At 64.6% G+C, this 56,207-nt stretch carries 57 protein-coding genes and 1 pseudogene (1 of these 58 running past the window's edge); 40 read left to right on the top strand and 18 right to left on the bottom strand.

Translation table 11 applies throughout. The features are described from left to right. The 10 genes from DOM41_RS11500 to DOM41_RS11455 all read left to right on the top strand — a co-directional run. On the top strand, positions 1 to 454 hold the 3' portion of the coding sequence (locus DOM41_RS11500) for a BRO-N domain-containing protein (protein ID WP_110687015.1). The gene continues 317 nt to the left of window position 1, outside the view; 454 of the gene's 771 nt are visible here — the last part of the coding sequence; the start codon falls outside the window, past its left edge; it ends in the stop codon at positions 452 to 454. A 330-nt stretch (positions 455 to 784) separates the two neighbouring features. Next, entirely contained in the window at positions 785 to 1,294 is a 510-nt protein-coding gene (locus DOM41_RS11495; protein WP_110687014.1) for a DUF4760 domain-containing protein, read from the top strand. Between the two features lie 158 nt (positions 1,295 to 1,452). Next, entirely contained in the window at positions 1,453 to 2,637 is a 1,185-nt protein-coding gene (locus tag DOM41_RS11490; RefSeq protein ID WP_110687013.1) for a phage tail sheath protein, read from the top strand. Between the two features lie 32 nt (positions 2,638 to 2,669). After that, entirely contained in the window at positions 2,670 to 3,182 is a 513-nt protein-coding gene (locus DOM41_RS11485; protein ID WP_110687012.1) for a phage major tail tube protein, read from the top strand. Positions 3,183 to 3,256: 74 nt separating this feature from the next. Beyond that, a complete protein-coding gene (locus DOM41_RS11480; RefSeq protein ID WP_110687011.1) occupies positions 3,257 to 3,574 on the top strand; it encodes a phage tail assembly protein in 318 nt (105 codons plus the stop codon). 26 nt (positions 3,575 to 3,600) lie between these two features. Continuing rightward, a complete protein-coding gene (locus DOM41_RS17885) occupies positions 3,601 to 3,753 on the top strand; it encodes a GpE family phage tail protein (RefSeq protein WP_110687010.1) in 153 nt (50 codons plus the stop codon). Beyond that, positions 3,750 to 3,971: a hypothetical protein gene (locus DOM41_RS11470; protein ID WP_110687009.1), complete on the top strand. Its 222-nt coding sequence runs from the start codon at positions 3,750 to 3,752 to the stop codon at positions 3,969 to 3,971. The genes DOM41_RS17885 and DOM41_RS11470 overlap by 4 nt, the downstream gene beginning before the upstream one ends. Before the next feature lie 265 nt (positions 3,972 to 4,236). Continuing rightward, positions 4,237 to 7,137, top strand: a complete 2,901-nt coding sequence (locus DOM41_RS11465; protein WP_110687008.1) for a phage tail tape measure protein — start codon at positions 4,237 to 4,239, stop codon at positions 7,135 to 7,137. Positions 7,138 to 7,619: 482 nt separating this feature from the next. Next, positions 7,620 to 8,069 (top strand): phage tail protein, encoded by a 450-nt coding sequence (locus tag DOM41_RS11460; RefSeq protein ID WP_110687007.1) that lies wholly within the window; start codon positions 7,620 to 7,622, stop codon positions 8,067 to 8,069. Next, positions 8,066 to 9,061 carry a contractile injection system protein, VgrG/Pvc8 family gene (locus tag DOM41_RS11455; RefSeq protein WP_110687006.1) on the top strand — a complete coding sequence of 332 codons (996 nt, stop codon included), beginning with the start codon at positions 8,066 to 8,068 and terminating at the stop codon, positions 9,059 to 9,061. Before DOM41_RS11460 ends, DOM41_RS11455 begins: the two co-directional genes overlap by 4 nt. 70 nt (positions 9,062 to 9,131) lie before the next feature. On the opposite strand, the gene DOM41_RS11450 is transcribed toward DOM41_RS11455, so the two are convergent. Beyond that, entirely contained in the window at positions 9,132 to 9,587 is a 456-nt protein-coding gene (locus DOM41_RS11450; RefSeq protein WP_110687005.1) for a trypco2 family protein, read from the bottom strand. A gap of 154 nt (positions 9,588 to 9,741) precedes the next feature. Between DOM41_RS11450 and DOM41_RS11445 the strand changes: the two genes are divergently transcribed. Further along, entirely contained in the window at positions 9,742 to 10,617 is an 876-nt protein-coding gene (locus DOM41_RS11445; protein ID WP_110687004.1) for an endonuclease, read from the top strand. A gap of 96 nt (positions 10,618 to 10,713) precedes the next feature. On the opposite strand, the gene DOM41_RS11440 is transcribed toward DOM41_RS11445, so the two are convergent. Then, positions 10,714 to 11,064 carry a LexA family transcriptional regulator gene (locus tag DOM41_RS11440; RefSeq protein ID WP_110687003.1) on the bottom strand — a complete coding sequence of 117 codons (351 nt, stop codon included), beginning with the start codon at positions 11,062 to 11,064 and terminating at the stop codon, positions 10,714 to 10,716. A 212-nt stretch (positions 11,065 to 11,276) separates the two neighbouring features. Between DOM41_RS11440 and DOM41_RS11435 the strand changes: the two genes are divergently transcribed. Continuing rightward, on the top strand, positions 11,277 to 11,909 hold the full coding sequence (locus DOM41_RS11435; RefSeq protein ID WP_110687002.1) for a hypothetical protein: 633 nt from the start codon (positions 11,277 to 11,279) through the stop codon (positions 11,907 to 11,909). A 102-nt stretch (positions 11,910 to 12,011) separates the two neighbouring features. Here DOM41_RS11435 and DOM41_RS17520 read toward each other — a convergent pair whose 3' ends face one another. From DOM41_RS17520 to DOM41_RS17510, 4 genes are all read right to left on the bottom strand, one after another. Then, entirely contained in the window at positions 12,012 to 12,578 is a 567-nt protein-coding gene (locus DOM41_RS17520; protein ID WP_157956923.1) for a hypothetical protein, read from the bottom strand. Next, a complete protein-coding gene (locus DOM41_RS17515; RefSeq protein WP_157956922.1) occupies positions 12,565 to 13,584 on the bottom strand; it encodes a hypothetical protein in 1,020 nt (339 codons plus the stop codon). Before DOM41_RS17515 ends, DOM41_RS17520 begins: the two co-directional genes overlap by 14 nt. Before the next feature lie 141 nt (positions 13,585 to 13,725). Then, a complete protein-coding gene (locus tag DOM41_RS11425; RefSeq protein WP_157956921.1) occupies positions 13,726 to 14,382 on the bottom strand; it encodes an XRE family transcriptional regulator in 657 nt (218 codons plus the stop codon). 159 nt (positions 14,383 to 14,541) lie between these two features. Then, entirely contained in the window at positions 14,542 to 15,081 is a 540-nt protein-coding gene (locus tag DOM41_RS17510) for a zinc chelation protein SecC (RefSeq protein ID WP_157956920.1), read from the bottom strand. A 53-nt stretch (positions 15,082 to 15,134) separates the two neighbouring features. Between DOM41_RS17510 and DOM41_RS11415 the strand changes: the two genes are divergently transcribed. The 13 genes from DOM41_RS11415 to DOM41_RS11355 are packed head-to-tail and all read left to right on the top strand — an operon-like array spanning position 15,135 to position 20,615. Further along, positions 15,135 to 15,326 (top strand): hypothetical protein, encoded by a 192-nt coding sequence (locus DOM41_RS11415; protein ID WP_110686998.1) that lies wholly within the window; start codon positions 15,135 to 15,137, stop codon positions 15,324 to 15,326. A gap of 18 nt (positions 15,327 to 15,344) precedes the next feature. Beyond that, positions 15,345 to 15,572 (top strand): hypothetical protein, encoded by a 228-nt coding sequence (locus DOM41_RS11410; RefSeq protein ID WP_110686997.1) that lies wholly within the window; start codon positions 15,345 to 15,347, stop codon positions 15,570 to 15,572. A 53-nt stretch (positions 15,573 to 15,625) separates the two neighbouring features. Next, a complete protein-coding gene (locus DOM41_RS11405) occupies positions 15,626 to 15,808 on the top strand; it encodes a hypothetical protein (RefSeq protein ID WP_110686996.1) in 183 nt (60 codons plus the stop codon). Between the two features lies 1 nt (position 15,809). Beyond that, on the top strand, positions 15,810 to 16,067 hold the full coding sequence (locus DOM41_RS11400; protein WP_110686995.1) for an ogr/Delta-like zinc finger family protein: 258 nt from the start codon (positions 15,810 to 15,812) through the stop codon (positions 16,065 to 16,067). 12 nt (positions 16,068 to 16,079) lie between these two features. Next, positions 16,080 to 16,466: a hypothetical protein gene (locus DOM41_RS11395; RefSeq protein WP_110686994.1), complete on the top strand. Its 387-nt coding sequence runs from the start codon at positions 16,080 to 16,082 to the stop codon at positions 16,464 to 16,466. A 13-nt stretch (positions 16,467 to 16,479) separates the two neighbouring features. After that, the gene (locus tag DOM41_RS11390) at positions 16,480 to 16,896 is read left to right on the top strand and encodes a hypothetical protein (protein WP_110686993.1); all 417 of its coding nucleotides are present in this window, start codon (positions 16,480 to 16,482) and stop codon (positions 16,894 to 16,896) included. After that, entirely contained in the window at positions 16,893 to 19,226 is a 2,334-nt protein-coding gene (locus DOM41_RS11385; protein ID WP_110686992.1) for a replication endonuclease, read from the top strand. The genes DOM41_RS11390 and DOM41_RS11385 overlap by 4 nt, the downstream gene beginning before the upstream one ends. A 13-nt stretch (positions 19,227 to 19,239) precedes the next feature. Continuing rightward, complete coding sequence (locus DOM41_RS11380) at positions 19,240 to 19,476, top strand: hypothetical protein (protein WP_110686991.1); 237 nt, start codon at positions 19,240 to 19,242, stop codon at positions 19,474 to 19,476. Continuing rightward, complete coding sequence (locus tag DOM41_RS11375; protein WP_110686990.1) at positions 19,469 to 19,681, top strand: TraR/DksA C4-type zinc finger protein; 213 nt, start codon at positions 19,469 to 19,471, stop codon at positions 19,679 to 19,681. The genes DOM41_RS11380 and DOM41_RS11375 overlap by 8 nt, the downstream gene beginning before the upstream one ends. Beyond that, positions 19,671 to 19,889 carry a hypothetical protein gene (locus tag DOM41_RS11370; RefSeq protein WP_110686989.1) on the top strand — a complete coding sequence of 73 codons (219 nt, stop codon included), beginning with the start codon at positions 19,671 to 19,673 and terminating at the stop codon, positions 19,887 to 19,889. Before DOM41_RS11375 ends, DOM41_RS11370 begins: the two co-directional genes overlap by 11 nt. Positions 19,890 to 19,900: 11 nt before the next feature. After that, complete coding sequence (locus DOM41_RS11365) at positions 19,901 to 20,140, top strand: hypothetical protein (protein ID WP_110686988.1); 240 nt, start codon at positions 19,901 to 19,903, stop codon at positions 20,138 to 20,140. Beyond that, positions 20,137 to 20,400, top strand: a complete 264-nt coding sequence (locus DOM41_RS11360) for a hypothetical protein (RefSeq protein WP_110686987.1) — start codon at positions 20,137 to 20,139, stop codon at positions 20,398 to 20,400. Before DOM41_RS11365 ends, DOM41_RS11360 begins: the two co-directional genes overlap by 4 nt. Next, positions 20,397 to 20,615 carry a pyocin activator PrtN family protein gene (locus tag DOM41_RS11355; protein WP_110686986.1) on the top strand — a complete coding sequence of 73 codons (219 nt, stop codon included), beginning with the start codon at positions 20,397 to 20,399 and terminating at the stop codon, positions 20,613 to 20,615. Before DOM41_RS11360 ends, DOM41_RS11355 begins: the two co-directional genes overlap by 4 nt. On the opposite strand, the gene DOM41_RS11350 is transcribed toward DOM41_RS11355, so the two are convergent. After that, complete coding sequence (locus DOM41_RS11350) at positions 20,612 to 21,688, bottom strand: site-specific integrase (RefSeq protein WP_157956918.1); 1,077 nt, start codon at positions 21,686 to 21,688, stop codon at positions 20,612 to 20,614. The two genes, DOM41_RS11355 and DOM41_RS11350, sit on opposite strands and share 4 nt — an antisense overlap. 88 nt (positions 21,689 to 21,776) lie before the next feature. Here DOM41_RS11350 and dusA point away from each other — a divergent pair, with 88 nt between their 5' ends. Further along, a complete protein-coding gene (dusA, locus tag DOM41_RS11345) occupies positions 21,777 to 22,796 on the top strand; it encodes a tRNA dihydrouridine(20/20a) synthase DusA (RefSeq protein WP_280951224.1) in 1,020 nt (339 codons plus the stop codon). Here dusA and DOM41_RS11340 read toward each other — a convergent pair. Together DOM41_RS11340 and DOM41_RS11335 are read right to left on the bottom strand one after the other, a co-directional pair. Next, positions 22,793 to 23,815, bottom strand: coding sequence for a succinylglutamate desuccinylase/aspartoacylase family protein (locus DOM41_RS11340; protein WP_110686983.1), 1,023 nt, complete (start codon positions 23,813 to 23,815; stop codon positions 22,793 to 22,795). The two genes, dusA and DOM41_RS11340, sit on opposite strands and share 4 nt — an antisense overlap. Before the next feature lie 48 nt (positions 23,816 to 23,863). Further along, complete coding sequence (locus tag DOM41_RS11335) at positions 23,864 to 24,748, bottom strand: CDP-alcohol phosphatidyltransferase family protein (protein ID WP_223160982.1); 885 nt, start codon at positions 24,746 to 24,748, stop codon at positions 23,864 to 23,866. 326 nt (positions 24,749 to 25,074) lie between these two features. Here DOM41_RS11335 and DOM41_RS11330 point away from each other — a divergent pair, with 326 nt between their 5' ends. The 5 genes from DOM41_RS11330 to DOM41_RS11310 all read left to right on the top strand — a co-directional run bounded on the left by DOM41_RS11330 (position 25,075) and on the right by DOM41_RS11310 (position 29,761). Continuing rightward, positions 25,075 to 26,046, top strand: coding sequence for a zinc-dependent alcohol dehydrogenase (locus DOM41_RS11330; RefSeq protein ID WP_110686982.1), 972 nt, complete (start codon positions 25,075 to 25,077; stop codon positions 26,044 to 26,046). A gap of 196 nt (positions 26,047 to 26,242) precedes the next feature. Next, on the top strand, positions 26,243 to 26,641 hold the full coding sequence (locus DOM41_RS11325) for a 6-pyruvoyl trahydropterin synthase family protein (protein WP_110686981.1): 399 nt from the start codon (positions 26,243 to 26,245) through the stop codon (positions 26,639 to 26,641). After that, complete coding sequence (locus tag DOM41_RS11320) at positions 26,638 to 27,720, top strand: glycosyltransferase family 4 protein (RefSeq protein WP_110686980.1); 1,083 nt, start codon at positions 26,638 to 26,640, stop codon at positions 27,718 to 27,720. The genes DOM41_RS11325 and DOM41_RS11320 overlap by 4 nt, the downstream gene beginning before the upstream one ends. After that, positions 27,720 to 28,643: a class I SAM-dependent methyltransferase gene (locus DOM41_RS11315; RefSeq protein ID WP_110686979.1), complete on the top strand. Its 924-nt coding sequence runs from the start codon at positions 27,720 to 27,722 to the stop codon at positions 28,641 to 28,643. Before DOM41_RS11320 ends, DOM41_RS11315 begins: the two co-directional genes overlap by 1 nt. A gap of 14 nt (positions 28,644 to 28,657) precedes the next feature. Then, entirely contained in the window at positions 28,658 to 29,761 is a 1,104-nt protein-coding gene (locus DOM41_RS11310; protein ID WP_223160981.1) for a lysylphosphatidylglycerol synthase transmembrane domain-containing protein, read from the top strand. 80 nt (positions 29,762 to 29,841) lie between these two features. Here the strand turns inward: DOM41_RS11310 and DOM41_RS11305 are convergent, their stop codons facing one another. Beyond that, on the bottom strand, positions 29,842 to 30,756 hold the full coding sequence (locus DOM41_RS11305) for a RibD family protein (RefSeq protein ID WP_245391822.1): 915 nt from the start codon (positions 30,754 to 30,756) through the stop codon (positions 29,842 to 29,844). Between the two features lie 120 nt (positions 30,757 to 30,876). On the opposite strand from DOM41_RS11305, the gene ribA reads away from it, so the two are divergent. Beyond that, positions 30,877 to 32,016: a GTP cyclohydrolase II RibA gene (gene ribA / locus DOM41_RS11300; RefSeq protein WP_110686977.1), complete on the top strand. Its 1,140-nt coding sequence runs from the start codon at positions 30,877 to 30,879 to the stop codon at positions 32,014 to 32,016. A gap of 167 nt (positions 32,017 to 32,183) precedes the next feature. Here the strand turns inward: ribA and DOM41_RS11290 are convergent, their stop codons facing one another. Genes DOM41_RS11290 through recC form a run of 4 tightly spaced genes read right to left on the bottom strand, consistent with a single transcriptional unit; the run spans position 32,184 to position 43,097 of the window. Further along, positions 32,184 to 32,993, bottom strand: coding sequence for a creatininase family protein (locus tag DOM41_RS11290; RefSeq protein ID WP_110686976.1), 810 nt, complete (start codon positions 32,991 to 32,993; stop codon positions 32,184 to 32,186). After that, positions 32,990 to 35,200, bottom strand: a complete 2,211-nt coding sequence (gene recD, locus DOM41_RS11285; protein WP_245391821.1) for an exodeoxyribonuclease V subunit alpha — start codon at positions 35,198 to 35,200, stop codon at positions 32,990 to 32,992. The genes DOM41_RS11290 and recD overlap by 4 nt, the downstream gene beginning before the upstream one ends. Beyond that, positions 35,197 to 39,276 carry an exodeoxyribonuclease V subunit beta gene (gene recB / locus DOM41_RS11280; protein WP_110686975.1) on the bottom strand — a complete coding sequence of 1,360 codons (4,080 nt, stop codon included), beginning with the start codon at positions 39,274 to 39,276 and terminating at the stop codon, positions 35,197 to 35,199. The genes recD and recB overlap by 4 nt, the downstream gene beginning before the upstream one ends. Next, positions 39,273 to 43,097, bottom strand: coding sequence for an exodeoxyribonuclease V subunit gamma (gene recC / locus DOM41_RS11275; RefSeq protein ID WP_110686974.1), 3,825 nt, complete (start codon positions 43,095 to 43,097; stop codon positions 39,273 to 39,275). Before recC ends, recB begins: the two co-directional genes overlap by 4 nt. A gap of 195 nt (positions 43,098 to 43,292) precedes the next feature. Between recC and DOM41_RS11270 the strand changes: the two genes are divergently transcribed. The 3 genes from DOM41_RS11270 to DOM41_RS11260 all read left to right on the top strand — a co-directional run bounded on the left by DOM41_RS11270 (position 43,293) and on the right by DOM41_RS11260 (position 45,986). Continuing rightward, positions 43,293 to 44,135, top strand: coding sequence for an EamA family transporter (locus DOM41_RS11270; protein ID WP_110686973.1), 843 nt, complete (start codon positions 43,293 to 43,295; stop codon positions 44,133 to 44,135). A gap of 145 nt (positions 44,136 to 44,280) precedes the next feature. Beyond that, complete coding sequence (locus DOM41_RS11265; RefSeq protein ID WP_110686972.1) at positions 44,281 to 45,285, top strand: amidoligase family protein; 1,005 nt, start codon at positions 44,281 to 44,283, stop codon at positions 45,283 to 45,285. Then, complete coding sequence (locus DOM41_RS11260) at positions 45,285 to 45,986, top strand: gamma-glutamyl-gamma-aminobutyrate hydrolase family protein (protein ID WP_110686971.1); 702 nt, start codon at positions 45,285 to 45,287, stop codon at positions 45,984 to 45,986. The genes DOM41_RS11265 and DOM41_RS11260 overlap by 1 nt, the downstream gene beginning before the upstream one ends. Before the next feature lie 130 nt (positions 45,987 to 46,116). On the opposite strand, the gene DOM41_RS11255 is transcribed toward DOM41_RS11260, so the two are convergent. The 4 genes from DOM41_RS11255 to DOM41_RS11240 form a co-directional block, all read right to left on the bottom strand. Beyond that, positions 46,117 to 47,424, bottom strand: a complete 1,308-nt coding sequence (locus DOM41_RS11255; RefSeq protein WP_110686970.1) for an MFS transporter — start codon at positions 47,422 to 47,424, stop codon at positions 46,117 to 46,119. 355 nt (positions 47,425 to 47,779) lie between these two features. Continuing rightward, positions 47,780 to 48,211, bottom strand: coding sequence for an OsmC family protein (locus tag DOM41_RS11250; protein WP_110686969.1), 432 nt, complete (start codon positions 48,209 to 48,211; stop codon positions 47,780 to 47,782). A gap of 167 nt (positions 48,212 to 48,378) precedes the next feature. Continuing rightward, positions 48,379 to 48,951, bottom strand: a complete 573-nt coding sequence (tpx, locus tag DOM41_RS11245; protein WP_110686968.1) for a thiol peroxidase — start codon at positions 48,949 to 48,951, stop codon at positions 48,379 to 48,381. Between the two features lie 119 nt (positions 48,952 to 49,070). Continuing rightward, positions 49,071 to 49,625 carry a DUF1415 domain-containing protein gene (locus DOM41_RS11240; RefSeq protein WP_110687092.1) on the bottom strand — a complete coding sequence of 185 codons (555 nt, stop codon included), beginning with the start codon at positions 49,623 to 49,625 and terminating at the stop codon, positions 49,071 to 49,073. Positions 49,626 to 49,720: 95 nt separating this feature from the next. On the opposite strand from DOM41_RS11240, the pseudogene DOM41_RS11235 reads away from it, so the two are divergent. The 5 genes and pseudogenes from DOM41_RS11235 to DOM41_RS11215 form a co-directional block, all read left to right on the top strand. After that, positions 49,721 to 50,620 (top strand): annotated as a pseudogene (locus DOM41_RS11235) (aldo/keto reductase). An 83-nt stretch (positions 50,621 to 50,703) separates the two neighbouring features. Next, positions 50,704 to 51,798 (top strand): alpha/beta fold hydrolase, encoded by a 1,095-nt coding sequence (locus DOM41_RS11230; RefSeq protein ID WP_245391819.1) that lies wholly within the window; start codon positions 50,704 to 50,706, stop codon positions 51,796 to 51,798. 434 nt (positions 51,799 to 52,232) lie between these two features. After that, positions 52,233 to 54,353 (top strand): toxin VasX, encoded by a 2,121-nt coding sequence (locus DOM41_RS11225; protein ID WP_110686967.1) that lies wholly within the window; start codon positions 52,233 to 52,235, stop codon positions 54,351 to 54,353. 3 nt (positions 54,354 to 54,356) lie between these two features. After that, a complete protein-coding gene (locus DOM41_RS11220; RefSeq protein ID WP_157956917.1) occupies positions 54,357 to 55,304 on the top strand; it encodes an RNA-binding protein in 948 nt (315 codons plus the stop codon). Then, a partial coding sequence (locus DOM41_RS11215; RefSeq protein WP_157956916.1) for a hypothetical protein occupies positions 55,301 to 56,207 on the top strand: 907 nt, incomplete at its 3' end. The genes DOM41_RS11220 and DOM41_RS11215, both read left to right, overlap by 4 nt.

Below are 56,207 nucleotides of genomic sequence, written 5' to 3'. Positions count from 1 at the left end.
CCGCTACGATATCGCCACGGCCACCATCGGCACCGATGGCCTGCACATTCTCCACGAGCTGATCGGCAAGAAGATCAAGGTGCTGCCCAGCGCCACCAAACGGCAGGCTCGCGCCAAGCTCTGGAGCCTCGTCCATACCCGCTTTAATGTGCCCCGCGCCGAGATGATCCCCGCCGACGATCTGAGCGACGCCTGCAACTTCATCGCCGCCTGCGCGCTGGACGGCCAGTGGCTCCCCGCCCCGGCCAACGACGACGCGCTGGACGAGGCGGACCGGGTGAACCTCTACTCGCTCTGCAACGACATGCTTCGGGTGCAGGGCCTGATGCGGGAGTACCGGATCTACGACGCCCTCACCGCGCTACAGTCGCCCGCCGCGGCCAGCCTTTACGGCCACGTCATGAACGGCGCCTCCATCGCCAAGCGCTGCGGGCCGCGGTTAGATAATTCTTGATAAAACCATGTTAGGTCTGTATAAAGTTGGGTCCGCTTTTCGCCGATACGTTTGAAACTGAGGCTTTTCGGAAAGCCAACGGTGTCTGGCGAGCCGTTAGAATCTGGTGTAGTGTGAATTGCACAGCGTGATGCTAAACAGTGAAGCCACCACAGCAACGCAAGCATCGCGTCCAACAGGGGGAGCACATATGACTATCGCAATGGCAAATTTTGTCACTAACCGCGTAACGGACGAGAACGATGGTTACTAAGAACTGGTAATCTGTTCGTCCCTATCCCTCCACGAAAAGGCGCTTATGGCGCCTTTTCTGCGTCAAGGCCGTAGTGAATGGATGATCCTGGTCAAGTAGCAAAGGCAGTTTGGACGATGCCTGAGATCGTGCGCACGGCGCTGACGATGTTGGCTGTCATCGTTGCTGTGGTCTCGGTATTGAGCGTGAAGAATACGGCGAAGAAAAAGCAGACCGCCGACCTTCTTTTCAACGTTCGCTCGGATGAACGGCTCATCCGAGCGAACCATGTGTTGCTTGAACTCCGTGAATCTAACGAGAACATCCGCCTGCTAGCCGACCCTGGCTGCAAGGGAGAAAGCCGAGTACAGGATATTCGCTACATCTTGAATCACTACGAACGTCTCAGCGTCGGGCTTCAAGAAGACATCTACCACGAGCACATGCTCAAAAAATCGCAATTTAGAATAATTACAGGCACTTACGATTGCGCAAAGCCTTTCATCGAAGGAGTGCGGGAGAAAACGGGCAGTACCACGGCATTTCAAGAATTCGAGTGGCTAGCCAAGCGATGGCAGAAGAAACCGCTTAGGCAAAGACGATCCTGACATCGTCCGATTGAGCAACGCCCCGCACCTGCGGGGCGTTGTCGTTTCTACGACGGCAATCTGTATCCCTTCATTCTACAACGCCAACCGCTCGCCCCAGCCTACCAGCCCCCCACACCATGAGGCCCTGACCCCGCTCCCCTGATCAGGACGCATTCATGGCTCTCGACCAATACCACCACGGCGTTCGCGTCGTCGAAGTGAACGACGGCACGCGCACCATCCGCACCGTTTCCACCGCCGTCATCGGCGTGGTCTGCACCGGCCCGGACGCCGACGACAACGCCTTCCCCCTCGATACCCCGGTGCTCGTCACCAGTGTGGCCAGCGCCCTCGGCAATGCCGGTACCCAAGGCACGCTGCGCCGCACGCTCCAGGCCATCGCCGACCAGTGCAGCCCGGTCGTGGTGGTCGTGCGCGTCGCGGAAGGCGCGGACGAAAACGAGACGACCAGCAACGTCATCGGCACGGTGAACGAAAGCCACCGCCGCACCGGCCTCCAGGCACTACTGACGGCCAAGCAGAAACTGGGCGTCACACCCCGCATTTTGGGCGCGCCCGAACTCGACACCCAGCCGGTGGCCACCGCACTCGTCAGCATCGCGCAGGATCTTCGCGCGTTCGCCTACGCCTCGGCGTTCGGCGCCGCCACCCTCACCGACGCGACGAGCTACCGCGACCAGTTCGGCGCGCGCGAGCTGATGATCCTCTGGCCGGAATTCGAGGCATTCGATACCGCCGCCGAGGCCACCATCACCGTCAGCGCGGTGGCCCGCGCCCTGGGGCTGCGCGCCAAGCTCGATCAAACCATCGGCTGGCACAAGACACTGAGCAACGTGCCGGTCAACGGCGTGACGGGCATCAGCGCGGACGTGTTCTGGGATCTCCAGTCACCGACCACGGACGCCGGGCTGCTCAACCGCGCCGACGTCACCACGCTCATCAACCAGAGTGGCTATCGCTTCTGGGGCTCCCGCACCTGCGCCGGGCCGGAGAGCCTGTTCCCCTTCGAGAACTACACCCGCACCGCGCAGATCCTCGCGGACACGATCGCAGAGGCGCATCTCTGGGCGATCGACAAGCCGCTCCATGCCAGCCTCGCCCGCGACATCATCGAGGGCATCAATGCCAAGCTGCGCGAGCTGAAGTCGCTCGGGACCATCGTCGACGGCGAAGCCTGGCTGAACGAGGAGCTCAACACGGCGGCGAGTCTCAAGGCCGGCAAGCTGCGCATCGATTACGACTACACCCCGGTACCGCCGCTGGAAGACCTCGGATTCCAGCAGCGCATCACCGATACCTACCTCGCCGATTTCGCCGATCGCGTCGCCGCGCTCAACTGATCGCCGACTGCCCGAATACAGGAGCCTGAACCATGGCACTCCCCCGCAAACTCAAATCCATGAACCTGTTCGGCAACGGCGACAACTGGCAGGGCACCGTCCAGTCCGTCACCTTGCCGACGCTGTCGCGCAAGATGGAGGAATGGCGCGGCGGCGGCATGGACGGCACCGTCGGCATCGACATGGGCTTCGACGGCCTCATCACCTGTGAATGGACCGTCGGCGGCCTCGTCGCCGAGATCTTCGACAACTTCGGCTCCAGCCGCATCGACGCCGACCTGCTGCGCATGACCGGCAGCTACGAGTCCGACGACGATCAGGAAACCATCCCCGTCGAAGTCGTCATGCGCGGCCGCCACACCGAGATCGACATGGGCGACGCCCAGGACGGCGAGAACACCGAACACAGCGTCACCAGCACGCTCAGCTACTACAAGCTCGTCATCAACGGCAGCACCAAGATCGAGATCGACCTGCCCTCGATGCTGTTCAAGGTGAACGGCGAGGACCGCTACGCCCAGCGCCGCGCCAATCTCGGCCTCTGATCCGCTGACCCCAGCCACCGCCGCCCCGCTCGGGGCGGCATGAATCGACATCAATCGACCATTGCGAGACCACCATGACCGAGAAGACCACCGACAAAACCGCCGCGCCCGTCACCGGCCAGATCGAACTCGACACGGCCATCGTGCGCGGCGAGCAAACCATCGACACCCTCACACTGCGCAAGCCGACCAGCGGCGAGCTGCGCGGCGTCGCGCTGACGGACGTGCTGCAAATGCAGACCGATGCGCTGATCAAGCTGATCCCGCGCCTGTCGAGCCCGTCCCTCACCGAGCCGGAAGTACGCCAGATGGACCCGGCGGATCTCGTCCAGTGCGGCAGCGAAATCGCCGGTTTTTTGCTCTCGAAGCGGGCACGGGGCGAGGCCGCATAAGCCTGCCCGGTAACGTCGAAGACGCGATGGCGGATCTCGCCATCGTGTTCCACTGGACCCCCGCCGACTGCGCCGAATTCTCCCTGCGCGAACTGATGGAATGGCGCGATCGCGCCCGCAAACGCAGCGAATCCCCAGAGTCGAGTCACGCTCAGGGGCAAGGAAGGAGAAAGCGATGATCAGACGCCGCTGGCTGACCCAGAAACAAAGTGCCCAGCTCGATCTGCTGCGCGTGGCGGACATGCCCCAAGTCTTCCTCTCGCCGGACATGACACCCGCCGAGTCCGCCGACTATCTGGAACGGATGGCTACGGCACTGCGACAGAACTATCGACTACAGACCCAACCATTTAGCCAACAACGCCGTCAGCAGGCCGGCGATGACAGCGAACACTAGCGGCCACAGGCCTTTTCTAAGCAACGATCCGAAGCGGTCCCCAATCCAGCGACAGAACCGTCGAAATGGTGGAGCGTGTCTGTAGACGCCAAAGACTAGAGGACTGGGAAAGTCGCGGAATTCTTCATCCCAATGCCGTTTTTTCAGCCGCCGCACGCCAACAACCAATCGTCGCCAACCGTTCCGGATCCAGCCCATGCCCTCGCCCCGTGCCGATACATTGCAAAGCCCGGACCTTACCAGAATCGGCTCGGGAGCCCGCTGAATGGCGCGCGATCTCAAACTCCAGGTCGTCCTCGACGCCGTCAATAACGCCACCCGGCCGCTGAAGAAGATCGCCGAAGGCAGTGGCGAGACGGCCAAGGCACTCAAGGCCAGCCGCGACCAGCTGCGCAACCTCGAGCGCGCCCAGAAGGACCTGACGGCGTTCAAGGCGATGAAGCGCCAGGCGTCCGAAAGCGGCGACGCCCTGCGCCAACAGCGTGACCGCGTCAAACAGCTCTCCCGGCAACTGCGCACCACCGAAGACGACACTTCCGCCCTCAATCGCGAGCGCGACGCCGCGATTCGCAAGGCCCGCGAACTCTCACGCCGCTACACCGATCAGACGGACAAGTCGCGCCGGCTGCGCCAGGGCCTGCGCGAGACCCACGGCATGACTGGCAAGCTGTCGGACGCGGAGCGCGATCTCGGCCGCAAGATCCGCAATACCACGAGCGACATCGATCAGCAGCGCCAGCGCCTCCGCAGCCTCGCGGATGCCCAGCGCCGGGCGCAGCAGGCGTCGGATCAGTTTCACCGCGGTATCGGTCGCACCAACGCCATCCGCGGCGCGGGGATGACCGGGCTGGCCACCGGCGGCGCGGCCCTCTACGGCGGCGCCCGCATGCTCGCGCCCGGTGTGGCGTACGGCGAGCAAATGAGCGCCGTACAAGCCGTGGGGCGCTTCGACGCCGATGACGAGCGATTCCAGGCGCTCAAGGAGCAGTCACGCGATCTCGGCTCGTCGACCGCATTCTCGGCAAGCGAGGTCGGCGCCGGGCAGGAGTTTTTGCTGCGCGCGGGCATGAGCGCCGACGCGATCCGCTCGTCGATGGGCGACGTGCTCAACCTCGCGATTGCCAACAACACCGAGCTGGGCCGTACCGCCGACATCGCCAGCAACATTGCCGGCACCTTCAAGATCGACCTGGAACAGGACGGCGCCATGGGGCGCGTTGCCGACATCCTCTCGGCGACGGCCAGCCGCGCGAACGTCGATCTCGAGAAGCTGGGCGAAACCGTCAAGTATCTCGGCGGCGCAGAGGATCTCGACCTCACACTCGAGCAGGCCACTGCGATGGCCGGCATGCTGGGCAACATCGGCATCCAGGGCAGTCAGGCCGGCACCACGCTGCGCGGCATGATGAACCGCCTCACCGACCCGTCGCGTGAAGCCGCCGGCGTCATCGAGCAACTCGGCATCCAGGTCTCCAACGCCGACGGCCAGATGCGGGATATGCCCGACATCCTGCGCGACATCAATGCCGCGACGAAGGATCTCGGCAACGCCGATCGCAAGCAGGCGCTCCAGCAGATCTTCGGCGCCGAAGCGGGCAGCGGCATGGCCGAGCTCGTCAGCCAGATGAGTACTGGCGCGCTGGACGAGCTGATCGAGAAGCTGCGCGTCGCCAGCGGCGAGAACGACCGTATGGCCGAGACCATGGCCGACAACATCGGCGGCGATCTCAAGTCGCTGCGCTCGGCCTGGGAAGAGGTCGGGATCTCGATCACGGATACGAACGACGGGCCTCTACGCGACCTCATCCAGTCCGTGACCACCATCACCCGCGGCGTGGGCGACTGGATCAAGCAGAACCCGGAGCTGGCCGGCGGCATTGCGAAAGCGGCAGCGGGTCTTGCCGCCCTCGTCGCCGTCGGCGGCGCATTCACCATCATGCTGGCGTCGATCCTCGGCCCGATCGTCACCGTGCGCTACGGGCTCGCCATGCTGGGCGTTCAGACCGGCGGCTTCGGCGGCAAAGTGTTCCGGCTCACCAGCCGGATCCTCCCCGCGCTGGGCTCGGCGCTGACGTGGATTGGCCGGCTCATCGCCATCGTTGGGCGGGCATTTCTGATGAACCCGATCGGCCTCGCCGTCGCCGCCATCGCCGGCGCCGTCTACCTCATCTATCGCAACTGGGGCGCCATCAGCGAGTGGTTCGCCCAGCGCTGGGCCGACGTGAAAGCCGCGTTCGACGGAGGGCTGGGCGGCGTCGCGCGCTTACTCATGAACTGGTCGCCCTTCGGCCTACTCTGGAAGGGGATCACCGCCGCGCTGGGCAAGCTCGGTGTCGAAGTGCCCGAGCGCTTCCAGTCGCTCGGCGGCTTCATCGTCGATGGGCTGATCGGCGGCCTGACCGGCAAGCTCTCAGCGCTGCGGGACAAGGTCGTCGATATGGCCAGCAGCGTGAAAGGCTGGTTCGCCGACGTGCTCGGCATCAACTCGCCCTCCCGAGTCTTCGCCGAGTTCGGTAGCTGGACGGTGGAAGGGCTGATCAGCGGCCTCAGCGGCAAGATCGCCGCACTAAGAGACAAGGTCGTCGGCATCGCCGACGACGTAAAAGGCTGGTTCGCCGACAAGCTCGGCATCAACAGCCCGTCGCGTGTCTTCACCGCTTTTGGTGGCTACACCGTCGACGGCCTGAACGTCGGCCTCGAGCGGCAACGCGACGAACCCGTGAAGCGCATTGCCGAGATTGCCAAGCGCGTCAGCCAGGCCGGCGCCGGTATCGCCCTCGGCGCGATGACGTTACCCGCCACTGCCACGCCCGAAATTCCGACGCCGCAGGTGCCGGAGCTGCCGGGCATCCACGCGAGCGTCGAGCGGCCACAGCTACCAGTACTACCCGCCATTCAGGCCAGCGTCGCACCGTTCGACATGCCGAGCATCGACACCGGCGGCGAACCGATCCAGTTCGACACCCGGCCACCGATTCAGGCCGGCGGTGGCCAGCAGGTGAACGACAACAGCATCCAGCTCGGCGATATCAATGTCAGTGCCGCTCCGGGGATGGATGAGACAGCGTTGGCTCGACACGTTGCTCGCGAGGTCCAGCGGGCGCTTGAGGAGGCGCGGCGTGAGCAGTCGGCTCGTCATCGGTCTTCGATGTGGGACTCGGAGTGAGCTCAGAGTCAGAGTCCAAGGCTCGCCGCTTCGCGACCCCCCAAAGCAAGTTGATGAAAACACATGCCGGAGAAACCAGCGCTCCCATCACTGGGATATAGACAAACGACTGGCCGATGAAACTGTCGCTCGGAACATTGATGTCATCCGGAATCAAACCAAGATAAAGCGCAGATGTGACCAAGATGAAAGTGTGGAAATAGGCGAGATTGACTGGTCGAGATAAGGACTTCTCTTCACTCCATTTGTTTAGAACTAGAACGGCAAACCCCGCGTAGGCGAACGCAGATAGACTTTTTATACCGCCAAAAAACTCAACGTTCGTCGGGGTAAAGTAGATACTAAACCCACCTAGCAGAACTGGGAGAACTGCTAGAACGAACAAGAATTGCATACACCCTGAAAATACGAATATGGTTATTTCACTGGCATCACGCATCGCGTTGGACTTTTTCTCTCGCGCCCTTTGGAGGTTAGTTTTCATGCTCATGGCCCTTGGAATGTTCGTGTTCGAAACGCGATCCGTACCTTACCAGCAACTCCAGCGCCGCACGGAATGGCGCCACGCGTCGCAGTCTCGCGTGGGCGAGCGTCCGGCGTATCAGTTCCTCGGCGCGGGAGCGGATACCATCACACTGACGGGGACGCTCTACCCCGAGTTCACCGGCGGGCGCGCATCGCTGGACGAGATCCGCGACATGGCGGACAAGGGCAAGGCGTGGCCGCTGGTCGAAGGCAGCGGCCGGCAGTTCGGCCTGTGGGTCGTGACCGGTATCGATGAGACCTCGAGCACGCTGTTTCACGACGGCGCCGCGGCGAAGATCGAGTTCTCCATGACGCTCGAGCACGTCGACGACCCGAATCCGACGAGCGAGATGCTGGGCGACATCACGCTCTACTCCCGAGCGTTGCTACGGGGTGCCTACGCATGACCCCGGCGCCCTACCACCGCCCCGGCTATCGCATCACCCTCGCCGGCGAGGACATCACCCCGCGCATCAATGGGCGACTGGTCACGCTGCGCGTTACCAGCCAGCGCGGCGGCGAGGCAGATCAGCTCGACCTGACCCTGGCCGACCACGATGGCCAGCTCGCCATCCCGCCCGGCGGCGCCTCACTGAACGTCGCCATCGGCTGGACGGACGAGGGCCTCATCGACCGCGGCGTGTTCGTCGTCGACGAGGTCGAGCACAGCGGCGCACCCGACAGGCTCACCCTCCGCGCCCGCGCCGCCGACATGCGAAAGCTACTGCCCGGCAAGCGCAGCCAGTCCTGGCACGACGTCACCCTCGCCGAGATCGTCCGGACCATCGCCGGCCGCCACGCGCTGGAACCCATCATAGGTGAAACGCTCGGCGGCATCCGTGTTGGCCACATCGATCAGACCGACGAGTCGGACCTCAATTTTCTGACGCGCCTCGGCGAGCGGTTCGACGCCATCGCCGCCGTGAAGTCCGAACGGATGCTGTTCACCCTCGCCGGCGAAGCCCTGACGGCCAGCGGCCTCGCCCTACCCAGCGTGACCCTCACCCGCCGCGACGGCGACCGGCACCGCTACAGCCGCACCGATCGCGACAGCTACACCGGCGTACGCGCCTACTGGAACGACACCGACGGCGCCGAGCGCCAGCCGGTCATCGCCGGCACCGACGACAAGCTCAAGGATCTGCGCGCCACCTACGCCACCGAAGCGGATGCGCTGGAAGCGGCCCGGTCGGGATGGCGCCGCATCCGTCGCGGCGAGGCCACGTTCGAACTGAACCTCGCGCATGGTCGCGCCGATCTCGCGCCCGAAACGCCGATCACGCTCAGCGGCTGGAAGCCGGAGATCGACGGTGCCGGCTGGATCGTCACCGAGGTAGAGGACACGCTGGATGACTCGGGATACGTCACGCGAGTGCGGTGTGAGCTAAAAAACCAATGATCAAAATCGGTCGGCGGGGATAAGCCGAGTATGACCACAGACTAAACCTCCCCTCGCGAATCATTTGATACTATCTGCGCCTGTATCTTGGCCGAGAGGGGCGCTTCTTCACTTGTCTCTCTAGTTCCTTAAGCTGTTCCTCCATCTCTTCTAAACGCGGCCGTCTTGCTTCATCAATGCCGTAACCCCGACCGGCGAAAACCGCAGCCTCGCCCCTTAGTAGCCGCCTCTCGCTCATCCGCCTTCGTAGATGATCTGAGCGAGGTGAAGGGCTATCCGGCGGTTCATCGGGCGTTGGCACCGGCAGTGGTTCCAATTTCAGCCGCACACGATGGGTTGCGGTCTCGGAAGCCTTTCCCCCTAAATCGAAAACGACAAACTTGAACCCGCCCCCCGCTTCACTCGTCATTGCAAAAGCAACTTCCAGTTCGACCTCGGTCAGTTCATAGAACGGCTCCTCGTCGGATTGCGCTCCTTTGAGCTCTGCTTTCACGCTTTCAATGAATTTGGATAACGATATTTCCATGTCACCTCCTCATTGGCAGCCCATGAACGAGCGACTTTCTGCCATGTACTGGTCAATCATAGGCTGGCGTTAACGGGGCTTTTGGTAGCTTTTTTTGACTCCCGGATACAGGTCAAAACACTACAATCCACGCTCCAGAATCCGGAGCCCCAGAATGCGCGTCTTTCTCATCCTACTTGTTCTCACCGTCCTGCCCGCCTTCGCGGCACCACCCAGCTCGTTTTCCGCCGCCAAGCGGATAGCCGAGAGCGAGGTCTACTACGACCAGGACCAGACCTTCTACTGCGGCTGCGATTTCGACTTCGACGCGGGGCCGGATCTCGCGAGCTGCGGCTACGAGATCCGCAAACAGCCCAAGCGCGCCGCGCGGATCGAGTGGGAGCACGTCATGCCCGCCTATGATTTCGGCCGGCAGCGCCAGTGCTGGCAAGACGGCGGCCGGCGCAATTGTCGGGCCAATGACCCCGTGTTTCGGAAGGCCGAGGCGGATCTGATGAATCTCGTGCCGTCGGTCGGTGAGGTGAACGGTGACCGTTCCAACATGCGTTACGGGATGATCGCCGGCGGCGACGCCTACCAATACGGTCATTGCCAGGCCAAGGTTAGTTTCCCCGAACGCACCTTCGAGCCCCCGGCCGACGTCCGGGGCGATGTCGCGCGCACCTACTGGTACATGCGCGATACCTACGGCATCCAGATCAGTCGGCAGCAACAGCAGCTTTTCAACGCATGGGCCAACGCCGACCCGGTAAGCGACTGGGAGCGGGAACGCAACCGGCGTATCGCCGCGATTCAGGGCAGCGCCAACCCCTACGTCGACGAGACAGCGCCGACGATCCAACAGGTGGCCGAGTCCCCGCGCCCGGAGCCACTTCAGTCAGCGAACGACGACGGTTTCAGCTGCGCGACGCGGAAGACCTGCGGGCAGATGCGGTCATGCGCTGAGGCGCGGTTTCACCTTGAGCAGTGCGGCAATGGTCGGCTAGACGGCGACAACGACGGCACGCCGTGCGAATCGGTCTGCCGATGACCAGACACAAAAAAGCCCCGGCCGTTGGGCCGGGGCGAGAAAGATAATACGCACACCCAATTGATCGACTGCAGGCCGGCAGGCTTTAGCCCTACCTCACACCACATACCGCCGTGCTTGGCTGACCACCACGCCCAGCAGCATGTCGTCCCGCGCGAATACCGACTCGCGGCCGTGCAGCGGTATCAGCCGCACGCGGCCGCCGATGCGCCAGGTACGGGCGACGAGGTGCTCGCCCGGCAGCTTCGCGATCACGAGATCATCGTTGCCGGCCATCCGATCCTCGTCGGCGATCAATACATCACCCTCGATCAGCGGCCCGTCGAGGCCAGCCTGCTCGCCAATCTCCACCGCGAAACAGCTCGGTGAAAAGCTCTTAAGGTCATAGCCGGTCAGCGCCGGATGGCCCAGCCCCAGCATCAAGGGCCCAAGATATTGCACCTGCATGAGAACCCCGTTCCCCGCACCATGTTGTTAAGCACCCGGACCGGCCACTCTTTGGCGGCTCGCCGGTGGCATCCGGCGTCCAAGCGACTGCCTCAATACTGTACGCATTTACAGTATTTGGCAATGTGGCGATACCCAGCGCCTACCCACCCGACCTTACCTTTCGATCTGATACGCTTGGCGGCAAACTTCAAAGGCAGGGACCAGTGAGCATGTCGAGCATCAACGGGGTTATCCCTAAAGACGGCGCGCTCAATGAGTGGGTCGGCATTTCCGAAGAGTGGCGGATGATGGTCAATCGCTATGCGCGCGTTCACGAGGGAGAGGAAAACGCCTTCGATTACGGCGAGCGCCCTTGCCTGGGGCTGTGGTCCGCCGCGGCATGGCGGAGCGGTTTTATCGGGCTGGAAGAGTTCAAGCACGTTAAACAGCGCGAGGAATCGCAGCACACGGGCCGATGCGACCTGTGGCTATGCAACGAGACCAGCCGGAAGAACTATTACGTCGAGGCTAAGCACGCTGTGTTGCAGCCGCGTTTAATGTCTCTGGTCGAGATAATTGCTCCACTGATCAACAAGGCCATGCATGACAGCCAGAGCACCGCCGGGGAGGCATCCGACGTGAAAAACGTCGGCTTGCTGTTCCTGTCTATCCGGAACCCGTCCAGCGAGAAAGCGACAGATAGAGAGCTTCACGATGTGATGGCACGTCTCAAGGAAGTACAGAGCGAGCTGGGCTGTGACCTCATGACCTGGACCTTCCCGTCGGAGGCACGGGGTGGCTCCGAGGCGAGTAATACAGTTGGCGTCGTTATGCTTGCGAAGGTGCTGAAAAACAGAAATTAAACTTGAGCAAAACTGATCAACTAAGAAATAAAGAGACCTGAGCTAAAAGACAATACTCAAAAAACAACCTAAAAGGTTTAAAACTAGAAACTCACATATCTATTAGTGATGCATGCGATCTCCAAGATAATACAGCCCATACAGAGTTGTAGACAAAAGCTGCATGATCATCATGAAGTAAAAACAAGAAAATAAGATAGAACCCCAAAAGCTTTTAGCAACATCATTAGCATCAAAAAATGAAACAGAACTTGGCAAAATCCCAATGATAGAAATTACAATGCTAAGCGCAGAAAGGTAAGAGAACAAAAGACAAAGAAAGCGCCGCTTTGTTAAGCGAATTGGAATTTTCCTATCTCCAACCAATGATCTAATTTTTGGAGTCTCTGCTCCTTCTACGAATCTATCTATGTCAGCACGATTGAAAGTAGAAACTGCAGCCAGTGCAGCAATAAAAAACCCGGGCAAGGAACTCACAAAACCACTCAGACTTTCCATCAACGAAAAAACCTGAAAGAGATTTAACCCTAAAAAATGGACTAAAAGAAATAACAGCACCAAACCAACGCCAGGAATCAGCCAGTCGTAGATATATTTATCCTCGTGCTTAATCAGAAGATAAGCAAAAGGTCTCGTCAATTGGTAAATGACTACGCTAAATTCTTTCATCTTCTATTTTCTCGATCATCTTACCGGCTACGACTTCTGAAACCTCATCGTAGGCTGCAACCCGTCTAAACCCAAAGTAAATCTTACGAGTTAACACATAATTTTCATCATCTATCGAAGCCATGCCATCAAGTGATACATCCTTACTGTGGCCGGCATCTGATTCGTCTCTGAACTTTACCCTCAGAGTGCTCATATTGAATTCTCGCCCACCCGAAACCACTGCATTGAACAGGTCTCGAAGTCCCATTCTTTCAGCTGCAGCGACATCAATATCAATACGAAGGTGTTGGAAAAAATCCGGAACACTTTCCCCAACATTTCTGACCCGTTGTGGATCCCCCACTAAAACCATTTGATCTAAACATCCATTTTCCATATCTGAAAAGAACTTGTCTGCAATATATCCATGCAGCTCGATTTTAGGCTTCTGTACTTTTTGCTTAATATTACCGTTTTCATCTGCCTCAGATTCAGGATCAGGAACTAGGAAAGAATTACGATTCAGCCTCACATAATTAGCTATCAAACTATTAAAAAAACTGACTAGCTTGGCGCGATCGAGACCTTGGGTTACCTGAAAAGCCATGAGGTTACGACCATCTCCGTTAGCTTCTTTACGTATTACTATATGACTTGACCTATTAGTGCCTTCGTTATCGTCATATATAACAGAAGTGGTTTGGTCTGTCTCAATGTTCCTAGACGCAGTATGCTCGCTCGCCGCATCGGTTATGTTCACTAAAAGAACATAGTACGCGCCAAAATCCTCCACACTCTTTAGATAAATTTCTTTCCGTCTCATGTTGATGCGTTGCTTTACATCTTCACCGCCTAACATAGATTGAAAAAACTCGATCAAACTGACAACATCCACATTGCAGCCTAACTTTACAGGCCTTGAAGCTTCATCAGCATAACCTCTTATCGTCGAATACCGATAAATATCGTAAAACTTCACACCAACGCTATAATTATAATTGGCCCCATCGAATTCGCGCACCATCTTAGCCTCAAACCATCAATTATTAGAGATAACTTAAAATCTAACGCTACTTTTGCGTAACAACATACAAGTTTCCAGCACATCCTCGCCTACTAATCGTCAAGCGTTAGCTATAGCTGACGTTCATTGTCATGCTGAAGATTAGGCAATCTCCCCCAATCGCGTCCGCACGCGCCCGAGCACTGCCACGTCCTGCATCTTGTCCGGCGCGATCATCTCGGGTTCGTAGTGCCGGTTATCGCTGATCAGGTACATAGCACCGCCGGCGAGGCGCTGCACCCGCTTGATGCGTAGCTCCCCGCTCACCCAGACCAGGAACACCCCACCGAGCGACCAGTTGGTGTCGTCGAGATTGACGAACGTCCAGTCACCATCGAATAGCGTTGGCTCCATGGAGTCACCGCGCACCCTCACCCCGGCTAGACGCGCGTCGGCCAAATCGAGCTGGTTAATCAACGCCATCGTCATCGGGAAGTGCCCGATCACGGTCTCATGCTCGAGCGAACGCCCTGCTCCTGCTGCCCCTTCGACGTCGTAAAGCGGCACTGATCTCCCATCATCTGCACCCCCGGACTCCGCGAGCGACTTTTGCTCTTCCAACCGACGCCCCGTCAGAACGTAGAACGTATCGACCCCTGCGGCATCCAGTGCAGAGAGATAGTCGGTATCGGGGCTCCGATTGTTCTTTTCATAGTTGATCTGGGTCGTCTTACCAACACCAGCAAGGCTCGCAAACGCGGTCTGACTCAAGTCGAGCCTGTCGCGTTCCTCCTTGATACGATCGCCAATGGTCGACAAAACGAACCCACCTCGCTCTTGACATGGTTCACGTACGTGAACCATTATCTGTTTCACAGTCTTTAAGCCGCCAAGGAAGTCACTGCCATGACTGCCCTGTTTTCCACCAAACCGGTCCGCCGGCTTCGCGAGCCTCACCCGGGGTCGGTTCACCAGAACCTAGCCCGGCCCAAAATCGAGCGCGAGCGAGCGGCGGGTCTGGTACATCGCATCTTCTATTTCCCCCAGGCGCAGTTCGGAGACACCCACGAGGCCGTGCTGATTGGCCAAATCGCCTTCGTTGAGAAGTTCAAATCGCTGCTGCCAGAGGTCGATGTAGCGCGTTATCCGCTCGTCTTCCCGAAGGGGCCGTCGGATGTTGTTGACCTGAACGCCTTCGTATTGGCGCTGCGGGTCCGGCACAAACAGGATTCGGGGCGGCTTAAATCCTTGCGGCGTGAGATCGAGAAGCTTCCCGTTCGGGTCACGCCACACGGCGTGGAATTCCGCCTCGATCATCACTTTGCGCCACTCCCAAATGGCCCAGCCTATAACTGCTTCACCGCCGTTGGCCGCCACATGCGCTTCGACGACGCGGAAACATTCCGCCGCTTCTGCATCGACAAGGGGCTGATGTTTGACCCGTTCCGGTCGAGCCCGAGGCACGACGCTTTCGCAGAACCGTCGAACATAGGGTTTGGAAATATCCGGCACCTTCAAGCGATTTCCCCCGCCATTTGAAACGTCTTTAACACTGTAAAGGAGCTTATCACATGACCCAGACGCGTCGACGCCAGTCTCCCCATGGCTGCAATCGCCCGATCATGACCATCGTGACGCAGGAAGAACGCGAGCAGGTCGAGGCGCTCGCCGAGCGTGAGTTGCGCTCGCTGTCGGGCACGGTGCGGATGCTGATGCTCAAGGGCCTCGAGCAGACGCCGGCCGCCGCCAAGTCCACCCACTGACCGACAAGGAGATTCGTCATGTACCCCACCCATCGCGGCAACAAGTCCAAGCGCGTCCAGGTCAATCTGAGCGAGCAGGAATTCGCCCTTCTGGAGGCGCTGGCCAATCTCAACGGCCTGCAATTGGCAACTCAGCTTCGCTATCTGGTCATGAACGAGGCGCTCGAGTGCCTGGGCGTGCGCGACATCCATGAGTTCGATGCGATCAGTGTGATGGGACTTGGCGCCGAAGCGAACCTTCATTGATGCGTCATCGCTGACGCACCGATGACTCATCCGCCACGTCACGAGAGGTGACCATGCCCCACAACCAAACCGTCGGCCTGCAGCTGGACCCGGACACGGAGCGCCTGCTCGAGGCGATCCGGCAACAGCAGGGACTGGATTCGCTGGATCAGGCGGCCGAGTTTCTGGCGCGGCGCCGGATGCGCAGAGCGGCCCGTAAGGCAGCCGGCCCGCGCGCGATGTACCCGGTGCGCTGATATGACGATGCGCTGGGATTGCCCGCACTGCGAAGGCCCATGCCGCGTGCGAACGTCGAAGCAGCTGCACAGCGACTATCGCGTCGCTTACCTGCAGTGCAACGACCCGACCTGCGGCTGGTGCGGCAAGGGCGAATACATCGTCACCGAGACGACGAGCCCCAGCGGCCGCCCCAACCGCGATTACACCGGCCAACTGGCAGCCAATGTGCCCTACAAGCTGCTGCCGCCCGAAGACCTCTTTCGCGACACGCGATAACGGAGACACACCATGACCATGACCACCGCTCCCGCTGGCTTCCAGGCCGGCCGGGTCCCCCAACTCGACTCCGAAAACGCTGCCATCGGCTATCTGCTGCGCTACGGCCGCGGCCTGTCGCGCCGGGAATCGCTGGAGAACTGCACGCAGTTTCTGATGAGCGAACACGCCATGAGCGAGGCCAAGGCAGAGCTCGCGGCGATCCACGCCAGCGCGGAGTTGGAGTCGCTCAATCAGGTCGCGTGGATCGACCTTGAGGCCAGCACGTCGCACGTCGTCGTACTGCGCACCGCCGGGGGCACGCCGGTGCCGTTCACGGTCGGTGACCTGCTCGCCCAGCGCAAGAGCGCCCGTGATCGGGGCGCGCTGCGCGTCGTCAACCATCGCCCACTCCAGTAAGCCGGAGGCCGCCATGACTGCCGCCCAACCCGTCACCGAGCGCCCGCGTCATCTCTCGGTCGTCCAGCCGGACGACCGGGCGGGATTCGGCGACCTACGCGCCGAGCTTCACGCTCGCTGCGCGGACGAGGATCTCGCCGCGCTCTGGTCCGACCTGACCATCCCGGAGCGCAAGGCGGTGCTCGCCAGTGCACGCATGGAACCCGAGGACGCCACGCGCTCCCTCGAACTGATGTGCCAGCACGACCGCAATGCGATCCGCGCGGCGATCGGCCGGATGAGCCGCTACGCCGCTCGCCTGCGGGGTCGGCTGGAAGACGCACGACACCCAAGCCATGCGCTTGCCGCCAATGCACGCCGGGCGCTTAGCGACGGCGATACCCGCGCGGCGATGCACTGGCTGGACCTGATCGAGCGAGGTGGGAAGTGAGCGCGATCGCCGACTCCCAACGCTTCGGCACCGCCGACTGCCTCACTTGGCGACAGGCGTTCTTCGACCGCCTGCCGTCACTGGCCGAGGCGCTGGCTGGTGTCTTTGTGGAAATCGCGGCGCGTCATGGCAACGCCGCCGGCAATACCTGGCTGCGTCGCCATGCGGACCGTTTCATCGATCCGGATCGCGTGTTCGCTCGTTTCGAGACGCTGGCCGGTGATCTGCGCCGGGCGTTTGCCGAGATCCGCCGCCACCGCACGCAGACCGAGGGCCTGCTGGCCGCGTGCGACTGGCTGGCCGATGTCGAGAAACGCCTGAGCGTGGGCACGCTGAACGCGACCCACGATGACGATGCCCTGTGCGACTACGCCAAGGGGCAGGCGATGGGCGTCGAGGATGCCCGCAACCAGCTGATCGGCAGCATCGCCGGCCACAACCGACGGCTGCGGCTGGGGCTGCTACCGCCGCCCCGCCGATTGCCGCCCCTGCCCGGCACTATCTCGGCACAGGCACGCCAGATGGCGCGACTGATCGCCGAGGCGCGCAACCCGCTGACGCCGCCGGCGCCGAGCATCCCGCTGCTCGCGGTGTTCCGGTGGGAGCGCGCGCCGGTGATGAGCATCGCCGTTGCTGACGAGATGGCGCTGGCCAAGGGGCGGGAACGCGCCCGACAGCACGGGGTGAATCCGCCCAGCCCCAAGATGAAGGCGAGCGCCCAGCTTGCTCGGCTCGGCTGTGACAAGTGGTGGCGCCGGCAGCTGCGGCGGATCACCGGCCGGCGCATCGAACAGGTGATGCGGGAGGCGCGCCGCGTGCACAAGCGAGCAGGCATCTACTGCAGCAATCTCACGCTCGAGCGCCGCCGCTCGCAGAAGGTGCGCAATCGCGCCCTGCTCGAAGCGATCGAGGCGATCAACCAGCACGATCAGACCTACACCCTGGCCGAACTCGCGGAGCTCGGGCTGGCGAATCCGGACCACCGTCGGGCGGAGCTGATGCTGCGGATCAGCGATACGGAGGCCGAGGCCAATCGACTCGGTCACGTCGGTCTGTTCGTAACGATCACCACGCCGTCGCGGTTCCACCCGGTGCGCTCGCACAGCTCGCAGCGCAACCCGAAGTACGACGGCAGTACGCCCCGAGACGCCCAGCAGCATATCCAAAGCCTGTGGGCACAGGCGCGCGCTTCGCTCGCCCGGGACGGCCTGGGCATCTACGGCATCCGCGTCGTGGAACCGCACCACGACGGTACGCCGCACTGGCACCTGCTCATCTGGACGCAGCCGGACCACGCGGACGCGGTGATCGAGACGCTGCAGAGCTACGCCGAAGCCGAGTCCCCGGAAGAACTGGTCGACCGCTTCGGCCAGCGGACGACGGCGCGATTCAAGGTGGAGCGCATCGACCGCGACCGCGGTACCGCCGCCGGCTACGTGGCCAAGTACATCAGCAAGAACATCAACGGCGAGCAGTTCGCTCGAGCCGGCGTTGATGGCGATCACTTGGACAGCTATGGCCACGACCTCAATGACAGCGCACCGCGCATCGAGGCGTGGGCCGCGACATGGGGCATCCGGCAATTTCAGTTCATGGGGCTGCCGAGCGTCACCGTCTGGCGCGAGGTGCGACGGCTCACCGAGCAGCAGCAGGACGAGCTGGCGCGATGGGAGGAAGCCACTAGGCCGCGCCGGTCCATCGCCCGCGTGCTGCACCAGATCCGCGAGGCGGCGCTCGCCGGCCAGTGGGACACGTTCTTGCGGTTGATGGGCGGGCCGAACACCCCGCGCAAGGAGCAGCCAATCAAGCCGTGGTCGATCCCCGCCTTCCGCACCGGTGGCGGCGACGAGGATCCGTTCAGCCACGCCACCGGCGAGATCAACAGTGGGCTGGTCGAGCGCGGCCGCTACGGCGACGAGATCCGCGTTCCAAAAGGGCTCGTGGTGAAGGACCACAAGGGCCGCGAAGCGGAGTACCTCACCCGCTTGTACCGCTGGGACGTGAGGGCGAAGCAGAGCCTCGCGGCGAGCGGTTTTTCGGGAGGCGGCGAAGCCGCTGACCCTTGGACTTGTGTCAATAACTGTACGCCGAGCGCCCGGCGCTCCCTCGTTCCGCCTGAGCTTTTGACTCCGAGAGAGCTCTCGCCGGAGGAGCTCGAGGCGCAAATGCAGCGTTATCGAGACTGGCGAGCGAGTGAAGAGGTTCGCCAAGAGATGGAAGACGCCGAGATGGAGCATCGGATGATCCAGGCCGCGGTCCGGCAGCACGCCAACCCCACCGTTCTGCCCGAATGGCAAAGCGTCGATGAATTCTTCCCGGAAGGGATCTAGCAAGGAGAACGACATGACCCACAACCCAAGCCGACCGCGCTGGACCGGTACCGATCGCCATGCTGCCCCGCGCGGCACGCTGCAGGACGCCGGCGAGTTGGCGGTGCTGGCACCCAACACCGGCGAGACGCGCCACCGCTACGCGTTGGTGATCGCCTTCGAGACCGAAGACGAGCTGCGCCAGGCAATGAAGAATCATCGCTGCGCCTACCGCGACAGCGCTCAGGTACAGGAGATGAACCATGGCTGACATCGCCGATAACGCCGGTGCTGCCGTCGAGCACCACCTGGCCACCTCACTCGCGCAGCACGCCCTACCCCCGGCCAGCGACGACCCGGATTGCGAGGACTGTGGCTTCGAGATCCCCGCCGCCCGACGCGCGGCCGCGCCCTGGACGCGGACCTGCATCGAGTGCCAGTCGGTTCGGGAAAAACGGGGGCGCCATGTTCGGTGACCGTATCCACCGTGCGACGCGGATCATGGCCCTGCTGATGTTCGCCGCTGCGTTTGGCGTCGCGATCCAGGGCGGCATCGCCCTCGCCTCACGCTTCATGCCGCGCGTCGACGTGATCGAGGTTCGCACCAGCCACGTCGCCGCCGAGGTGGCAGACGCCATGCTCATCGCACCGCGCCCGGCGACGCCGGGCCGGTACCACTACTGAGGGCCGGGAAGATGAACAAGAGCTACCAGGAACTGTGCGACGAGGTCGCGGTGCTGCGGGAGCAGTTGGCCGACGCCAAAACATCGCTCGAGCATGCGCTCGAGATCGGCGAAGCGGCTAATGACCTGGCGCAGGACCGCGCAGCGATGGTCGGGCTGATCGCTCAGACGCTCGACGTCGCAGACGAGCCGCACCAGGGTCGCGACATGCGGATCCTCGAAGCGGCGCAGCAGCGGCGGGCTGAGGCATGAGCCAGCATCACGCCCGTGCCGCGGGCATCCTCTGCCGAGACGCCTCGTTCCGCCTCTACCTCGATCGCCGCGCCCGAGCGAAATTCAATGCCGACGTGCCCGACGGCACGCATAGCGATCAGGACGCGAGCGAGTGGATCCGGCGAGCCTGCGACGTCACGAGCCGAGCAGAGCTCGACACCAACCCACAGGCGGCGGCGACGTTCCGCCTGATCCAGAACCGATTCAACCGGTGGAAAGCGAGGGGGCGTAGACAATGAAGACCGAGTTCATGCTGCTGGCGTGCTACGAGAAGCCGCTGATCCCGCTCGACGTGTTCTGCCGAGACATCATGGGCGTCAGCGTCCAGACCGCACGCAACCGCATCGCCGGGGGCACATTCCCGGTACCGCTCACAAGGACCGCGCGTCAGCCGATGGTGCATGTTGCCGACGCGGCCAGGTATATCGACACGCAACGCGGGAGCGCAGCCTAGGCGCTCGCGCTTCGCGCTCGGTCCTTCGTCACCAGCTCGCCCGGGCGCAGGTTCACGTAGCGCTTGAGACTTTTCCAGTCTCGATGCCCCGAGACCAGCGCTACCTCCTGGATCTGATACCCCTGCTCGAACAGCCGGCTGATACCCTCATGACGTAGATCGTGGAAGTGCAGGTCCACGATTTCCAGATGCCGGCAGATCCGGCGGAACCCGTTCGACGTCGACTCGGTGTTGTACGGGAAGATGCGCTCCCCCTCTCTTGGCTGCGCCCGAATGATGGCCAGACTCTCCCCCATCAACGGTACGACTTCATCGGTCTTTTTCGTCGGATGCTTACGCAGCCTGATGACGATGGTGCCGTTCACTTCGTCGAGATCCGTCCACCGTAGCGAGCAGATCTCGTCGAGCCGCATGCACGAACTCACCGCGAACCGGATCAACGCGTGGTAGCCAATGCGCCGCAGCGCCAGATTGTGTTTGGTGTGGGTCAGCAGCTCGGCGATCTCCTGCTCGGTCGGCCGCCGATCCCGATCTTCCGGCGCACCGACAAGGCCGGCGCGCTTCAGCCCCGTTCGCCAACTCGCCATAGTTGCCTGAAGTGTGGCAGGCGCGACCTCCTCGACGACGCAGGTGGTAATGGCGCCCGAGAGGTGCATGACGTCCATCAGCACCGTCGCCGGCTTGACCCCATCGACCGTCAGACGAGTATGCGCGTAGGTAGCCAGGTGCTGGTACTGCAGCGATGACAGCAGCATCTCGGTATCGAGACCCTTGCGAAGGTTGTTCCCCGCCGTCTTCGTCTTTCGCCCTCGGGAGGAGATTCGCTCAAGATGGGCCTCGTGGCGTACCAGCGCATCGTTGATGGTCAGCCCGGGTACGATGCCGGCAGCCCTGTCCTCGATCTCTCCTTCTATCTCCTTCGCCCATGCCTGCGCGCGCGCCTTAGTGCTGAAGGTCTTGCTCTGTGCCGAGTGCCCCTTCTTCCGTACAATGGCGCGCCACCGCGTGCCCCGCTTCTGAAATGTCGCCACTGGTGTACCACCTGTTTTGAGCGAATGGTCGATTCTCGCCAATTGGTACACTCATGGTACAACGGCCACGGTTTTGTACGGTATCAGACGGGTTCAAACGTGATTGACGACGACCGAACGGACGCCATAAGTGACTGATTCATCGACAAATAGCCCCGCAAATCAAGCTCGTCGGTTCTCTGTCGCGCCGATGATGGAGTGGACGACACGCGATTACCGCGCGTTCGCTCGCTGCCTCACCCGCGAGACGTTGCTCTATACCGAGATGGTGACGACGGGGGCGATTCTGCACGGCTCGCCGCGTGAGCGGTTTTTAGGCTACAGCGAAGTGGAACAGCCGCTGGCGCTGCAGCTTGGCGGTAGCGACGCTGCAGAGCTGGCCGAATGCGCCGCCATCGCCGAGTCATGGGGTTACGATGAGGTTAATCTCAACGTCGGTTGCCCAAGCGATCGCGTGCAGAACAATCTCATTGGCGCCTGCCTGATGGCCTATCCCGACAAAGTGGCCGCAGCGGTGGCGGCGATGCGTTCGGCAGTGTCGATTCCGGTGACGGTGAAATGCCGTATCGGCATCGACGACCAGGACGAGGACGCCGATCTCGAGCGCTTCATCGCGCAAGTGGCGGCGGCGGGCTGTGACACGTTCATCGTGCACGCGCGCAAGGCGTGGTTGCAGGGGCTCTCGCCCAAGGAGAATCGCGACGTGCCCCCGCTGAACTATGAGCGCGTCTATCGACTCAAGGCCCAGCATCCCGAGTTGCACATCGGCATCAACGGCGGAATCAAGACGCTGCCAGATACGCTGGCGCATCTCGAGCAGGTGGATAGCGTGATGGTGGGCCGGGAGGCGTATCAGAACCCGTGGCTACTCGCGGACATAGACCGTGCGGTCTACGGCAAGGCGAACCCGGCCGCCACTCGGCACGACGCGGCACGGGCATTCCGGCCCTACCTGATCGAGCGTCTCGCAGAGGGTGCCAAGCTCAATCACGTCACGCGCCATGTCCTCGGTCTCTTCCAGGGCTGCGCCGGCGGCCGCCAGTTCCGGCGGCACCTCTCCGAAAATGCCCATCGCGAAGGGGCGGGCATCGAGGTGTTCGACGATGCGGTGGCGCGGGTAGATGAAGCCCGCCTGCTCCAATCCGCCTAGGCGGAGGGCGTGTCGTAGCGCGACTGAAAGTCCTCGACCGCGCTCTCGATATCATCGATTTCGTCGAAGCGCGCCACATGAAATAGCGCTTCGCCTTCATTGGCGAGCGGCAGGTTGCTCATACCGATAACGATACCGTCGGCGTTGGCCAGCAGCTCCGCCTCGTCGTCGCCGAAGGGATCGGCCACCACCCCCAGCACTTCTCCCGCCGCCACTCGTGCGCCCAGGGCGACTCGAGGACGCAAGATGCCGTCGATGGGCGCCCGCGCCCAGCTCGAGCCGTTGGCGATTTCCGCCGCCGGCGGCGCGCGGCGTCGACCGTCGGAAGGCAACATCCCGATGAGGCGCATCACGCGACGAATGCCGCGCACGCCCGGCGCGATCGCCCACTCATCGAAGCGCAGCGCCTCGCCCGCCTCGTAGGTCAGCACCGGCGCGCCCCGACTCTGAGCATAGGCGCGCAGACTCCCCTCGCGAAGCTCCGCATTGAGGATGACCGGCGCCCCAAACGCCTCCGCCATCGCCCGCGTCTCATCGTTCTCCTGAAGCTGAGCGCGGATCTGCGGCAGGTTGGTGCGGTGAATCGCGCCGGTGTGCAGATCGATAATGTGGGTGGCACGGTCAACCATCTCCTCACGCAGCAGGGCCGCAATACGCGAGCCCAGCGAGCCGTTGGCACTGCCGGGAAAGCTGCGATTGAGGTCGCGCCGGTCGGGCAGATAGCGCGACTGCTGGAGAAAACCGAAGATGTTGACCACCGGCACCGCAATGAGCGTGCCGCGTAACCGCGCGATACCGCGAGAGCGAAGCAGCCGCCGCACGATCTCCACACCGTTGAGCTCGTCTCCATGAATCGCGCCGCAGACCAGCAGCGTCGGGCCGGCCTGGCGACCATGAACAATCTCGACGGGGATATGCAGCGGGGTGTGGGTGTAGAGCTTGGCGACGGGCACATTGATCTGCCGTCGGGTGCCGGGTTCGATTTGCGCCCCGGCAATCGTGAAAGCCTCCCGCGCCATGCAACCTCCTCGTGATGTGATTCACCCGGCACCGTCGGTCGGCCCGAGTCAAAGATCGTTCGACGTCACCGCCAAGCGATGCCTGCGCAGCCATACCACGTCGCGACCGAACGATAGCGCCAGAAGCATGGCGGCGACCAGACAAAACGCACTCGCCCAGACGGAATTCACGAACGGCAGCAGGCAGACCAGCAGTGTCGATACCTGCCAGACGCAGACCGTCTTGCGAAAGACACTCGCCGGTAGCGCCCGATGCAGCCATGGCCAGTACATGCCCGCCAGCACGAAGAGGTAGCGAGCCAACCCGAGGAGCAGCACCCAGGACCCCACTTTGTCCAGCGCCACCAGCGCAGCGCAGAGCACAACAATGAAGAACGCATCGAGCTCCATATCGAAGCGCGCGCCGAACGCGGTCGCCGATCCCGTGCGACGCGCAACCCAGCCGTCGATGCCGTCGAGCAGCAAGGAGAGCAGCGCCAGTGCCGCGACGCCTTCTGCGTGACGCTGCACGAAATCGGGGTAGGCGACCAGCCCCGCCACGATCGCAATGAAAGTGGCCCTGAGTAACGTTACCCGGTTGGCCCAGCCGAGCCCTTCACGAGCGGCTGGCCACGCCCACAGCACGCCCGTCGCGATTGCCACGTAGACCCCGCCTGCGGTAAATCTCAGGCCCTCCGGGGCCGAGAACGCCCAATGAACCCACTCCACCATTATCGCCACCAGCGCCAGCCCCGCTACCAGGTCGAGCCATCCCCGGCGCCGGTGAGAATGGCCGTTGGCGATCACTCGGGGGTGGCGGTGAACACCGCGTCCCTCGCCAGCCACGGGGTTCTCGCCGATGACATCCGGCCGACCACCGGCAGGATCGAGCGGAGACATCACCCGCTGGCGATCCGCCCGCCTGTAACGAAAACGTGTCGATGAAGCGCGCATGCCGACTCTCCTGTCTGCTGGCGCGCCGTCCGGCCTTACCCGGTAGCGGCGCCGCCTCCTCTGCTTCTAACCCGCCAAGCCAGGCCGTCAGCCCATCGGCCCAGGGGCGGCGTATCCTGTTTTCCCTCATACGGATACACCTTGATTCTCAGTCTGGACGCGTAACCGTCGGTTAGCGAACTTTACGCACGCTCGAGCGCGTGAATGGCGACCGTCCTCTGCCCTCTCGTCAGACTCTGCCATACTCGAACGGGAACCCGGCCGCCACTGACGTCATTCGCCTCGTCACTCAGCGCCGATGCCTTCGATTTCCACAAGGAGACATCATGACGACGCCCTACGCCCACGCCTTCTGGTCCCTTGGCGACGGTCGCGGCGAAATCCGCCAGGCTGAGCTGGACTGCACCGGCGAACTGATGATCCGCACCTGCTATACGGCGATCAGCCGGGGCAGTGAGTCGCTGGTCTTCAACGGCGGCGTGCCACCGAGCGAATATCAGCGCATGCGCGCCCCGTTCCAGAGCGGCGAGTTCCCCGGGCCGGTCAAGTACGGCTACTCCAATGTGGGCGTCGTCGAACAGGGGGCTCACGACTGGCATGGCCGCTACGTCTACTGCCTCTATCCGCACCAGACCCACTACTGCGTGCCCGCCGAGGCAGTGATCCCGCTGCCGACCGAGGTGCCGCCGCACCGCGCGATACTCGGTGCCAATATGGAGACGGCCCTCAACGCGCTGTGGGACGCCGCCCCGAGCGTCGGCGACCGCATCAGCGTGGTTGGCGCCGGCGTGGTCGGCTCGCTCGCTGCCTGGCTCTGCGCGCGTATTCCCGGCACCCGGGTCCAGCTGATCGACGTCGATTCACGCAAGCGCACACTGGGTGACGCGCTCGGCGTCGACTTCCACCCCCCGGAAACCGCCGAGGGCGAACAGGATCTGGTGATCCATGCCAGCGCCAGCGACGCCGGGCTCGCCACGGCGCTGCGCATTGCCGGCTTCGAGGCGACCGTGCTGGAGCTAAGCTGGTACGGCAACCACGAGGTGTCGGTGCCGCTGGGCGAAGCCTTCCACGCCAAGCGACTGACCCTTCGCTCGAGCCAGGTCGGCAGCGTCTCACCTGGCCACCGCCCGCGCTGGGACTACCAGCGCCGCCTGACGCTGGCACTGTCGCTGCTCGCCGATGACGCGCTCGACGTTCTGATCAGCGGCGAGAGCCACTTCCGCGATCTGCCGGCCACGTTCGAACGACTCACCGGCAAAGACGATGCCACGCTGTGCGAACGCATCCGCTATGGCTGACTGCGCGTAACTTGTTGAATCGCGTCTGCTCTGGGGGACCGTCGAGGAACCGTTATTCATCTCCCATGAGCGCAACAGAGCGCCGCCTCGGTGAACGCGTGCTCACGATGCCGCGAGTGGCCCGATTGGCTACCCTCGAAGAGACGCGGTGTGCGAGCCACCACCGTTGTAGAAGACAACCGCAAGGAGACAGGGAATGTTCAGCCTCACCGTCCGCGATCACATGATGATCGCCCACAGTTTCAACAGCGAAACCTTCGGCCCGGCGCAGAAGCTTCATGGCGCGACCTACGTGGTGGACGTGACCTTCAAACGTCCCGAGCTCGATCAGGACGACCTGGTGGTGGACATCGGTCTGGCCAGCGACACGCTCAAGACGGTACTCGCCGAATTCACGCTGACCAATCTCGACGAGGCGGTCGAATTCCGAGGGCGCAACACCACCACCGAGTTCATGGCCAAGGTGGTCTTCGACCGGCTCTCTCACGCCATCCGCGAAGGTCAGCTCGGCGAGGGCGGGCGACACCTCACCGCCATGACCGTGACCCTTCACGAGTCGCACATCGCTTGGGCAAGCTACGAAGGGGCGCTATGAAGGCACTGACGCTGATCGTCGCCGGCGACCCGGAACAGCTCACCGGCGGCTACCGCTACGATGCCCGCATCGCCGAGGGGCTCCGCAGCGAGGGCTGGCAGGTCGAAGTCGTGGGTCTCGACGGCCGGTTTCCCGAGCCCGATGCCGTCGCCTCACACGCGCTCGACAGTGCGCTGACCGCCCTGCCCGATGGCGCCCGCGTGGTGATCGACGGCCTCGCAATGAGTGGGCTGCCGGCGATCGTCGAGCGCCACGCCTCGCGGCTGGCGGTCACCGCGCTGATTCATCATCCGCTGGCCGACGAGACCGGCCTTGACGCGGCCGAGCAGCAGCGCTTTCGCATCAGCGAAACTCGCGCCCTGGCCGCCGTCGAGCGGGTTATCGTCACCAGCGTCTACACGGCCCGTCGTCTTGCCGATTTCGAGGTCCCCACCGACAAGCTGTTCGTCATCGAACCGGGCGTGGATCGCGGCGAGCTGAGTGGCACCCGCAGAGAGGGCCCCGCGCGTCTGCTGTGTGTTGCCACGCTCACACCGCGCAAGGGGCAGGACCTGCTCGTCGACGCGCTGGCCGAACTCGCCGAGCTGCCGTGGCAGTGCGATCTAATCGGCGGACTGGATCGCGCCGATGCGTTCGTGGCCGATGTCACCCAGCGCATCGCCCACCACGGACTTGAAACACGAATACGCCTGCTCGGCCCGGTCCCGAGCGATGCGCTCAGCGCCTATTACCACGACGCCGATCTCTTCGTGCTGCCATCGCATTACGAAGGCTATGGCATGGTGATTACCGAGGCGCTCGCCCACGGTCTCCCGGTCGTCACTACCACCGGCGGCGCGCTGGCGCACACCCTGCCGGCGTCGGCGGGACTCAAGGTGCCGCCGGGGGATGTACCGGCACTCAGAGACGCCCTGAAACGCATGCTGGAAGACGCCGAAAGCTACCGGGGTTTTTGCCAGGGAGCGAAAGACGTTCGCGAGTCGCTCAACGACTGGCCGTCGGCAGCGAAGGCCTTCAATGTCGCGCTCGAACGACCGCTCGACGTCCGCACCGCCAACGCCGGAGGCTCCCCCCTTTGATGAATGACGACGCCGACAAGCGCTGCGATAGCGACACCGACACGCACTTCAGCGACGACTGGCTACGCCTTCGCGAGGCGGCGGATCACCGCGCCCGTCACCCCGAACCCACGCGGGTTGCCGCCGGCTGGTTGACCCGCCGGAGCGACTCGAGTGACTCGGGCGGGCCGGCGCAAGCGCCACGCGCCGTGACGCTGGTCGATCTGGGCTGCGGCAGCGGCTCGAATCTACGCTATCTCGCCCCGAGGCTCCCCGGTGCCCAGCAGTGGCGACTGATCGACCACGACGCCGCGCTGCTCGAGCGAGCGCGCGAACGCTGCACGTCTCTCGTCAGCGCTGACGGCGACCCCGTACAAGTCGACACCTGCCAGGCAACGCTGGCAGAGAGTATCGCGCGGGGTTTCGAGGGCGTGGATCTTGTCTCCGCCTCGGCGCTGTTCGACCTGCTCACCGCCGGCGAGATCGATTCGCTCGCCGGGGCCTGTGTCGATGCAGGCTGCGCGGTCCTCTTCGCGCTCAGCGTCGATGGTGGCATTCACTTTCACGACCCGCTGGGCGACAGCGTCGACGACGAGGAAGATCGCTTTATCTTCGCGCTCTACGAAGCGCATCAGCGTCGCGACAAGGGGGCAGGCGCGGCGCTGGGAACCGACGCGCCGAGAAAGATGCGCGACACCTTCGAACGCCGCGGCTATCGGGTCGTCGACGCCGCCTCGCCGTGGCGACTCGACGTCGATTCATTGCCCTTGGTCGAGGCCCTGATGGAAGGCTGGCGTCACGCCCTGCATCAGCAGGCACCCGAGTCGGGGGCGCGTATCGAGCGCTGGCACGCAGCGCGGCTGGAACGGATCCGTCTTGGCCAGGTCAGGCTCAGCGTCGGTCACCGCGATCTCGTCGCTCTGCCCCCGGGTAGCGCCACATGAGACCCCGGCTCGCCATGGGGCTCCGTCTCGTCTCGACGGCAACGCTGCTCGGCCTACTGGTCTGGCAGTTCGATGCGCGCGAGCTCGCGGGCCAGCTCGGCACGCTCTCGCCGGCATGGGTGCTGCTGGGCCTACTGCTCTCCGTGCCGCAGGTCGTAATCTCTGCCTTCCGCTGGCGACTGACCGCGACTCAGCTCGGCATCGCGCTGCCGTGGGGGCGGGCGATTCGCGAGTACTATCTCGCCACCTTTCTCAATCAGGTGCTGCCGGGTGGCGTCATGGGCGATGCGACCCGCGCCTGGCGCCACGCCAACGCGCCCACGAACGTCGCGCGAGTCGCCACGCAGGACAGACGCACCGACGAGACGCCCTCGCAGCGCGCCGAGGCGCCTCTTTCCAGCGCACCGCCGCCGACCCGCGGGGGCGCCGCCGTCCGTGCCGTGGTCATCGAGCGCGCCTCGGGGCAGCTCGCCCTGCTGCTGGTCACCGTTGCCGCGCTGCTCGTTTCCCCCCTGCTACGCAATGCCATTGCCGACGTGTCGCTGCCCACCGTGACGCTCTATGTCCTGCTGGTGGGGTTGGGCGGCGCGGTGGCGCTGGGGCTCCTCGGCAGCGCACTCGAGCGCGCCGGGCGGTTTCGAACTGCACTGGGGAGGCGCTTGCGCCACGCACTGCGACTGTTCGCTACCGACCTGCGCCGCGCGCTGCTCGAGGCAAGGGTCTGGCCACGGCAGCTCGCCAGTTCCCTGCTGGTGGTGGCGACCTATGTGGCCGTCTTTCTGTGTGCCGCCCAGGCACTGGGCCTGCCGCGCTCGCCGCTCGAGCTGCTGCCTCTGATCCCGCCGCTACTGATGGCCATGGCGATTCCGCTGACGGTGGCCGGCTGGGGCGTGCGCGAGGGCGCCGCCGCCCTGCTCTGGCCAGTCGCCGGGCTACCGGCGCAGGAAGGGATCACCCTGTCGATCACTTACGGCCTGCTGATTCTGGCGGGAAGCCTGCCGGGACTCTTCGTACTCGCCTGGGGATATCGCCGCCCAGCCAGCAACGTGGTGTCTTCGTCCCGCGCCTCGTCGGACGCGCAACCCATCAAACCGCTACGATCGGGAGACGCCCTGTGAGCGACGCGGACGCGGGCTACCGCCTGCACGGCAGGACAATCAGCGTCACAAATCCTTGGCGCGGCGTGTCGCCGACGGCGTCAGGCCCCGTCGGCGCTGCGCCGCAAATTAAGATCGAACAGCACGTCTTCTCCCAGCCAGAAGCGTCGACAGCGGGGCCGCAGCGCCCGGTCCAGGGTGTCGATCTCGGCCAGCGTGACCGCCGGCCGACCGGAGCCGATCAGCATCGGCGCCACCACGCTATGAAGGCGGTCGAGCCGGCCCGCCTGCAGAAAGCGCGATATGGTGAGGCCACCGCCTTCGATCAGAATGCGTCGGCAGCCTGCCCGGGCGAGGCACTCGATGACCGCCGCGGGATCGACACCGTCAGCGGTCATCTCGAGCGACTCGACGTGAACGTGATCCGCATGGGGAGGCACGCGGGTCTCGCGACCCAGCAGATGCCAGGTCGGCGCCACCGGATCGCGGAAGACCCGGCGCGCTGCGGGCACGCGTCCGCGAGGGTCAAGCACCACGCGCAGTGGATGGGTCCCGGTCACGTGGCGGACCGTGAGCTGCGGGTCATCTGCCACTACCGTGCCGGCGCCGACCACCACCGCGTCGACCAGCGCGCGCAGCCGATGCAGATGAACCAGACTCGGCTGGCCGGTCACGTAGTGCGACGCCCCGCTGACCGTGGCGATACGGCCGTCGAGACTCTGGCCGAGCTGGGCGATGACCTGTGGGCCGGTGGCGATATCCGCGACGCACCACGGCAGCCAGATGCTCAGCAGTTCGGCGGCGCCGTCGGTCAGCGTCGCGCTGCAGGACCAGCCACCTTCGCTGTCGACGGTCAGCCTTGCGCCGTCGGCATCGATGAGCTCGCCGCTGAAGCGGTCGGCGGCGACGGTCTCCGCCACCCGGCGAATCCAGCGCCAGGCGCGCTCGAGGTCGGCCGCCTGACCGGCATCGCTCGCGGCAGAATGGCAATCGGGGGCGTCGGCGCTCTCGGTCACTCGCAGGCTCGCTATCCATCGGATGAAGCTGCAGCTTAACAAAGATCACTCCCCGGGCGACTTGCCGGGAGACGCTCAAGACCGCCCGTGTGTGCGGGAACGACAAAGCAGGAGATCCACATGCGACAGGTAGAACGCGCCATCTTCGATTTGCGTCGCGGCCTCCCGATTTTGATTCGCGGCGATGCCGGCGACCTGTTGGTGCACCCGCTGGAGGGCTGCGATGACGATGCCCTCGCCGCCCTGGCCACGCTAAGCGGCAATCCGCCGGCGCTGGCGCTGACCCGTCACCGATTGGCGCTTCTCGAGCGTGAGATCGAGACCCGCGCGGCGCTGGTGCCGGTCGCCGCGGCGAGCCTGGCCGACGACATCGTCGACTGGGCCTGCCGGGAGGCGGCCTCCCTGCCGGCCGACATCGACCTCCGCGACGCCGACCCGATCCACGTCGCCGCCATCGATCTCATGCGCATCGGGCTGCTGATTCCCGCGGCCGTGGTCTCCGCTGTCAGCCCGGCCCAACGCGAGAAAGTCGAGGCATTGATCAGCGAAGGCACCCTGCTCGCGGTGCCACTGGCCCCCATCGCGGCCTACGACGCGGCCCCGTCGCGCTTTCTCAAACGCACCAGCGAAGCCGAGATCCCGCTCTCCCACGCCGAACGGGCACGCTTCGTGATGTTTCGCGAGGCCGATGGGATGCGCGAGCACATCGCCATCCTCATCGGCGACCCGGAAGCGTGGAGCGACGCCGTGCCGGTCCGCCTGCACTCGGCCTGTCTCACCGGCGACCTCTTCGGCAGCCTGCGCTGCGACTGCGGCGAGCAGCTTCGCGAGAGCGTTCGCACGATCGATGAGCGCGGCGGCGGCGTTCTGCTCTATCTGGCCCAGGAGGGCCGCGGCATCGGTCTGGCCAACAAGCTGCGCGCCTACACGCTGCAGGATGGCGGACTGGACACGGTGGACGCCGATCACGTACTCGGCTTCGGCGACGACGAGCGCACCTACGGGGTAGCTCTGGAGATGCTCGAACAGCTCGACATCGCTCGCATCGAGCTTTTGACCAACAACCCGGAAAAGATCGCCGCCATGGATCAGGGCGGCGTCGAAGTGGTCAATCGGCGCGGCGTCTACGGCAAGCTCACCAAGCAGAACCGCCGCTACTTGAACGCCAAGGCCGAGCGCGCCGGCCACTGGCTCGAGGAGGTGCTGGAGCAGGAGGGTGAAGCCGAGCTGGGCTCGCTCAAGCGCCCCTTTGCCCGCTGATGGCTAACCGGCGCGCCCGCCTGCCCCATTGACCGCGCGTCGGGTCGATGGGTCCCGCCGCGGGAGGATGCAGCCACCCTCGTCGCGGCGTCAGGCGTCAGGCGTCAGGCGTCAGGCGTCAGGCGTCAGGCGTCAGGCGTCAGGCGTCAGGCGTCAGGCGTCAGGCGTCAGCGCAGTGTCGTCAGATCAAACGCCACTGTCTCATCGATCACCGTCGCCAGCCGGGTGGCGAAGTGCGCGACCAGCCGGCGGCCGGTATCGGCATCCGCCAGGCGTGCATTGCCTGTCACCCCGCTGGGATGGAGATCCTGCGCCATCCAGGCGTAGCCGGCATCGCCCTCCGGACCCAGCGTGGCGCCGGCGCTCGCCCGCGTCTGCCCCTCGGACACCGCCTCGACAAGATGCTCGCGGCGTACCGCCTCCGGGGCGAGATGGAGCATCATCGCGGTTTCCAGCGCCCCGCCGTGCAGCCCATGGCGCAGCTCTTCAGCGGGCAGCGCATCGGCCGGCGGCGCGAAGCGAAAGTAGTTGGCCTTGACCACGAGCATGGCATGCGCCGCGCGCAGCTTGAGGGCGGCGAGATCGATCACCGCCTTGTTACCGCCGTGGCTGTTGAACAGCACCAGCCGCCGAATGCCGGCACGATTCACGGCATCGCCCAGCGATTCGATCACCCCGATGGCCGCCTCCGGCGATAGACTCAGCGTCCCCGCAAAGCCGGTGTGTTCGAGACTTGCCCCCAGCACCAGCGGCGGCAGGACGACGACGCTCGCCGAGGTCTCGAGCCGCGACAGGGCCGCCACCAGCAGGCCGTTGCCGATCTCTAGGTCGGTGGAAAGTGGCAGATGCGCCCCGTGCTGTTCGATCGCCGCCAGCGGCAGTACCGCCACCGTGGTGTCGTCGGCAAGCGCGGCGAGCTCCGGCGCGGTGAGTGACTGCCAGTAGTGAATGCTGGCACGCGACGTCGGCTGGGTCATGGGTCACCTCCTGCAGTGTCGGGATGAAGGTCGAGCGCAGTGTCGCAGGCACTGGCCAGCAGCCGCTCGCCGATGGCGCTCTCGCGTACGACCTGGCGCGCCACCGCATCACGCAGCACCGTGGCACCGCGCTCGCCGCGGGCCAGGCCCAGCGTCAGCCGTGTCTTTGCCCGGGTCACTCCGGTGTAGACAAGCTCCCGGGTGACGATCGGGTTGGCGCGTTCTGGCAGCACGAAGAGGACGTGATCGAACTCCGAACCCTGGGATTTGTGCACCGTCATCGCGAAGGCCGTGGTGGCGGCATCGAGCCGCGACGGCAGCACCGGACGCACTCCGTCAGCGTGAGGAAAGTAGACCCGCAGGCGACCGTCGGCGTCGCTGAGCGTCAGTCCCAGGTCGCCGTTGTAGAGCCCGAGCTGCGGATCGTTATGGGTCACCATGACCGGGCGACCGGCATACCAGCCGTCGGTGCGCTCGAGCCACCCTTGGCGCTGCAGGGCGCGGGCGATGCGATCGTTCAATCCCTCTACACCCCAGGCGCCGCGGCGCAGCGCACAGAGCACCTGAAAGTTGCCTTGTCGGTCCAGCAGTGTCTCGGGGGCAGCGCCGGCGGCGAGCGCGTCGAAAAGCGGGCGATAGCCCGCCACCACCGCTCGCTCGAAGGCAGTGGCGTTGATGTCGAGCAGGGCGATGTCCTCGAAGCCCGCGTTGAGCGTCTCGATGAACGCCCGGCCATTACCGGCATTGGCTGTCCTCGCCAGCGCGCCGATGCCACTGTCGGCGCGAAAGCGGAAACTTCGCCGCAGCATCGTCACGTGATCCGACAGCGCATTGGCGGGAAGCGCCGGCAGGGTGTCGCCGGTCATCTGTGCCAGATAGTCACGCAGCGCCGGGGAGTAGCCGTGAGCCGCGCCTGGCTCGCCATTGGCCCTGGCCCCCTCGCAGAGATCCCCCAGCACCGACCCCGCCTCGACCGACGCCAGCTGATCCTTGTCGCCGAGCAGGATGAGACGCGCCGCTGACGGCAGCGCCTCGAGCAGCGCGGCCATCATCTCCAGATCGACCATCGACGCCTCATCCACCACCAGCAGATCGAGACTCAGCGGTCGCTCGGCATGATGACGAAAATGGCGCGTATCCGGGCGCGCACCCAGCAGCCGGTGCAGGGTCTGCGCCTCCTGGGGAATCGACTCCCGGACTCGGGAGTCGACCGCCAGCCGACTGACCGCCCCGGCGATCGATTCGGAGAGCCTCGCCGCCGCCTTGCCCGTCGGTGCGGCAAGACGAATTCGCAGGACGTCACCGCCCGTCTCCAGCGCCTGCTGCTGCAACAGTGCCAGCAGCCGAGTCACCGTGGTGGTCTTGCCCGTGCCGGGCCCGCCGGAGATCACGGTCAGCCGCTGGCGCAGCGCCATGGCGCAGGCGAGCCGCTGCCAGTCCGGTTCACCGGCCTCGGCGACATTCCCGGCGAAGAGCGTCGCCAGGCGGTCTGCCATTGTGGGGGCCACCGGCAGGGGGCGCTTCAGGCGCTCGCCGAGTCGCCGGGCCACACCCGCCTCCGCCTGCCAGTAGCGGCGCAGATAGAGTCGATCGCCGTCGCGCACCAGCGGCGTTGCACTGCCCGCCGCCTGCGACGCCCGGGTCACCAGCCAAGAGTCGTCCAGCGCAGCGATCCAGCGCGCCCGCGTCACCCCGGCCAGCAGTGTCTCCGGCAGTGTGACCGGTCGGTCCGGTTCTCGTCCCCCGTCCAGCGGCGGCAACGACAGCGCGCTGTGGGGCGCAGCCAGCGCTCGCGTCAGCGACAGACAGACATGGCCGCGACCAGCCTGATGGCTCACCAGCGCCGCAGCCAGATAGACCAGCGCCTCGTCTGCCTCATCGCCGCCCGACGGAGCGCCGCCCGACGGATCGCCGCCCGACGGATCGCCGCCCGACGAGCCGGCAGGTGGCTCGCGCTCGGCCAGAAAGCGCACGAAGTGGCGATCGAGCTGGCGCAGCCAACCGAGCTCGACCCAAAGCCTGAGCGTGGCAAACAGGTTTTGGCGATTCAGCGTGGCAAACAGGTCTTGGTGATTCAGCGCGCCGGGCGACGGCGGGTCAACGGGCGTCGCGGGGTCGTCACTGTCTGCCGGCGAGTGCGCCTCTGCCTCCAGCGCCAGCCCCATCTGCGGAGTCGGCTCTTGAGCATCGCGGCGTCGTCGCGTCATGCGCTCTCTCCCTCTTTCGCCGTTTGTGCGAGTAACGCGCGGGCCGGCGCCTCATTGCCATCGAGCCAGGCATCCAGCGCCTCGATCAGCGCGCGTGCCGGTCGCCGATAGAACACCCCCGGCGCGGCATTGGGCGCCTGAAAAGAACCCTTTGTCGCGGCATCAGGCGCCGATGAAGAACCCGCCGGCGCGGCGTCGGGCGCCGATGAAGAACTCTCCGGCGCGGCATCGGGCGCCGATAAAGAACTCTCCGGCGCGGCATCGGGCGCCGATAAAGAACCCTCCGGCGCGGCGTCGGGCGCCGATGAAGAACCCGCCGGCGCGGCATCGGGCGCCGATAAAAAACCCTCGTCGTCGGCGGCGCAGAAACCGCGCAGAAAGACATAGCACGCCCCGCCCACGTGGCGGTCGTAGTCATAGTCCGCCAGTCGGCATTTCAGCAGCCGGTGCAGCGCCAGCACATAAAGCACGTACTGCAGATCGTAGCGATGGTCGACCATCGCCGCCGCCAGCGACGCGCCGACGTAGTCCGCCGGTGAGTCACCCAGATGATTCGACTTCCAGTCGAGTACGTACCAGCGACCCTGGGCCTCGAACACCAGATCGATGTAGCCCTTGAGCATGCCATTGAGCTTACGTGGGGCGAGCCTCGGACGCTGACCGGGCAGCGGCTCACACCGGGTCACCAGGCGATCCAGCGGCTCGCTCCAGGCCGCCGTCGCCGGCAGCCAGAACTCCAGCTCGGCTTTCCAGGCATTCAGCGCATCGAGGCGGACGTCACCGCTGCCGGCGCCGTCCGGGTTCGCGCCGCCCATCAGCAGCGGCCGGCGCAGCCGCTGGGTGAGCGACTCGGTAAGAATCGGCGTCCAGTCGGCGTCGAAGCCGGCGAGCACCAAGCGCCGGGTGATCTCTCGCCCATAGCTCGTGGCGTAGTCGGCCTCATCGAGTCGGTCGAGTTCGAGCTGCTCGAGCAGACCGTGAAGAAAGGTGCCGGGACGCGGACCGCGGGGAAAGTCGATCAGTGTCCGGATGCGCGGTCGTGGCACCGGGTCGCGTTCACGGCTCACCTCGACGTCGAGCGTCGCCGGTAGATCGTCACCGTTCTCGCCGAGCCGTCCCCGGCGCGCGTCGCTGATCAGCGAGGTGTAGGAAGCGATCCACCAGTCGTCATCGATCGTGCCGTGAAAGCGCCGCGCGGGCTGCACCTCGGCGCACGCCGCCTCGAGCCGCACGCGGTGATCGGGGAGTTCCGGCGGCTCGACCACGGCGAGCCAGCCGTTCGACTCGGCACGCCTGAGACGCGCCAGCAAGGCGTCGCCGTCGTCGGCCGAGTCACTGCCGAGCAGCCGACCCAGCGCGGTCTCGTGCATCGACCCGCTGCGACTGCGCCCACGCGCCACATAGGCCACGCCCAGCCGGCAGGCGAAGGCGGCTCGGGTCAGCGCGACGTAGAGCAGTCGAACGTCCTCGTCGAGCCGGGCGAGCTCCGCCTGCTGTTTCTGCGCGTCGCTGGGGTCGGCAACCATCACCTCGCCTTCGCCCTCGGGGGCCCGCAGTGCCAGCAGTGCCAGCAGGCCACTCTGGCGATCCGGCTCCGCCGGACGGTAGGAGCAGGCGAATGGCAGTAGCACGATGGGATACTCGAGCCCCTTGGACTTGTGCACCGTGATCACCCGGACCAGGTCTTCGTCGCTCTCCAGCCGCTGGCTGAGCGCCTGACTGTCGAGCGATTCCACCCCGGATTCGAGCGCGCCGTGCCACCAGCGCAGCAGCGCCTGCTCGCCATCGAGGTGCTGCTGGGCGTTTTGAGCGAGCTCCCCCAGATGCAGCAGGTCAGTGAGCGCCCGCTCGCCGTCCGGGCGCCGGGCGAGGCGCTCGGCGACGCCAAAATCACGCATCACCGTGCGCAGCATCGGCAGCAGCCCCCGCCGGCGCCACTGGCGCTGATAGTCGCCGAAGCGCTCCACCTCGCGCTCCCAGCGGATCTCGTCGGCCAGCAGCGGGGCCAGCGCCTGCGGGCTGTCGTTGAGCAGGTTGGAGGCCAGCGCGGCCTTCAGGCGGGCATCATGCCGCGGTTGGGCCACCGCCTCGAAAAGCTGCAGCAGCTCGAACGCCTGCGGCGTGTCGAACACGCTGGATCGCTCGCTGAGATAGACGCTGCGGATGCCGCCGTCGGCCAGGGCGCGGCGCACCTTGAGCGCTTCCGGGCCGTTGCGCACCAGAATGGCGATATCCGCGGGACGCACCGGGGTCCGCCCAGCGGCACGTTCGAACTGCCAGGCGCCCTCGAGCAGCCGCTGGACTTCCCCCCGGGTCGCCGCCGCCATCTCGGCCTGATACTCACCCTGGCCACGTCGTTCGCTGTCCGGCCACCAGGTGCCCAGCGCCGGGACGTCGCTGCCGTCCGCCGCCACCAGGCGGGTCGCCTTCGCCTGCGCCTCGACCGCGATGAAGGGGATCTCGTCGCTGCCGAAGGGCTGGGGATGTCCACCGAAGAGCGCATTCGTCGCCGAGACCATCGCCTCGCTGGCGCGGAAATTGCGCATCAGCGTGAAGCGACTCGGCGTCGCCCGTCGCGCGCCCAGGTAGGTATGGATGTCGGCCCCCCGGAAGGCGTAGATCGCCTGCTTGGGATCGCCGATCATCAGCATCGCCGTTGGCGGCGCCGCGGTTGGCGCCTGGCGGTAGATGCGCGAAAAGATACGGTACTGGACCGGGTCGGTGTCCTGGAACTCGTCGATCAGCGCCACCGGCAGCTCGGCGCGAATGCGTGCCGCGAGCCGCTGGGCGGCACCGCTGTCATCCCCCGCGGGGGGCGCCAGCGCGGCATCCAGGTCGTTGAGCAGATCGGCGAATTCCCACAGCCCGCGCCGGCGCTTCTCGGCGGCGAACGCCTGAGCGATACGGTCGCGGGCGTGGACCAGCACCTGATCGCGGATGGCCGCAAACGGCGTATCGGTCTCGGCCAATCGATCCAGCGCGGCGAAGAACGGATGCGTCGGCGCCGTCGCACTTTTCTTGGTTGCGCCTTCGAGCTTCGCCTGAGAGAGCCAGAAGCGACCGCTGCTGTCGGTGACCTCGTCGGCGGCGTCGAAAACACCCTGCTCGAGCCAGGTCTCGACGCCTGCCAGCCGCGTCTCCAGCTCCTCGCGCTTGTAGCTGTTCTTCTTGAGGGCGTCGGCGTCGAACGCCGCTTCCAGCACCTGGCGAATCGTCTCCCGATCCCAGTGGGCGACGAGGGCCGCTTCGAGGGTCTGGCGGGCCTGTAGCTCGCGCTCGAGACCGGCGAAGAGCGTGTCCAGTGACGCCGGCGCCTGTATCGGCGCGCCAGCGACCCACAGCGGCTGGGGCGCGCCGTCGCTGAGCAGTGGACGCAGCGCATCGGCCAGCGCCTCCGGGCCGCTCCATTCGGCCCGGATCTGACGCTGCCAGCGCGCGTCGAGGGGGTAGAATTCGCGGCGCCAGTAGTCGGCCACCGTCTGCGCGAGCAGCGTGCGACCCTCCTGCAGCAGCTCGGCAGAGAAGCGCGCGCCGGCATCGAAGGCATGGCGCGTGAGCATGCGCTGGCAGAAACCGTGGATGGTAAAGATCGCGGCCTCGTCCATCAGCCGCGCGGCCTGATCGAGGCGCCGCGCGCCGTCGCGACAGGCCGCCTCCCCGGCGTTGGCGAGCGGCGCGAGCAGGATGTCCAGCACGCCATCGTCGCGCTTGTCAGCCGCGGCCAGCAGCCACGTCCGCGCCTGCTTCAGACGCCCGCGGATCCGCCCGCGAAGCTCGGCGGTGGCGGCCTCGGTAAAGGTCACCACCAGAATCTCCGGCGGCGTCAGCGGCCGGGGAAAGTCGAGCGTCTCGCGCCCCGGCATCGGTCCCAGCACCAGACGCACGTAGAGCGCAGCGAGGGTGAAGGTCTTGCCGGTGCCGGCGCTCGCCTCGATCAGATGCTCGCCGGTCAACGGCAGGGTATCGAGCGCCAGCGGCACGATGCCGCCATCGCCTGCGGGGTCGGATGCGTGCGTGGGCGTGTCGGGCGTCATGCCCGGCGTCGGCTCGAGGGCGCCGCGTGAGTCGGCGGTCATGACGTTTCTCCCGCGGTCTGGCCTTCATGAGCGGTGGCACGGTGAAGCCGCTGCGAGGCGCCGAGCAGGGCATCGAGAAAGGGCTGATAGTGGCGCACCGTCTCCGCCACCCCGTTGGCCGCGGTGAACGACTCGAAGTCCCGCCACAGCTGACCCAGCCCCCCTTCCCGCTGGATCAGAGAGTCGCGCTGATAACCGCCGGATTCGAACTCGGCAGCGAGCTTGTCGCGCAGGGGTGGCGCCAGCGGCTCGCCGCGTTCGATCTCGGCGAGATGCTCGCGGGTGCATTCGGCCCAGAGACTGCGGGTCAGCTCGCTGACCGCCGGCAGCGGTCGGCGAAAGGCACGCCACCAGCGCTCGAGCCAGCCGGAGAGCGTGGCCCGGGCCTCCACCCGGCCCAGCGCGGGAAACTCCAGCCAGCGATCCTCGAACAGCGCGGTCCAGCGACAGGGTGTCTCTCCGGCGGCGTTGGCCAGCAGCCAGCGCAGGTAGCCGGCGTAGAGTCGATGGGGCTTGCCGAGCTTCTTCCACGGCCCGGCGCTCTCGGCCCCCTTGTCACTGCGGCCCGTCTGGAAGTGTCCGAAGTGACTCGTCTCCAGCGTGATCAGTACCCGAGTGGCCTCCCCCGCCGCCGCCGCGCCTTCCTGAAACAGCCCGTCGATACGCGACTCCAGCGTCAGTGGCGGCGCCTGAGGCGTCGGCGGCGCGCTAAAACGCAGAACCGTCGGCTCGCACGGCATCAACGCGGCGCTCAGCTCACGAAAGCTCTGCAACTGGGTCTCGAGGCGCTTCAACGGTGCTTCGATGGTAGCCAGACCGAACCCTGCCGCAGGTAGCCGGCCGGCCAGACGCAGCCGCTCCGCCATCACTGTCAGCGCTTCGCCGCGGCGGCCGGCGTCGAGCAGTTCGCGCTTGAGAGTGTGGTCCTCCAGCGCGTCGAGGACGAACGGCTCGCTATCCTCGTCGGGCACCTCCGCCTCCTGAAAGCGCACGCCGAGGCGGCCGAGATAGACACTCCAGGGCCGGCGCAGTACGCGAGTGAGATCGGCGATATCGAGCGCCTCTGCCGGCGCGCTGGGCTCGGGCTCTTGGGCCTCGCCAGCGCGGATCTCGGCGACGTCGGCTTCGGTTTCGTCCTCTCTGACGGCCCCAGCGGACGCGTCGGCGCGGTGCAGTGCCTCCCAGCTCGAATCGAAGGTGAAGCGCGGGTCCGAGGCAAGAAAGTAGCGCCGGGAGAAGGGCTGCAGCGGGTGGGTCTCGATCAGCCGGGCGGCGAGCGCGGCCTCGATGTCGGCATCGGCTGGCATGTCGGCCGGCGCGTAGCCCTGCTCGAGCATGTCGAGCAGCTCGCCGATCAGCACCGACGGCGGACGCGGGGTGTTGTCGCGCTGGTCGAAGCCGACCCAGGAGAGGGTGATCCGGTCGCGGGCGGAGAGCAGCGCTTCCAGCAGCAGGTAGCGGTCATCGTCGCGCCGCGAGCGGTCCCCGGGGCGCGGGCGCTGGGCCATCAGATCGAAGTCCTGGGGCTGACGCGTTCGCGGGTAGGCGCCGTCGTTCATGCCGAGCAGATAGACCTGTCGAAACGGAATCGCGCGCATCGGCATCAGGGTAGCGAAGTTGACCTTACCGGCGAGGAAGCGCTGGGCCAGGCCGCCGTCGTCGAGCTCTGCCTTGAGTGCATCACGCACCACGGCCAGGCCGATCGGCGTCTCGAAGGCGGCCAGCTCGCAGCTCGCCTGCCAGCGCGACAGCGCCTGATCGACCCGCGCCAGCACGTCGTGCTCGTCCAGCGCCATCGGTCGGAAGACCGCATCGATCAGCTCGCGCAGCCGGGTGAGCCACGTCTGCGGTGTCGCCGGCGAGCCAAGCGCGCGACACTGGCCCTCGATGACCTGCATCAGCTCGGCGAGCCGTCCGGCGAGGTCCGCTTCAAGCCCCCCCACCTCATCGTAGGGAACGATGGCATCGAACTGCCAGGCGCCCTCCCCGGCGGTCGTGCTCGCCTCGCGGGCGTGCGCCCCGCTCGACGGCAGCGCGCCGGTGGCATACCCCAGCAGCATGCGTTCGAGTCCGAACGCCCAGCTGTTGGCGTGCAGCGCGGGAAAACCCAGCGCGGCGCGGTGGTCACCGGAGAGTCCCCAGCGCACGCCGCTCTCGGCCAGCCACTGGCGCACTCGCGGCAGTTCGCTCTCGTCGATGTCGAAGCGGGCGCGGAACGCGGGCACGTCGAGGGCGTCGAGCAGCTCGCTGACGCCGAGGCGGCGTTCCGGCAGCTCCAGCAGCGACAGCACCAGCACCATCAGTGGATGGGTCTCGCTCGCCACCTGGTCGGCAATGGTGAACGGGATGTGCCGCGGATCGCTGGGCGATAGCTGACCGAACACCGCCTCGATGAAGGGCGCGTAGATGTCGATCTCCGGCACCATCACCAGAATGTCCCGCGGGCGCAGCGGGTCGCCTTCGCGACTTGCCTGCTCGAAGGCATCGAGCAGGCGGTCATGAAGCACCTCGACCTCGCGCAGCGGCGAGTGCACGCGGTAGAGCGAGAGCGACGCATCGTCGGCGGCGATGAGGCGCCGCTTGCCGCGCTCTCGGGCCAGCTCGCCGGGGTGGACGAGATCGAGAATGTCCTGCTGGATCTGGTTGAGCAGCGGCGCGCGTTCGCCGGTCGCTTCCCGATCGGCATCACTCGGTGTCTCGATGGGATCGCGAAAGAGATCCGTTTCCAGATCGAAGCCGCCGTCCTGACTCTCGAACTCGTAGAGACCGACGATGAAGTCGCGCCCCTGGGCGCCCCACGCCGCCAGCAGCGGATTGGCCTGCAGGTGCAGTGCCTGCTCGTCGAGGGCGGCGAGCTTCGGCGCTTCCGGATGGCGCGTCTGCTGGCGCGCCAGCGCCTGGGCGGAGAGTCGCCCGGCCCGTTTGATCGCCTCGCGATCGGAGACGATGTCACCCCAGTAGTGCCGGCACGGATTGGTGATCATCAGATAGACGTCGATCACCCCGGACAGCGCATGCAGCGCCTCCAGCGTCTGTGCCGGCAGCGTCGAGATACCGAAGACATAGACCCGCGGCGGCAGCCCCGCCGGGCGGTTGTCGAGGGCGCGGGCGGCGTCGACGAAGCGTCCATGCAGTCGGGCGCGATGATGCTCTCTTGCCACGGCCTCGGCGTCATCGAGCAGTGCCCGCCAGAGTGCCGGCTGCCAGCGCTGGTCCGCGGGCAAATCCACTGGGGCGTCGTGCCCGCTCTCCCACGCCGCCAGCCAGTCCGGGCGGTAGTTGAGATACTGATCGAAGAGATCGGCGAGGCGAACCGCCAGCTGCCAGCGCTGGCGCTCGGCCTGCTCGTGTTGCCCGATGGGGAGCGACGCCGGCGCGCCGGTCTCGGGGTCGCCGGCTCCCGGATCGCCTGTCGCGGGGTCGCCTGCCGCCGGGTCGCCTGCCGCCGGGTCGCCGGCCGCCAAATAATGCGCGAGAGGGGCAAACGTCTCCGGATCACGCAGGATCAGCGCATCGAGCAGCCGCAGGATGCGCCAGGCAAGCGGACGCTTGTCGAAGGGCGACTGCAGCGGAATCGTTTCGCCCTGGTGTTCGAGCACGGCGCGATACGCCCGCCACACAAAGCTCGAGGGCAGCGGAAAATCCACCGAGGCGGCCACGCCGTCGGCCTCTGCCAGCGACAGCCGCAGCCACTGCGCCATGCCGTTGGACTGAACCAGATAGGTCTCGGGGGTCAGCGGCGGCAGGCGCTGGCGCTGCATCAAAGCCAGCGACAGATCGCGCAGATCCTCGAGGTGATTGGCGTGCAGCACGCTGAACATCCGCTCTCCGGGTTCGTCGATTGCGAGCGGCCATCCTACCGTGACGGGCCTGATCGATCACTCGCCGTCGACGCTTCCACTGCGCAAAGGCTAGGATGGCGGAGCCTCGACCCCGGCTTGGCGGGTCACCGCCCGCACGACGCCGAGTCCCCTCCCCGGGCCTGCCCGGTTTGGTTTACCCACCAAGGAGCCGCAGTGACCACGCCCGTCTTTCTCGCCGTACTCGCCGGTGCCTTGATGCATGCGAGCTGGAATGCGTTGGTCAAGGTAGGGCTCGATCGGCTGTTGAGCATGTCGCTAATTCAGGCCGGATGCGGGGTGATTGCCTTGCTCGCCGTGGGCTTCGTGGCGCTGCCCGAGCCGGCGGCATGGCCGTGGCTTGCGGTATCGGCCGTGCTGCACGTCGGCTACAACATCTTCCTGGTGCGCGCCTATCGGGTCGGCGATCTCGGCCAGGTCTACCCGATCGCTCGCGGCTGCGCGCCGCTGCTGGTGACGCTGATCGGCCTGTTCGTGCTGGCCGAACAGCCGACGGTACTGGGTATCGTCGGCATCCTCGTACTGATTCTCGGCGTCATCTGCATGGCGCTGCCCGGCGGACGCCACCATCGGCTCGAGCGCGCCTCGCTGGTCAACGCGTTGGTCACTTCGTTGTTCATCGCGGGCTACACCCTCGCTGACGGCAGCGGCGCGCGCGCCAACGGCGATGCCGCAAGCTACGTGGTGTGGCTTTTCCTGCTCGACGGCGCCGGCATGCTGCTGGCACTGGTGTCGCTGCGGGGTATGGCGGTGCTCGGCCAGTTGAGCGGGCACTGGCGAGTCGGGATCCTGGGCGGTGCGCTGTCGATGGGCGCCTATGGCATCACGATCTGGGCGATGACCCAGGCGCCGATCGCGCTGGTGGCTGCGCTGCGGGAAACCAGTGTGCTCTTCGCCATTGCCATCGGCGTCATCTGGCTCAAGGAGCCGCTGCGACGAGAGCGGCTGACCGCCGGCGGGCTGATCCTCTGCGGCGTCGCCCTCATGCACTGGGGATGATCGGCACGGGGACGTCATCGCCGCTCGGCCTGACCCGGCAGGCAGTGTTAACCTAGGCCCGATCCATTCATGCTCTGACAACGTCGAGTCGCCGCCGGCGAGCCGATTCGCTGCCGAGACGGCCAGTGCCGACAAGGAGCCCTACGTGTCCCTGTTACCCCCCGCGATTGCCGATAGTGCCTCCGGCGAGCCGCGCAAGGTCGGCGTCGAGATCGAGTTCGCCGGCGTCGGCCCCATTCAGGCCGCGCGCCTGGTCGAGATGACGTTCGGCGGCACGGTGGAGCAGCACAGCGCCCATCGTCTCTCCGTCACCGATACTCCCTGGGGCACCTTTCACGTCGAACTCGACAGCAAGTACGTCCATCCCGACGAAACGCTGCTCGAGCGCATGCGCGAAACCGACGGTCAGCCCCCGGGCATGGGCGACCATCTGCGTGCCAGCCTGCACTCGCGCACCCGGGAGTGGCTCGGGGATATGGTCGCCGGGCTGGTGCCCACCGAGATCGTCTGCCCGCCCCTGCCGTGGCACGAGCTCGAACGTGTCGACGAGCTGTTCGACGCGCTGAGGCGTCACGGCGCCGAGGGCACGGATGCCAGCCTGATGTACGGCTTCGGTCTGCATCTCAACGCCGAGATCCCGGCGGCGGACGTCGGCAGCATTCTCGCGCATCTGCGCGCCTATCTGATCCTGGCTGACTGGCTGCGCCACCAGATCGTGGTCGACGTCACTCGCGACGTGCTGCCCCACACGCGACCTTTCCACGCCGATTACGCCAACAAGGTGCTCGCGCCGGACTACGCCCCGAGCCTCGACACGCTGATCGACGACTATCTGATCGCCAATCCGACGCGCAACCGCGAGCTCGACCTGCTGCCGCTGTTCGCCTGGCTACGACCGGACCATCCCAATCCGGTGCTGCGCGAGGCACTGATCAAGCCCCGCCCGACCTATCACTATCGGCTACCCAACGCATCGCTCTCCGATCCCGAATGGGGTGCCAGCGTCGAGTGGAACCGCTGGGTGGAGGTCGAGCGCCTCGCCGCTGACCCGGTGCACCTCGCCGAGCGCAGCGCCGCCTACCTCGAGCATCTGGCGCAGCCGACGCTCAACCGATGGCTGGACTCGCTCCGGCACTGGATGCACCACTGATGTCATCAGCGAACGAAAACACCTCAGACCGCTCCCGCCCACTGATCGGCATCACCACGTCGGACCACAAGAGTCTTCTGGCGTGGTGGTGCGACTGGATCTCAGTCTGGCGCGCCGGCGGGCGCCCGGTGCGTCTCTCGCCGTCGCGGCCGCCCGAACAGGCACTCGACGGCCTGATCATCGGCGGTGGCGACGACATCGGCGCGGCCCGCTACGGCGGCGAGGTGCAGCTCGACGTGCGTATCGACCCCGCCCGCGACGATCTGGAACTGGCGCTGCTGGGCCACTACCTGCCCCTGAAAACGCCGATCCTGGGAATCTGTCGCGGCGCGCAGATGATCAACATCCACTGCGGCGGCAGCCTGATCGGTGACATCCAGACGGCCTATCGCCACATTCGCAACCGGCGCACAGTGCTGCCACGAAAACGCGTGGAGATCGAGCCGTTCAGCCGGCTGGCGGAAATTCTCAATCGCCGCTTCTGTCAGGTAAATAGCCTTCACCACCAGGCGGTCGACCGTCCCGGGGAGGGCCTGAAGGTGGTCGCCCGGGATCGCGACGATCTGGTCCAGGCGATCGAGAGCGAGACCCACCCCTTTCTGATCGGCGTCCAGTGGCACCCGGAGTTTCTGCTCTTCACTCGTTCGCAGCAGCGCCTGATCCGGGCACTGGTAGACGCCGCCCACGCACACAGTGAGTGACCCGCGTCTCGATAACGCCGCTTTCGCGGGTCGCTGACCGATCGCCGAAACGATGACGCCCCCGCCGGTCTCCCGGCGGGGGCGTCGTTCGATGACACGCCAGCGAATTCGCCGACGCGGGCCGGCGGTCTCAGTGCTGCATCAGCGCCAGGCGCTTGCCGCCAGGAGAGACCAGCAGGGCCACGCCGATTGCCACGCCGAGGAGCGACAGAGCCGCCACGTAGTAGGCGGGCGCCGCCGGATCCTGAACGACCAGCCAGGAGACCACCACCGGTGTAAAGCCGCCGAAGATGGCGTAGGCGACGTTGTAGGAGAACGACAGTCCGGAAAAGCGCACCGCCGCCGGGAAGGATTTCACCGCGATGGTCGGCACCACACCGACGATCCCCACGCCGAAGCCGGCCAGACAGTAGAGCGCCAGCAGTTGACTCGGGTCGTTGGGCACGATCTGCATCATGGCGGTATAGCTCACGCCCAGCAGTGCGCTCCAGCCCAGCAGGGTGACACCGCTGCCGAAGCGATCGCAGCACCAGCCGGAGACGACGCAGCCAATCACCACGCAGACGATGGCCCAGACGTTGGCGAAGGAGGCGTCGATGTCGTACTGCGTCATCAGGATGTTGGGCGTCAGCAGCAGGACCACCACTACCGCACCAGTGAGAATCCAGGTCACCGCCATGGAGAGCGCGACACTATCCATGTGCCGAGTGACGACGCGCTTGACCGGCAGCCCCTCGGAGAGCGCCTTCTTGGCGCGCATCTCGGCGAACACCGGCGTCTCCTCCAGATAGCGGCGCAGATAGACCGCCAGCAGTCCGAAGACACCGCCGATCAAGAACGGCACGCGCCAGCCGTAGTCCGCCATTTCCTCAGCGCTGTAGTGGGACTTGAGGAACGCCGAGATGATCGAGCCGATAAGAATGCCGGCGACCAGTCCCGAAGAGAGCGTGCCGCAGGCGAGCCCCACGTTCTTGCGCGAGACGTGCTCGGTGACGAAGACCCAGGCGCCGGGCACCTCGCCGCCCACGGCAGCGCCCTGCAGAATACGCATCACGATCAGCAGCAGTGGTGCGAGATACCCCACGGTCTCGTAGGTCGGCAGACAGCCGATCAGCAGCGTCGGCACTGACATCAGAAAGATCGACAGGGTGAACATCTTCTTGCGCCCCAGCAGGTCGCCGAAGTGCGCCATGATGATGCCGCCCAGCGGCCGCGCCAGATAGCCCGCGGCGAAAATGCCGTAGGTCTGGACCATTCTCAGCCACTCGGGAATATCGGGCGGGAAGAACAGATGGCCGATGACGGTGGCGAAGTAGACGAAGATAATGAAGTCATAGAACTCGAGCGCGCCGCCGAGCGCGGAGAGCGAGAGGATCTTGACGTCACCGCGGGAGAGCGGTCGCGACGGTGCCGCGTCATATTGGGGAGCGTTGGCCATGAGCGTTTTCTTTTTGACAGGACTTTTTGGCACAGAGCTTTCGTCGCAGCGCCGGGTCGGGCGGTACGAAATTGGCTGAAACGGTGCGTTTCAACGCGGGCAAGCTTTGTTATGAACGAGCGGCCTTGTGGGCGACCGGCCGTGAACGCAGTTGCCGTGGCGCACTCGGCAGGCGAGCGCGTCGGAACTCGTCATTGGGGCAGGATGCCCTCGTTCACGGCGGCCCGATACGGTAGCAGACTTTACCCGAAGCGTCATGGCACCCGCCTGGGGCCCCGGTGCGCTCGACGGCAGGGAGCGGACATGAAAAAGCCGGCTCCGAGGCCGGCTTTTTCAGGGCGTGAAACGTCGAGGCTCAGTTCTCGAGCGTGGCGTCCAGCGAGATCTTGGCGTTGAGCAGCTTGGAGATCGGGCAGCCCTCTTTGGCTTTCTGCGCGGCGCTGTCGAACGTCGACTGGTCGGCGCCGGGAATACGGGCGACCGTCTTCAGTTCCACGGCGGTGATGGTAAAGCCGCTGTCGTCCTGCTCCATGATGACGGTGGCGTCGGTCTTGAGGCTCTCGGGCTCGATACCCTCTTCCCCCAGCATCATCGACAGCGCCATGGAGAAACAGCTCGCATGGGCGGAGGCGATCAGCTCTTCCGGATTGGTGCCCGGCTCACCCTCGAAACGCGTGTTGAAACCGTAGGGGTTGTCCTTGAGCGCGCCACTCTCGGTGGAGACGACACCCTTGCCCTGCTTGAGGCTGCCTTTCCATTCGGCGGAACCGGATTTCTTGATCGTCATCGTCAACTCCTTCTGTTCTGATGCGACGGGCCTGCGGCGACTGACCGCGTGCGACGGATCGTGTACGACTGGCCGGCGAGCACAGACCGAATACGACGGGAAACACTCTCCCCCTCGCTTGGGATGCGCGGATCAGTGTAGACCATGGGTCCGCGCCTTCCGCAAACCTAGCTGTCGTTACCGTCGTCGTCACGCGCCGAAGCGGGTGTCGACGCCTCATCGCCCGCGCTCGAACCGCCCTCGCCGAGCGACTGCCTGGCCGCCTCGTAGTCCGGCTCGTTCTTGATCTCGGAGACCAGCTCGGCGTGAATCACGTGATCGGTCTCGTCGAGCACGACCACCGCCCGCGCGCAGAGCCCCGCCATCGCCCCGCTGTCCAGCGAAACACCAAAGAGCTGGCGAAACTCCGGGTGGCGAAAGCAGGACAGCGTCACGACGTCATCGAGCCCCTCGGCGCTGCAGAGGCGCGCCTGGGCGAATGGCAGATCGGCCGAGACGACCAGCACCACGGTGTTGTCGAGCTGACTGGCAAACTCGTTGAACTTGCGCGCCGACATGGCACAGGTCGCGGTATCCACGCTGGGAATGATGTTGAGCACCTTGCGCTTGCCTTCGAAGTCGTCGATCACGACGTCTTCCATCTTGGCATTGGTCAGCGTGAACGGCGGCGCCTTGTCGCCCTTCTCCAGAAAGCGTCCGCTGACATCGACGGCTTCACCGCCTCGGGTCACGGTCTGCATCGCAGATCTCCTATTGATTCGGACTCGTTGAGCATCGAATTCTCCCCCGTTCACAACCGGAGGTGCCGTCACAGCATAGGCAATTCACGCCGAGAGGTAGGCCATCGGCGTCACTTTCCTCAGCGGCCCGATGCCGCGATGGCCGCCGCCAGCGCCGGTGACTCCGGCGCGCGCAGCACTTTCATGTTGCGCTCGGGAATCGCCTCGGGATCAGGGTAGTGCGCAAGCGCCCGCTCGAGCGCCGCCTCGCGCAGCAGATGCAGCATCGGCGCCGGCGAGCGGTTGGTGAAATTGGCCGGATCATCGGGCGCGACGCCCTCGAACACGTAGTCGGGATGAAAACTCGCCAGCTGATAGATGCCCTCATAACCCAGCGAGACGAGGAGCGCCTCGCCAAATTCGAGCAGGTCGAGATAATCCTCGAACGCCTCGAGCCCCCGCGGGAAGATCAGCAGGGTCGTGGCGATCTCGGGCTCGGCATCCAGCCGCTGGCACTCCCCCGCCAGCGCCTGCAGCCAGCTTTCGAGATCCGCGCCCTCGCTCACCGCATAACGAATCGCCTCTCGGCGAAACTCGCGTCCGGCGAAGGGACAGATATCGTGTTCGATCACGAAGCGCGACAGCCAGTCGCGAGCGCGGGTCTCGCTGTGCGGACACTCGGGGGATGAAGCGATGGGAAACTCCTCGTCGATGGCGAATTTGCCAATCCGACACCGGACGGCCAGCCTGAGGATACCGATTTTTGCCGCTTCGAGTGACTGGAGACCCCATGCCCCCCTCTTCCCCGCACATCGTCTTCCCCGCAACCGCCACCGAACCGCCCGTGACGCTGCCGGCCATCGGCCAGGGCAGCTGGTATATGGGCGAAGACCGCCTGCCGGCGTCACAAGAGGCCGATGCGCTTCGCTACGGGCTGGATCTTGGTCTCACGCTGATCGACACCGCCGAGATGTATGCCGAGGGTGGCGCCGAGAGGGTCGTCGGCCAGGCGCTTGCCGACCGGCGCGACGACGCCTTCGTGGTCTCCAAGGTCTATCCCTGGAACGCCGGGCGCGACAGCGCCATCGAGGCCTGTGAGCGAAGCCTCGCTCGGCTGGGGATCGAAACTCTCGATCTTTACCTGCTTCACTGGCCGGGCGGTATGCCGCTCGAAGAGACGTTCGAGGCATTCGAGCGGCTGCGGGAACAGGGCAAGATCCGCCGCTTCGGCGTCTCCAACTTCGATGCCCAACGCCTGAAGGCACTCGAGTCGCTTCCCGGCGCCACCGACTGCGCCACCAATCAGGTGCTCTATCACCTGGGCTCCCGCGGGATCGAACTCAACGTGCTGCCCTGACTCAAGGCAAAGGGGCTACCGGCGATGGCCTACTGCCCGCTGGCCCAGGGGGACCGCCAGCGCAACGAAGTGATCACCGCCCCGGTGGTCGAGGCGATCGCCGCCGGGCACGGTGCCAGCGCCGCACAGATCCTGCTGGCGTGGGTCATACGCAACGGCGCGGGCAGTGAGTCCCCCGAGCGACCCGCAATCGCCATCCCCAAGGCGTCGACGCCCGCCCACGTCAAGGCCAACGCCGACGCCCTCTCGATCCGGCTAACCGACGACGATCTCGCCCAGCTCGACGACGCCTTCCCGGCGCCCGACCGACCGGTGCCGCTGGATATCGTCTAGGCTCTGAGTCGATCGAGTTGAATCGCCAAGCGCCGCCCGCCCGCTGCACTCGATACCCACTGACGTTTCGACAGGAGATTCGAATGTACGCGACCACCTCGACGACCAAGCCCGCGGCCGGCTGGCTTCCCACTTTTGGCATGGCACTGGGCGCTGCCCTGTGTCTCGCCGGCCCCGCCGCGGCGCAGACGAGCGAAGGCGAAACGCAGGGAAACGAAGCGCAAAGCACGCAGACACCGACGTATGGCGCCGAGCTCGAAGGGTTCGATTACGCCTACCCGGTGGCGCGCTTCACCTTCACCTCGCAGCGCCAACAGCTACAGATGGCCTATCTCGACGTACCGGCGACCGAGCCCAACGGGCGAACCGTCGTTCTCCTGCACGGCAAGAACTTCTGCGCCGGCACGTGGAAGGACTCCATCGAACGGCTCACCGCCGAGGGCTATCGCGTCATCGCCCCCGACCAGATCGGTTTCTGTAAATCGAGCAAGCCAAAAGCCTACCAGTTCAGCTTTCATCAGCTTGCCGCCAACACCCACGCCCTGCTGGAGAGCCTGGAGCTTGACGACGTCACCGTCATGGGGCATTCGATGGGGGGGATGCTGGCCAGTCGCTACGCGCTGATGTACCCCGGGCAGACCGAGCAGCTGGTGCTGGTCAATCCCATCGGTCTGGAGGACTGGAAGGCCAAGGGCGTGCCTTACCAGAGCGTCGACGATGGCTTCGAGGCAGAGTTGAACAAGAGTGCCGAAGGCATTCGCGACTACCAGCGCTCGACCTACTACGTCGGCGAGTGGGAGCCGCGCTATGAGCAGTGGGTGGAGATGCTCGCCGGGATGTATGCCGGCCCCGGCGGCGAGCGCGTCGCCTGGAATCAGGCGCTCACCTCGGACATGGTCTTCACCCAGCCGGTGATTCACGAGTTCGATACGCTCCAGGTGCCGACACTTTTGCTGATCGGCGAGCACGACAATACCGCCATCGGCAAGGGCCGCGCCCCGGCCGACATCAAGGCGACTCTCGGCGACTACTCGGTACTGGGCGAGCGCGCTGCCGAGCGCATCCCGAATGCCGAACTGGTCGAATTCCCGGACCTTGGCCACTCGCCCCACATTCAAGAGCCCGAGCGCTTCCACCAGGCGCTGTTCGAAGGACTCGACGCCCTCGACGACGCCTGAACGTCCGAGCTTGATCAGCGACGTCGACCCGATGGCGCCCGGTCGCAATGGCCGGGCGTTGTTTGACACCCTAGCCTCACCTCACAGCGACAGCTGCCCGCGGGTCGCGACCTCCCCCCTTCGCGACGCCACCCGGTCCCTCAGTCGCCGCCCCGGTCGACTCGATTCATTCGCGATAGTTTGTATACGTATAATCACAATTTAAAACATTGAGACACGCAAATAGAAACTGTCCCGAAGTTTTCGCAAAGGTGGACGAATCCGTGCGATTACGACGTTGAAAGTGCTTTCGAGTACTCAGTCCAATGAGCCTACATTTCTGTAGTTCATCAACCGCCGGGATTCGGTCGAATAGCCACAACGGACATGGTAATTTCCATTGATAGAGAATCTTTAAACACCGTTTTCAATACTTTACAAAGGAGAGGCGGAGCATGAGTGCGTCGTCTTCAGGGTCTCGTCAGACACAGGCCTATCTGGATTGGGAGGGCAATCACGTCGCCAACTGGACGATGACCTCCTCGAAGCTGACCGACCCAGTCGATGTGGTCATCGAGGCGGCGAAGGAGTGCATTCCGCTATACCCTCTTCGCTACGGTCTCACGGAAGAGAGCTGCCGGGTCGATGGACTCGACGGCGTGACCGTAGGCGACTACCCCGCAGGCCCGGCATCGAAGACCTACGGCCTGCGCCTATTGCGCCCCCGCAGCATCGTCTACCTGTTCTATTCACCCGAGGATTCGCAAGAGGGCCAACCGCAGCATCACGTCTATCAGGTCACCCACGAAGCGACGTTCGTGCCCCTGCCTCGCCACACAGCCACAAACGCTGCCGAGGATCAGGCATTCACCGAACAGCGGGATTTCTGGTTCCCCATGGGCGTCATGGCGACGCCCTGGGTGCCCGCGCCCAAGCACGATGTGACCGATACCGTTTATCTGCTGGTCACCGATACGCTGCTGACCCCCGCCACACTCGCCGACGTCTGCGGCAGATTGGAAGAACTGAGTGGAACGTTACTGACGAAGGTTGTCACCAGCCAGTTGGCCGAGGGTCAGCAGGACGTACTGCCGCTGGCGGGCACGTTGGACAATGCCGCTTACGTGCCCGAAATGCGGGGGGGCGCCGGCATTCCCCTGCAGCCCGCCGACCTCTCATGGAGTGAAAGCCGTCCCGACGCGCCTCTCGGCAGCCAGGCGGTCACGACGCTGCAGCGCTTTTTCACCCAGTTCAATGGCAACCGCGAGGATATCGAACCGCTCGTCCCCATCCTCCATGACCCCGTTGGTGTCATGAGCGAACTGAACCATCGACTGGCCACCCAGATCACCGCACTCAGCGAGCACTGTGCGGATAGCGCCCGCAAGCTGCGGGTCAAGGAGATGATCGAGAGGCTGGGTGATATTAGATACGACGAGATATCCGATCGCTACCAAAATTTTCCCATAGATCAGAAAGTTATAGATGATGTAAAAAAATACTACGATAAAGATATCTCATCCGAAACGGTGGCAAATGCGCTCGGAGACGTTTCACGCCGACAGAGGTTGGCCAACTACCGCGCGGACGACGCCAAAGCGTTCCTCGAACAGTACGAAGCGCGCCAGCAGCAGCTAGTTACCGAAGTGGAAACCGCGGCCGCCGAGCAATGGAGCGACTGGCAAGGTCTGCAGCAGCGCTACCACGCCCTGCTCGAGTTGTTCGACGAGACCGACGACACCAATTTTCTCGATCTGCGTGTCGTCGTCGCCAATACCCTCACCGGACTGTTCCACGACGATCAGGGCCAGCAGTGGCTGCAGTCGCAGTTCGAGGGCGAAACACCCGTCACCAATAGCGTCATGTATCGGGCCCTGATGGGCCATCCGCTGGTCAATGACTACGTGACCCAGGACGGCACCACGGCCGACAAACGCTTCGACGAGACCCTCGCCGAGCCGACTCAGCCCCTGGTCATGCGAAATGCCCGCGTTCAGGCACTGATCGACAACACCGCCGGCGAGGCCATGGATCGGCTCCAGCGCGTCATCGACCGGCTACCGGACGACGCCGCGTCTAGCCAGCTCGGCATGGTGATTGCCGCCGTTACGCGGAACCGAACGAACAGCAGCGCCTTCTGGCGATCGCCCTCTCGCGCCATACTCGAAGTCCTCTTCGGCGAAGCCGCCATCCCCCAGCAGGTGCCCGCGAACCGCATCGGCGAGTGGTTCGCCCAGATGGCCGGCGGATCGGCCGAGTTCCCCTTCCGCCCTACCCAGGCCAGCAATGACCCCTTCTATCTCGTCGGCACGCAAAAGCTCGACTCCCGCGGCAGTCAGACCTATTCGCCATTGAAAGCGACGCTCAAGGCCACCACGCATTTCTGGCACGGCGTTAAGGGGATGATGGGTGGCCTGGGCATGTGGGCGGCAACGGACAGTCTCGGCAAAGCGATCCACAAGCTGGGCGACGACGACGGCAAGGTGCTGGCCAACTCGCTCAACCTGGGCTCCGCTGCACTGGCCACCGGCGCCTCTGGCACCGGCTTGGCGGGGGCGGGCATGGGCTGGGCGTAGGATGTGCACGGCAGAGAGACTCAGGCGGGCCAGCGACTCGGCACGCTGGCCGAACGCGCCAGTACCTGGGCGATTGGCTTGGCGGCGGTAAGTGCGGCGTTGGCAGGTGTCAAAGATATTATTGAATCTGGGCAGGAGTCAGGCGGAGCAGAAACCCTCAGCAACGCGGGTGCATTACTGAAGCTTGCCGAATCAGGAATAGGTATTGCTCACGTACTGGGAAAAATGAGCTTGTTAACGGAATTTCTCGGCCAAGTTCAAAGCTTGCCTGGAGAATCACTGATCACTCGCGGGGCGGTCAGAACGGCATCGGGCGTTGCCCGAGTCATCGGTGTCAGCGCCAGTACGGTCGGCTGGGTCATTCTGGGGCTGGAGGTGCTCTATAGCGCCATTCGCTCCTGGCACGATGCGGTAGTCGCGGAGCGCAAGTTTACCGACTGGATCGGCCGTAGCTGCTGGGGGACCGGCCAGAGCAGCGATGGCGAGCCCCTTTCCGGGATTTTCGGTCAGGATGACGTTGAGGAATTGCGTCAGTTCTATCGCTTGTTCCAGGCTCCACGCTTGGAAGTCAACGTCAATTCGCCGACCTACGACCCGATGGGCATGACCGTCATCGAGGCAGCCTCCAGCGAGGTCGCCATCGTCTTTCCCGGCTGGCAGCCACAAGTCAGCCAGTTCGCGGTCAACCATGTTTACGTTGGTGGCAACAATGTCAGCGCCAAGCGGCTCAGTGATACTGCCCAGGTCGAGGTCGAAGAGGGCTATGGCATTCTGCGCTATCGAACGGATGCCATCGGAGTCGATAGCAATGTCAATATTCGATACTGGCCCGATCGCTTCGCCGACCCCACCTGCGTGCTGCACGATGAAGCCACGGAAAAACGGATGGCACAGGACCGCATCGAACGTCTGGAGCAGTTTCAAAATCGCCAGCAAGGATCGGCATCATGAGTGAAGCCAACGAAGCGCAAACGCCGCCAAGCTATGAAGCGCTGCTGAACAATCTGCGCCGTGAACGCGAATATGCCGAACTGCCTGGCGCCGAGATCGCCATGTGGCCCGAGGACGTGGCTTTTTACGACGACCTTTCCAACCGGAAGCGTTTCAACGAACGATTTTTGGAGCCTAAAAAAAATCAGCCGAACGAGGCTGCTTATATCCTCTATTTCTTCTTTGGGATTTTTGGTAACTTTGGGCTTTTATTCTTTTTTTATGACATAACCCACTACCCATTAGAATGGGGAGATTTGATTTTTGATCTCTTCATGTTTTTCAGCATGCCCGTTATTTTTTTTTCCATCGTCTATTGGGCAGCACAAGGGGGAGGAGTTCGCTTCAATCGACAAGCGCAACTCGTTCATATTGGAGCATTTCCCGGCATGGCTGACACGTATGCTTGGCGAGACGTCAAACCCTTCTTGAGGAGCGGAATTGAAACTACAGGCAAGTTAGAACTCTGCTTTCCTTTAAAACCCTTGCAAGCACATGGCCTCGAATGGCAACCGGAAAAACATCTCGAGGCAAAAAAGCCCAGCATCATCGATGCTGCCATAGACTCCCGCGACCACGGCCCCCAGGGCTGCATGCACCGCTTCGAATTCTACCGCCGCTATATGGAAGAGGGGCTCGACGCCGTACAGCCCGATCCCGAACGCCTCCCCGATTATCAGCCCATTCGGGAGCCCTACCTGCCCCAGCCCCGCGGGCCGATTCTCAAGACACTTCACTTCCTGGCCTGGGGTCGGCTCATTGACCGGGCGTTGGCGCACCGGGCCAAGAAGTTCTACTGGCCGGAAGAGGTCGAGCGGCTCTGCGCTCCGGACGCCGACCTCTCGGGAATCGACACCTCCCCGG

The organism is Salinicola aestuarinus (assembly GCF_003206645.1).
Lineage (GTDB): Bacteria > Pseudomonadota > Gammaproteobacteria > Pseudomonadales > Halomonadaceae > Salinicola > Salinicola aestuarinus.
Note: the sequence above shows the minus strand (reverse complement) of the source record. Positions and strands in the feature narration are given on the sequence as shown.

Bases quoted from the DNA above. Each gene is read 5' to 3' on its own strand.
- DOM41_RS11490 (WP_110687013.1), top strand. From the start codon at position 1,453: ATGGCTCTCGACCAATACCACCACGGCGTTCGCGTCGTCGAAGTGAAC.
- DOM41_RS11445 (WP_110687004.1), top strand. From the start codon at position 9,742: ATGCGCGTCTTTCTCATCCTACTTGTTCTCACCGTCCTGCCCGCCTTC.
- DOM41_RS17520 (WP_157956923.1), bottom strand. From the start codon at position 12,578: ATGAAAGAATTTAGCGTAGTCATTTACCAATTGACGAGACCTTTTGCT.
- recC (WP_110686974.1), bottom strand. From the start codon at position 43,097: ATGTTCAGCGTGCTGCACGCCAATCACCTCGAGGATCTGCGCGATCTG.
- DOM41_RS11225 (WP_110686967.1), top strand. From the start codon at position 52,233: ATGAGTGCGTCGTCTTCAGGGTCTCGTCAGACACAGGCCTATCTGGAT.
- DOM41_RS11330 (WP_110686982.1), top strand. From the start codon at position 25,075: ATGACGACGCCCTACGCCCACGCCTTCTGGTCCCTTGGCGACGGTCGC.
- DOM41_RS11260 (WP_110686971.1), top strand. From the start codon at position 45,285: ATGTCATCAGCGAACGAAAACACCTCAGACCGCTCCCGCCCACTGATC.
- DOM41_RS11370 (WP_110686989.1), top strand. From the start codon at position 19,671: ATGTTCGGTGACCGTATCCACCGTGCGACGCGGATCATGGCCCTGCTG.
- DOM41_RS11395 (WP_110686994.1), top strand. From the start codon at position 16,080: ATGACCATGACCACCGCTCCCGCTGGCTTCCAGGCCGGCCGGGTCCCC.
- DOM41_RS11480 (WP_110687011.1), top strand. From the start codon at position 3,257: ATGACCGAGAAGACCACCGACAAAACCGCCGCGCCCGTCACCGGCCAG.
- DOM41_RS11335 (WP_223160982.1), bottom strand. From the start codon at position 24,748: ATGCGCGCTTCATCGACACGTTTTCGTTACAGGCGGGCGGATCGCCAG.
- DOM41_RS11315 (WP_110686979.1), top strand. From the start codon at position 27,720: ATGAATGACGACGCCGACAAGCGCTGCGATAGCGACACCGACACGCAC.
- DOM41_RS11325 (WP_110686981.1), top strand. From the start codon at position 26,243: ATGTTCAGCCTCACCGTCCGCGATCACATGATGATCGCCCACAGTTTC.
- DOM41_RS17885 (WP_110687010.1), top strand. From the start codon at position 3,601: ATGGCGGATCTCGCCATCGTGTTCCACTGGACCCCCGCCGACTGCGCC.
- DOM41_RS11455 (WP_110687006.1), top strand. From the start codon at position 8,066: ATGACCCCGGCGCCCTACCACCGCCCCGGCTATCGCATCACCCTCGCC.
- DOM41_RS11230 (WP_245391819.1), top strand. From the start codon at position 50,704: ATGTACGCGACCACCTCGACGACCAAGCCCGCGGCCGGCTGGCTTCCC.
- recB (WP_110686975.1), bottom strand. From the start codon at position 39,276: ATGACCGCCGACTCACGCGGCGCCCTCGAGCCGACGCCGGGCATGACG.
- tpx (WP_110686968.1), bottom strand. From the start codon at position 48,951: ATGCAGACCGTGACCCGAGGCGGTGAAGCCGTCGATGTCAGCGGACGC.
- DOM41_RS11340 (WP_110686983.1), bottom strand. From the start codon at position 23,815: ATGGCGCGGGAGGCTTTCACGATTGCCGGGGCGCAAATCGAACCCGGC.
- DOM41_RS11410 (WP_110686997.1), top strand. From the start codon at position 15,345: ATGTACCCCACCCATCGCGGCAACAAGTCCAAGCGCGTCCAGGTCAAT.
- DOM41_RS11450 (WP_110687005.1), bottom strand. From the start codon at position 9,587: ATGGAAATATCGTTATCCAAATTCATTGAAAGCGTGAAAGCAGAGCTC.
- DOM41_RS17515 (WP_157956922.1), bottom strand. From the start codon at position 13,584: ATGGTGCGCGAATTCGATGGGGCCAATTATAATTATAGCGTTGGTGTG.
- DOM41_RS11290 (WP_110686976.1), bottom strand. From the start codon at position 32,993: ATGACCCAGCCGACGTCGCGTGCCAGCATTCACTACTGGCAGTCACTC.
- DOM41_RS11400 (WP_110686995.1), top strand. From the start codon at position 15,810: ATGACGATGCGCTGGGATTGCCCGCACTGCGAAGGCCCATGCCGCGTG.
- DOM41_RS11465 (WP_110687008.1), top strand. From the start codon at position 4,237: ATGGCGCGCGATCTCAAACTCCAGGTCGTCCTCGACGCCGTCAATAAC.
- DOM41_RS11470 (WP_110687009.1), top strand. From the start codon at position 3,750: ATGATCAGACGCCGCTGGCTGACCCAGAAACAAAGTGCCCAGCTCGAT.
- DOM41_RS11250 (WP_110686969.1), bottom strand. From the start codon at position 48,211: ATGACGATCAAGAAATCCGGTTCCGCCGAATGGAAAGGCAGCCTCAAG.
- DOM41_RS11405 (WP_110686996.1), top strand. From the start codon at position 15,626: ATGCCCCACAACCAAACCGTCGGCCTGCAGCTGGACCCGGACACGGAG.
- DOM41_RS11380 (WP_110686991.1), top strand. From the start codon at position 19,240: ATGACCCACAACCCAAGCCGACCGCGCTGGACCGGTACCGATCGCCAT.
- DOM41_RS11365 (WP_110686988.1), top strand. From the start codon at position 19,901: ATGAACAAGAGCTACCAGGAACTGTGCGACGAGGTCGCGGTGCTGCGG.
- DOM41_RS11255 (WP_110686970.1), bottom strand. From the start codon at position 47,424: ATGGCCAACGCTCCCCAATATGACGCGGCACCGTCGCGACCGCTCTCC.
- DOM41_RS11485 (WP_110687012.1), top strand. From the start codon at position 2,670: ATGGCACTCCCCCGCAAACTCAAATCCATGAACCTGTTCGGCAACGGC.
- recD (WP_245391821.1), bottom strand. From the start codon at position 35,200: ATGACGCGACGACGCCGCGATGCTCAAGAGCCGACTCCGCAGATGGGG.
- DOM41_RS11320 (WP_110686980.1), top strand. From the start codon at position 26,638: ATGAAGGCACTGACGCTGATCGTCGCCGGCGACCCGGAACAGCTCACC.
- DOM41_RS11460 (WP_110687007.1), top strand. From the start codon at position 7,620: ATGCTCATGGCCCTTGGAATGTTCGTGTTCGAAACGCGATCCGTACCT.
- DOM41_RS11375 (WP_110686990.1), top strand. From the start codon at position 19,469: ATGGCTGACATCGCCGATAACGCCGGTGCTGCCGTCGAGCACCACCTG.
- DOM41_RS11440 (WP_110687003.1), bottom strand. From the start codon at position 11,064: ATGCAGGTGCAATATCTTGGGCCCTTGATGCTGGGGCTGGGCCATCCG.
- DOM41_RS11355 (WP_110686986.1), top strand. From the start codon at position 20,397: ATGAAGACCGAGTTCATGCTGCTGGCGTGCTACGAGAAGCCGCTGATC.
- DOM41_RS11415 (WP_110686998.1), top strand. From the start codon at position 15,135: ATGACCCAGACGCGTCGACGCCAGTCTCCCCATGGCTGCAATCGCCCG.
- DOM41_RS11390 (WP_110686993.1), top strand. From the start codon at position 16,480: ATGACTGCCGCCCAACCCGTCACCGAGCGCCCGCGTCATCTCTCGGTC.
- DOM41_RS11495 (WP_110687014.1), top strand. From the start codon at position 785: ATGGATGATCCTGGTCAAGTAGCAAAGGCAGTTTGGACGATGCCTGAG.
- DOM41_RS11360 (WP_110686987.1), top strand. From the start codon at position 20,137: ATGAGCCAGCATCACGCCCGTGCCGCGGGCATCCTCTGCCGAGACGCC.
- ribA (WP_110686977.1), top strand. From the start codon at position 30,877: ATGCGACAGGTAGAACGCGCCATCTTCGATTTGCGTCGCGGCCTCCCG.
- DOM41_RS11310 (WP_223160981.1), top strand. From the start codon at position 28,658: ATGGGGCTCCGTCTCGTCTCGACGGCAACGCTGCTCGGCCTACTGGTC.
- DOM41_RS11435 (WP_110687002.1), top strand. From the start codon at position 11,277: ATGTCGAGCATCAACGGGGTTATCCCTAAAGACGGCGCGCTCAATGAG.